Source organism: Psychrosphaera haliotis (assembly GCF_039523615.1).
Classification (GTDB): Bacteria; Pseudomonadota; Gammaproteobacteria; order Enterobacterales; family Alteromonadaceae; genus Psychrosphaera; species Psychrosphaera haliotis.
On the sequence record NZ_BAAAFQ010000010.1, the window covers coordinates 57672 to 115342 of the forward strand.

At 38.3% G+C, this 57671-nt stretch carries 45 protein-coding genes and 1 tRNA gene (2 of these 46 cut by a window edge); 22 read left to right on the top strand and 24 right to left on the bottom strand.

Features of this window, described 5'->3' with window-relative positions; all coding sequences use genetic code 11:
- Window positions 1–274: the 5' end (the start) of a glycosyltransferase gene (locus ABD009_RS12470; protein WP_343825884.1), read on the bottom strand. 896 nt of this gene lie to the left of the window's left edge; 274 of the gene's 1170 nt are visible here — the first part of the coding sequence; the start codon lies at window positions 272–274; its stop codon lies beyond the left edge, outside the window.
- Between the two features lie 114 nt (window positions 275–388).
- On the opposite strand from ABD009_RS12470, the gene ABD009_RS12475 reads away from it, so the two are divergent.
- Window positions 389–1639 carry a GNAT family N-acetyltransferase gene (locus ABD009_RS12475; RefSeq protein ID WP_343825886.1) on the top strand — a complete coding sequence of 417 codons (1251 nt, stop codon included), beginning with the start codon at window positions 389–391 and terminating at the stop codon, window positions 1637–1639.
- A gap of 48 nt (window positions 1640–1687) precedes the next feature.
- Window positions 1688–4336 (top strand): XrtA/PEP-CTERM system TPR-repeat protein PrsT, encoded by a 2649-nt coding sequence (prsT, locus tag ABD009_RS12480; RefSeq protein ID WP_343825888.1) that lies wholly within the window; start codon window positions 1688–1690, stop codon window positions 4334–4336.
- A gap of 126 nt (window positions 4337–4462) precedes the next feature.
- Here the strand turns inward: prsT and ABD009_RS12485 are convergent, their stop codons facing one another.
- The 3 genes from ABD009_RS12485 to ABD009_RS12495 form a co-directional block, all read right to left on the bottom strand.
- Window positions 4463–5362: a hypothetical protein gene (locus ABD009_RS12485; RefSeq protein WP_343825890.1), complete on the bottom strand. Its 900-nt coding sequence runs from the start codon at window positions 5360–5362 to the stop codon at window positions 4463–4465.
- Between the two features lie 150 nt (window positions 5363–5512).
- Entirely contained in the window at window positions 5513–7183 is a 1671-nt protein-coding gene (locus ABD009_RS12490) for an FAD-binding protein (RefSeq protein ID WP_343825893.1), read from the bottom strand.
- 14 nt (window positions 7184–7197) lie between these two features.
- Window positions 7198–8067, bottom strand: coding sequence for a PEP-CTERM/exosortase system-associated acyltransferase (locus ABD009_RS12495; RefSeq protein WP_343825895.1), 870 nt, complete (start codon window positions 8065–8067; stop codon window positions 7198–7200).
- A 291-nt stretch (window positions 8068–8358) separates the two neighbouring features.
- Here ABD009_RS12495 and ABD009_RS12500 point away from each other — a divergent pair, with 291 nt between their 5' ends.
- From ABD009_RS12500 to prsR, 7 genes are read left to right on the top strand one after another with little or no spacing between them, the layout of a single operon-like run.
- Entirely contained in the window at window positions 8359–9054 is a 696-nt protein-coding gene (locus tag ABD009_RS12500; protein WP_343825897.1) for a hypothetical protein, read from the top strand.
- Window positions 9048–9308 (top strand): hypothetical protein, encoded by a 261-nt coding sequence (locus ABD009_RS12505; RefSeq protein WP_343825898.1) that lies wholly within the window; start codon window positions 9048–9050, stop codon window positions 9306–9308. The genes ABD009_RS12500 and ABD009_RS12505 overlap by 7 nt, the downstream gene beginning before the upstream one ends.
- A 3-nt stretch (window positions 9309–9311) precedes the next feature.
- Window positions 9312–10211, top strand: a complete 900-nt coding sequence (locus ABD009_RS12510; protein WP_343825900.1) for an HprK-related kinase A — start codon at window positions 9312–9314, stop codon at window positions 10209–10211.
- A complete protein-coding gene (locus ABD009_RS12515) occupies window positions 10208–11305 on the top strand; it encodes a nucleotidyltransferase family protein (RefSeq protein ID WP_343825902.1) in 1098 nt (365 codons plus the stop codon). The genes ABD009_RS12510 and ABD009_RS12515 overlap by 4 nt, the downstream gene beginning before the upstream one ends.
- Window positions 11289–12179 carry a trypsin-like peptidase domain-containing protein gene (locus ABD009_RS12520; protein ID WP_343825904.1) on the top strand — a complete coding sequence of 297 codons (891 nt, stop codon included), beginning with the start codon at window positions 11289–11291 and terminating at the stop codon, window positions 12177–12179. The genes ABD009_RS12515 and ABD009_RS12520 overlap by 17 nt, the downstream gene beginning before the upstream one ends.
- Before the next feature lie 18 nt (window positions 12180–12197).
- Window positions 12198–14249 (top strand): XrtA/PEP-CTERM system histidine kinase PrsK, encoded by a 2052-nt coding sequence (gene prsK / locus ABD009_RS12525; RefSeq protein ID WP_343825906.1) that lies wholly within the window; start codon window positions 12198–12200, stop codon window positions 14247–14249.
- Window positions 14249–15607 carry a PEP-CTERM-box response regulator transcription factor gene (gene prsR / locus ABD009_RS12530; RefSeq protein ID WP_343825908.1) on the top strand — a complete coding sequence of 453 codons (1359 nt, stop codon included), beginning with the start codon at window positions 14249–14251 and terminating at the stop codon, window positions 15605–15607. Before prsK ends, prsR begins: the two co-directional genes overlap by 1 nt.
- On the opposite strand, the gene ABD009_RS12535 is transcribed toward prsR, so the two are convergent.
- The 5 genes from ABD009_RS12535 to ABD009_RS12555 all read right to left on the bottom strand — a co-directional run bounded on the left by ABD009_RS12535 (window position 15604) and on the right by ABD009_RS12555 (window position 21583).
- The gene (locus tag ABD009_RS12535; RefSeq protein WP_343825910.1) at window positions 15604–15825 is read right to left on the bottom strand and encodes a helix-turn-helix transcriptional regulator; all 222 of its coding nucleotides are present in this window, start codon (window positions 15823–15825) and stop codon (window positions 15604–15606) included. The two genes, prsR and ABD009_RS12535, sit on opposite strands and share 4 nt — an antisense overlap.
- A 1-nt stretch (window position 15826) precedes the next feature.
- Window positions 15827–16249, bottom strand: coding sequence for a hypothetical protein (locus ABD009_RS12540; protein WP_343825912.1), 423 nt, complete (start codon window positions 16247–16249; stop codon window positions 15827–15829).
- Window positions 16250–16401: 152 nt separating this feature from the next.
- Window positions 16402–17517: an XrtA/PEP-CTERM system-associated ATPase gene (locus ABD009_RS12545; protein ID WP_343825914.1), complete on the bottom strand. Its 1116-nt coding sequence runs from the start codon at window positions 17515–17517 to the stop codon at window positions 16402–16404.
- Window positions 17518–17601: 84 nt separating this feature from the next.
- Entirely contained in the window at window positions 17602–20628 is a 3027-nt protein-coding gene (locus ABD009_RS12550) for an efflux RND transporter permease subunit (RefSeq protein ID WP_343825916.1), read from the bottom strand.
- Window positions 20629–20635: 7 nt separating this feature from the next.
- Window positions 20636–21583: an efflux RND transporter periplasmic adaptor subunit gene (locus tag ABD009_RS12555; protein ID WP_343825918.1), complete on the bottom strand. Its 948-nt coding sequence runs from the start codon at window positions 21581–21583 to the stop codon at window positions 20636–20638.
- A 243-nt stretch (window positions 21584–21826) separates the two neighbouring features.
- Here ABD009_RS12555 and rimK point away from each other — a divergent pair, with 243 nt between their 5' ends.
- From rimK to ABD009_RS12575, 4 genes are all read left to right on the top strand, one after another.
- Entirely contained in the window at window positions 21827–22732 is a 906-nt protein-coding gene (rimK, locus tag ABD009_RS12560; RefSeq protein ID WP_155697057.1) for a 30S ribosomal protein S6--L-glutamate ligase, read from the top strand.
- Complete coding sequence (locus tag ABD009_RS12565) at window positions 22732–23763, top strand: succinylglutamate desuccinylase/aspartoacylase family protein (RefSeq protein ID WP_343825921.1); 1032 nt, start codon at window positions 22732–22734, stop codon at window positions 23761–23763. The genes rimK and ABD009_RS12565 overlap by 1 nt, the downstream gene beginning before the upstream one ends.
- 11 nt (window positions 23764–23774) lie before the next feature.
- Entirely contained in the window at window positions 23775–24206 is a 432-nt protein-coding gene (locus tag ABD009_RS12570; RefSeq protein WP_155697055.1) for an ATP-dependent zinc protease family protein, read from the top strand.
- 97 nt (window positions 24207–24303) lie between these two features.
- Window positions 24304–24858 carry a hypothetical protein gene (locus ABD009_RS12575; RefSeq protein ID WP_343825925.1) on the top strand — a complete coding sequence of 185 codons (555 nt, stop codon included), beginning with the start codon at window positions 24304–24306 and terminating at the stop codon, window positions 24856–24858.
- An 86-nt stretch (window positions 24859–24944) separates the two neighbouring features.
- On the opposite strand, the gene ABD009_RS12580 is transcribed toward ABD009_RS12575, so the two are convergent.
- Together ABD009_RS12580 and ABD009_RS12585 are read right to left on the bottom strand one after the other, a co-directional pair.
- Window positions 24945–26018, bottom strand: coding sequence for a PepSY-associated TM helix domain-containing protein (locus tag ABD009_RS12580; protein WP_343825927.1), 1074 nt, complete (start codon window positions 26016–26018; stop codon window positions 24945–24947).
- Window positions 26019–26086: 68 nt separating this feature from the next.
- Entirely contained in the window at window positions 26087–28300 is a 2214-nt protein-coding gene (locus ABD009_RS12585) for a TonB-dependent siderophore receptor (protein ID WP_343825929.1), read from the bottom strand.
- 196 nt (window positions 28301–28496) lie between these two features.
- Between ABD009_RS12585 and ABD009_RS12590 the strand changes: the two genes are divergently transcribed.
- Window positions 28497–28928: an organic hydroperoxide resistance protein gene (locus tag ABD009_RS12590; RefSeq protein ID WP_155697052.1), complete on the top strand. Its 432-nt coding sequence runs from the start codon at window positions 28497–28499 to the stop codon at window positions 28926–28928.
- A gap of 123 nt (window positions 28929–29051) precedes the next feature.
- Here the strand turns inward: ABD009_RS12590 and ABD009_RS12595 are convergent, their stop codons facing one another.
- The 7 genes from ABD009_RS12595 to ABD009_RS12625 all read right to left on the bottom strand — a co-directional run bounded on the left by ABD009_RS12595 (window position 29052) and on the right by ABD009_RS12625 (window position 40933).
- Entirely contained in the window at window positions 29052–30929 is a 1878-nt protein-coding gene (locus tag ABD009_RS12595; protein WP_343825932.1) for a cation:proton antiporter, read from the bottom strand.
- Between the two features lie 191 nt (window positions 30930–31120).
- A complete protein-coding gene (locus tag ABD009_RS12600) occupies window positions 31121–32560 on the bottom strand; it encodes a YdgA family protein (protein ID WP_343825934.1) in 1440 nt (479 codons plus the stop codon).
- A gap of 212 nt (window positions 32561–32772) precedes the next feature.
- Window positions 32773–34005 (bottom strand): HlyD family secretion protein, encoded by a 1233-nt coding sequence (locus ABD009_RS12605; RefSeq protein ID WP_343825936.1) that lies wholly within the window; start codon window positions 34003–34005, stop codon window positions 32773–32775.
- A 2-nt stretch (window positions 34006–34007) separates the two neighbouring features.
- A complete protein-coding gene (locus ABD009_RS12610; protein WP_343825938.1) occupies window positions 34008–36188 on the bottom strand; it encodes a peptidase domain-containing ABC transporter in 2181 nt (726 codons plus the stop codon).
- Between the two features lie 132 nt (window positions 36189–36320).
- Window positions 36321–36497 carry a hypothetical protein gene (locus tag ABD009_RS12615; protein ID WP_343825940.1) on the bottom strand — a complete coding sequence of 59 codons (177 nt, stop codon included), beginning with the start codon at window positions 36495–36497 and terminating at the stop codon, window positions 36321–36323.
- A gap of 51 nt (window positions 36498–36548) precedes the next feature.
- The gene (locus ABD009_RS12620) at window positions 36549–39728 is read right to left on the bottom strand and encodes a lantibiotic dehydratase (protein WP_343825942.1); all 3180 of its coding nucleotides are present in this window, start codon (window positions 39726–39728) and stop codon (window positions 36549–36551) included.
- A complete protein-coding gene (locus ABD009_RS12625) occupies window positions 39710–40933 on the bottom strand; it encodes a lanthionine synthetase C family protein (protein WP_343825944.1) in 1224 nt (407 codons plus the stop codon). Before ABD009_RS12625 ends, ABD009_RS12620 begins: the two co-directional genes overlap by 19 nt.
- A gap of 515 nt (window positions 40934–41448) precedes the next feature.
- On the opposite strand from ABD009_RS12625, the gene ABD009_RS12630 reads away from it, so the two are divergent.
- Both ABD009_RS12630 and ABD009_RS12635 read left to right on the top strand, forming a co-directional pair.
- Window positions 41449–42207 carry a hypothetical protein gene (locus tag ABD009_RS12630; RefSeq protein ID WP_343825946.1) on the top strand — a complete coding sequence of 253 codons (759 nt, stop codon included), beginning with the start codon at window positions 41449–41451 and terminating at the stop codon, window positions 42205–42207.
- 32 nt (window positions 42208–42239) lie between these two features.
- Complete coding sequence (locus ABD009_RS12635; protein ID WP_343825948.1) at window positions 42240–42866, top strand: hypothetical protein; 627 nt, start codon at window positions 42240–42242, stop codon at window positions 42864–42866.
- Between the two features lie 284 nt (window positions 42867–43150).
- On the opposite strand, the gene ABD009_RS12640 is transcribed toward ABD009_RS12635, so the two are convergent.
- Window positions 43151–43924 (bottom strand): hypothetical protein, encoded by a 774-nt coding sequence (locus ABD009_RS12640; protein WP_343825951.1) that lies wholly within the window; start codon window positions 43922–43924, stop codon window positions 43151–43153.
- A 598-nt stretch (window positions 43925–44522) separates the two neighbouring features.
- Here ABD009_RS12640 and ABD009_RS12645 point away from each other — a divergent pair.
- Window positions 44523–45674, top strand: a complete 1152-nt coding sequence (locus tag ABD009_RS12645; RefSeq protein ID WP_343825953.1) for a hypothetical protein — start codon at window positions 44523–44525, stop codon at window positions 45672–45674.
- A 1005-nt stretch (window positions 45675–46679) separates the two neighbouring features.
- Here ABD009_RS12645 and ABD009_RS12650 read toward each other — a convergent pair.
- Window positions 46680–47867 (bottom strand): BaiN/RdsA family NAD(P)/FAD-dependent oxidoreductase, encoded by a 1188-nt coding sequence (locus ABD009_RS12650; RefSeq protein ID WP_343825955.1) that lies wholly within the window; start codon window positions 47865–47867, stop codon window positions 46680–46682.
- A gap of 233 nt (window positions 47868–48100) precedes the next feature.
- On the opposite strand from ABD009_RS12650, the gene ABD009_RS12655 reads away from it, so the two are divergent.
- The gene (locus tag ABD009_RS12655; protein ID WP_343825957.1) at window positions 48101–48889 is read left to right on the top strand and encodes a DUF481 domain-containing protein; all 789 of its coding nucleotides are present in this window, start codon (window positions 48101–48103) and stop codon (window positions 48887–48889) included.
- A 42-nt stretch (window positions 48890–48931) separates the two neighbouring features.
- Window positions 48932–49672, top strand: coding sequence for a DUF481 domain-containing protein (locus ABD009_RS12660; RefSeq protein WP_343825959.1), 741 nt, complete (start codon window positions 48932–48934; stop codon window positions 49670–49672).
- A 35-nt stretch (window positions 49673–49707) separates the two neighbouring features.
- Here ABD009_RS12660 and ABD009_RS12665 read toward each other — a convergent pair whose 3' ends face one another.
- The gene (locus tag ABD009_RS12665; protein WP_343825961.1) at window positions 49708–50685 is read right to left on the bottom strand and encodes a diacylglycerol/lipid kinase family protein; all 978 of its coding nucleotides are present in this window, start codon (window positions 50683–50685) and stop codon (window positions 49708–49710) included.
- Between the two features lie 9 nt (window positions 50686–50694).
- A complete protein-coding gene (locus ABD009_RS12670; RefSeq protein WP_343825963.1) occupies window positions 50695–52341 on the bottom strand; it encodes a flagellar assembly protein A in 1647 nt (548 codons plus the stop codon).
- 151 nt (window positions 52342–52492) lie between these two features.
- Here ABD009_RS12670 and ABD009_RS12675 point away from each other — a divergent pair, with 151 nt between their 5' ends.
- Complete coding sequence (locus tag ABD009_RS12675; RefSeq protein ID WP_343825966.1) at window positions 52493–55264, top strand: choice-of-anchor B family protein; 2772 nt, start codon at window positions 52493–52495, stop codon at window positions 55262–55264.
- A 75-nt stretch (window positions 55265–55339) separates the two neighbouring features.
- A tRNA-Ile gene (locus ABD009_RS12680) sits at window positions 55340–55416 on the top strand.
- Between the two features lie 150 nt (window positions 55417–55566).
- On the opposite strand, the gene ABD009_RS12685 is transcribed toward ABD009_RS12680, so the two are convergent.
- Both ABD009_RS12685 and ABD009_RS12690 read right to left on the bottom strand, forming a co-directional pair.
- Window positions 55567–56934 carry a M1 aminopeptidase family protein gene (locus ABD009_RS12685; protein WP_343825968.1) on the bottom strand — a complete coding sequence of 456 codons (1368 nt, stop codon included), beginning with the start codon at window positions 56932–56934 and terminating at the stop codon, window positions 55567–55569.
- Window positions 56935–57029: 95 nt separating this feature from the next.
- Window positions 57030–57185, bottom strand: a complete 156-nt coding sequence (locus ABD009_RS12690) for a hypothetical protein (RefSeq protein ID WP_343826087.1) — start codon at window positions 57183–57185, stop codon at window positions 57030–57032.
- An 87-nt stretch (window positions 57186–57272) separates the two neighbouring features.
- Between ABD009_RS12690 and ABD009_RS12695 the strand changes: the two genes are divergently transcribed.
- On the top strand, window positions 57273–57671 hold the 5' portion of the coding sequence (locus ABD009_RS12695) for a PEP-CTERM sorting domain-containing protein (protein WP_343825970.1). 162 nt of this gene lie beyond the right edge of the window; only the first 399 of its 561 coding nucleotides appear in the window; it begins with the start codon at window positions 57273–57275; its stop codon lies off the right edge, out of view.

The window sequence follows — 57671 nt, forward strand, 5'->3', positions numbered from 1 at the left end:
GATGATATTCAATAGTGCCAAAGTTATAAGAGTGAAATGCCACCGGCTTTATTCGTTTAAGCAATTTGAAAAGTTTGAGATGACTGAAAATGTCATTACCTGGCTGTTTGCCTAAACAATAAACTTCAACGGGTACGTTAATTTCTTTGGCGAGCTCAAAGTCTGTTGTTAACGAAATGAGCACGTGTTTTACATTGTAATGCGCAGAATTATTAATGAGATTAACCACTACCTTTTCAAGGCCGCCGCAGCCAAAACTTGGCACAATATGCACGACTTTTTTCTTGTTCAGACAGTTATTTATAGGCTCTTTGTTCATATAATCATGGCATTAAATTAAGACTGACTTTACTATAACACCAGACTAATCAAAATTTCAGTAATCAAATTGTTAAATCCTACTATTCAGGTTATTCCGCTGTCGGATTACCCGCTAGACAAATTGGAGCAGGAATGGAACTCGCTGTTTAATCGCAGTGCTGGCTGCTTTTTTCTGTCTTGGAATTGGATTGGCAGTTGGCTTTCTATTTTACCAACTTTTGATGACGTTTATGTTGTTCGCGCCGTCAACTGCAGTCACTCTTTAAATGGTTATGCGTTGGATGATTTGCTTGGTTTTGGTATTTTCTGTGAAACTAAAGTTCGTCGCCACGGCTTTGTAAAATCAAAACAATGGCATTTACACCGCACAGGTAACGAAAAACTCGATCAAATTTGGATTGAGTATAATGATTTCCTTCTCGCAGAAACTGCGGCCGTTAATACCAAAAACCTTTCCAACACTAGTAACAAAAACCTTTCCAGCCAACAAATTAGAACTTCTATGTGGCAATCGCTGTTAACATCTCAGCCACGTACGCAAAATGTAGATGAATTTATAGTAAACGTAGCCCAAACCAAATGGTTTGAGCAGCTGCAGTCAGATTTAACATCCGGTTCTACGGCTGATTTAACCAATGATCTAGGCCGCTTCAAGTATTTAACATCATCGCGCCAGCCTGGTTATAAGCTGGATTTAAAAGACAACGATTTGATGGAACATTTTCCAAAAAAAATATCCAAATCTACCTACAATCACATTAAACGAACGTTCTCTAAGTTAGAGGAGTTAAACGGCAAAAACTCAGTAACCTTTGACATAGTGACAGCGCCAAAACAAATAGAATTTTTACTTACTAATTTTTGTACTTGGCATATTAATAAATGGAAAATTACAAATACACCAAGTGGATTTCTAAATGCTCACTTTGCTAATTTTCATAAGCTAATCTGTATTAATGCTGAGTGTGATGACAGTGCTACAACACCAATTGCGTTTAGTATTTCAGTAGATAGCAACGTGAAAGGCTTTATTTATGGGTTTAAAGACAAGAGTTCATTTCACTTTTACTTGAGCTCTATAGAGCCAAATAGCGACAATAAAATTAAAGTAGGCCTTCTGCTCCAAAGCATGGCGATAGAGGCATGTAGGAATATGAGCTTGAATTATTATGATTTCCTAGCCGGTGAAGCCAGCTATAAGAGTAAGTTATCAAATATTCATACTTCATTTGCAAACCTGACAATACAAAAAGCAAAATTTAGCTTCAACATTGAGAGGTTTTTACGCCGTGCCAAGCCTTTTTTGGTTATAAAATAGCCATCAAAATGTTATAAATAATACAAATAAGAAATTAATGGAATAATCATGAATTTTAAAAAATCTTTAGTAGCAATTGCACTGGCATCAGTCATTGCAGCCTGTGGCGAAAAAAATAGTGAAGAGCATGTTGCTGAAGCTCAAGCGCTAATAAAAAATAACGAATTTCAATCTGCAATAATTGAGCTAAAAAATGCAACGCAAGCAGATGCCGAAAATGCGGTTACTAGAGAGTTACTGGCCGATATCTACTTTAAAACTGGTCAATTAGAATTTGCCGAAAAAGAATACATTAAGGCTCTTGAGTTTGGCGCAGACCAAGAGTCTATTTTCCCTAAATTTGCCGAAGTACTATTTTATAAAACAGACTATCAGCAAGTTACCGAATTAGAACTAGATTACGATAGTGAGGAATATGGTCCTCTAGAAAAGTTATTTTTCATTCAAGCATTATCGGCAACCAACCTACAAGATCAACCTGAAGCGTTACGCTTTTTTGAACTAGCTATTGAGTCAAATCCGGACTCAATTTATGGAAAACTTTCGGCGGTTTTGAAAAACATTGAAGCAGAACCTGAAGTCACTCTGGCGGCTTTGACCAGTGTAATGCAAAACAATCCAGACTTTGCTTTAGGTCACTTGCTCAAAGGACATTTTGAGAACCAATTAAACAAGTCAGAACTTGCTCTTAGTAGTTATCAGACCTTTGACTCGCTAACACCTAACTTATTATTAGCTGATATTTATTTATCCATTGCTCTTGTTCAAAACGCAGAATATGAACAGGCAATACAAGTTGCTTCTAAGGTAACAAAACAACATAAAACCCAACCTCTAGCTAATCAACTATTGGCAACCAGCTACTTTAACCTTAAAGATTTTGAGCAGTCTCTTATCTTTTCAGAAGTAGCGATTACCAACGGTTTTGACAATTATCAGAGCAGGGTTGTTGCTGGGATGAGTGCATACTCGCTTGGCAAGCTAGAACTAGCTTACTCACACTTCTCGAAAATAAAAAGCCAGCTACCAAAAGACCATTTTGCTCGCCAAGCTATTCTCTCTACGGAAATACAAATAGGTAAAATTGAAGAGTTAGAAAACTCTGTGGATGAGCTTGATCTTTCTTTACTGCAACCAGAAATAGTAAATGCAGCAAGTTTAGAATTATTTAAAGCAGGTAAAACCGAAGCTGGTAAGAAATTATTAGCAAAGTCTTCTGCTTTAGATTATTCAGATGCTAACAATTTGTCTAAATTGGGTGTGTTAAAAATTTCAACATCCGATATGTCTGGGATTAAAGATTTAGAAGCTGCCGTTGAACTAGAACCAACTTCAATTCCACTGAATATCACTCTAGGTTCAGCTTATGTTCAAGCAAACCAACTAAAAAAAGCGTCTGTATTTGCAAAACAATTTGTTAACGCATTCCCTGACTCTATAGAAAGCTACAACTATGCTGCGCTTGTTGCTTTTAAAAATAATGATTTAGGTTTGGTGAAGACATACTTAGATAAAGCGTTATCTATAGATCCAGACAATAAAATGTCACTTATGTTTTACGCTAATGAGTACTTGGAAGGCGAGCAGTACGATAAGTCTTATGCTGCAGCTCGGAAAGTTTTAGCTAAAGAGCCTAGTTATATACCAGCAATAAGAGCTGCTGTGTTCTCAGCTAAAAAGTTATCTAAGCACAAAGAAATATTAGATATTTTTGATACCGGTATTAAAACAATAAATGAGTCGGATGTTAAATTATTAAAAGCTGAGTACCACTTTTCAAAGCAAGAATATAAAAATGTAGTTGATGTCCTGGATATTGAAGAAGCCAACGAAACTAGCCCTAAAGAATTTTGGTCATTGTTAGCGAGATCTACATTTTTTGTTACGGGCTCAAATGAAACAATAAGAGTATTAGAAAAATGGACACAAGTTCAGCCTAATAATACAGCAAGCTGGAGTTCACTTATTAGCTTCCTAGAGAGATACCAACTTTCAAGAAAAGCATACTCTACTAGCCAAATAGCCTATGAAAAATTTTCTGACTCTCAAGAGTTCGGGTTAACTTACTCTTATTATCTGAGTTTAGATGGAAAAACAGCAAAAACTCAGAGCATATTAAAAGGTATTAAAGTTACTGACGATAACAAGAGCCTATACAAACTAGTAGAAGCTCAGGTAGCACTAAAAGAAACTAAGTATAAGAAAGCACTATCATTAGCAGACCAGTCATATGCTTTAAAACCCACGTTTAATGCAGGAAGATTGAGGTATGTACTAACTAAATCGTTAGAAAGCAAAGAGGCCGCCTGGGAGTTAGCTGAAACGCATTTAAAAACGAATTCTTTGGATAACTCTATGAGGCTATTATTAGCAAATGAGTATATTTCAACGAATCCAAGTAAAGCCATAGAGCACTATGAACTCGTTTTAGCCCAATTGCCTAACAATATTACAGCACTTAATAACATTGCTTATTTACTTTCTAATGAGGGAAAATTTGAACAAGCGCTGATATACGCCAACAAAGCAGTGGCTTTGAATACGTCAAATGCAAATACGTTAGATACATTAGGAATGATTTACTTTAAAAACGGTGATATTAAAAAAGCCCATGAGAAACTTAAAACGGCTTATAACTTGGCGCCAACAAATCAAAGTGTAATTAAACACCTTAAAGAAATCGAAGCCTCTCTGTAGGTTTCAATTTCTAACTTTCTATTTCTAACTTTCTATTTCTAGTTTTCTATTTAGAGATTTTTATTTGGGATTTTAGGTATAAAAAAAGCCAGCTAAAAGCTGGCTTTTTAGATTTAGAAACTAAGTTTATTTAGCTTTACGACGCGCCGCGCCAGCTAGACCTAGAAGACCTAAACCAAACATAGCTAAAGACATAGGCTCAGAAACTGAAGCCGCTGATGTATTAGCATTTTGTACAATAATTAACTCGTACTGCTTTCCACCCATAAGCTCAAGAAGACCAGAGTCTTGAGAACCATTCACGTTACCAGCAAACGGGTTACCTACTTGGTTTACTTGACCTGTAGCTGATGCACCAAGTACATCATCATTTAAATCAAAGCTGTAAATTGGAGCAGGAGCATTACAAGGTATACCTGAACACTTTTCGCCTAATGTTACTTCAAAAGCCCAGTCAGCATTACCTGAACCGCCGCTCCAAGTAACATCAACTAGTACATCAAAAAGCCAGTCAAAAGATACTTGTACAAACGCATCTTGCTGAGCTGTAAAGTTAAACGCAGCTTGAAGACTGTTAGAAATTTGTGAGTTAGTCTCACCAAAGTTATAACCGCCTACATCTGTAGAGCTTGATGTCATACCGTCAGCGCCACCTGGTAAGAAGATATTACCAGTAATTGATGCATTTGAATCAACAGATGCCAGTGACGAGCTTTGATTAGAATTTAAGTTGAATACTACTGGTACAAACGGGTCTTGAGTTGCTGCAGCATAACCGTCATTATCGCCGTTACCATTTAATGTAGTACTTACGCTTGTGCCATTGAAGTCAATGCCTACACCGCTAAGTGTGTAAGAACCGTCACCAGGAAACAGCTGAGTAGTACCCGCTGCATCTGCAAAAACGCTTAATTGTAAGTTTTGAACGTCGATAGAAACTTCAGATAATACATCTGCGTTCGCAACTCCAGCAGCCATCATTGCTGTAGCAGCAAATAAGCCTTTTGTAAGTTTGTTAAGTTTCATAATGTTTCCCTTTAAATTATTGAAGTGTGTTTCAATTTTGATATATACATACTAGCAAGTAGTGAGCCAACTTTAAAACACATTAAAAACAACAACTTACAATTAAACTTATTATAGTTGTTAAATTATCTGACAATGATTGCTGAACCATTAAAGGCTAGAAATATAGTGGCCTGAGCCAAAAAGATCTTTAGGATCAAAACCTAACTTTAACTTTCTATGCAAATGAACCAATTCAGGGCTAAAACCTAAGCTATTTGTTTGCATCGCTCTTATCGCAGATCGATAGCCCGAAAACCCGAGGGCATTGAACTTACTTAACATTTCGTCGTAACACTTTAATGCCGAGTCATCTTCTTCTTTTATTGTTCTATCAAAAATAATAGATATGACGCAATCAGCCGCTTTTTCATTTAAAAGGGTGATAGATAGTGCAGGATCAAACTTGTACTTGAGAGAAACGGTACTTGCGGTTTCAATCATTAAGGCTAACGTCTCTCTGGTTAATGGCCCTATAGGGGCAAGCCAAATAAGCCCAACATTATCGGCATCCGGGTTGCCGGTTGATACAAACTCTCTCATACGATAATAAGCGCTGTTGATAAAGTAGTTGGTAGGCTTACCCTGCTTAAGACCGATAAGCTCATTAAGTACTTCTAGCGGTTTAGATAATGATGCAATTTTACTGTTTGGTCGCTTCTGAACAAAATTAGAGGAAGAAAATTTAAGTGCCGTCTTCGCTAGGTTAGGCGATAACATAATTGCTTTATGTTGAACTGATTTGAGTGCTTTTTTAACACTTGAAACTTTATAGCTCAATTCTGCTGAGCTATCGGCATATATAGCACCAGATATTGTCCAAGGTGAGATATCATGTTTTTTTATTAACCGATTGTACAAGTTAGAAGGCAGAGGTACGTTATTGTCTGCTTCTTTAAAAGGATAGCGCACCATAGCTTGAATCCCTTTATGTGCATTTGCACAATGCATTTGGCTATTTAGTAAGCCAGACATTTTAAGAGGCCTTAACGCTTCTACTGCTTGATAAAAGCCTTCATTACTGCTGAGTTTTATAAAGAATTTTTTCATTAATTTTTTTGCAGGCATTACATGAATGTACATTGCTGTCACTATCGCAATATTTGACTGACTCATAACGCCTTCAACCACAGGACCGTGGCCATGTTTATGAACACCGGCGTTTGCTGCATTTGTGTGTCCAGCATGGCCGGTTTTAACAAATGTACCATCAGCTAGCACAACTTCTAACCCTGCACAGTGATCAAAGTGATCGCCATAAGCTGTGTGTCCAAAACCTCTTTCTAGAGTATTCCCTAATACGCTACTTTCAATAGAAGAGCCAGTTGCGTCCATCCAAAACTCGCCACCTTCACGTTGTAGAAAGTTGTATAGCTGTATTTGGCTTACACCAGGTTCAATTTTAACTATACCGAGCGTTTTTCCGTAAGGTTGTTCTTTATCATGTGTATTTGATAACCAAGTTGGTTCTGAATTTAACTTGTGCAAACTCATCAAAACGGCATTCTGAGATGTTGGCGTGGCGGATCCATAACCCCAGTTATTGCCCGTGGAAATAGTATACAACTTGATAGTAGAGGAAGTAACAGCGAGGCTGTCCAAAAATTTTACAACCTTAATAACTTCACTTTTGTCATTAGGAATAATTGCTAGTGAAGATTTATAGGATTGGTCATAACAACATTGGTTATATTTATTTAAAACTTCTTCATTAACGGTATTGCTTGCAAACTCAATGAGTTCCGACTCTAAAAATGCAATTAATTTGCTAAGATCAGACATTGAGTGCCCCTTTGTTAATTTTTATCTGTTAATCCGAAATCAGTGTAGCCTAGTCCGCCGATAATAGAAGGATCGCCGCAAACTTGAATATCTAACTCTTTTTGAATACCTCGAAACAGTTTTTTAAACCCAGGCGTTAAACTGTTTAATAACATCTTCGGACTAATGTAATAAGGTGCACGTTTACCGTGATAGTCAACAACTGGACCTATTTGTTGGAATTCTATACCTACAAACTTAAGGCTTCGAGCTAATCTAGGCTCCATCATCACAAATACATGTTCAATATCTTTGCTCATTACAATGCTTGCAGCCGATAAATACAGACCAATAGCAATAAATGGAAAACAGCGTAATTCTTTCTCTGAATACTCGCTTTCATTAATTCCGCCAGTAGCAGCACCCTTAAATTGATCACTTTGTCGTTTTCTAAATTCGTTCGGGACGGCCAATCTAGATATTTCGCAAATCTTATGGCGCGGAAAATTAGTTGGTATTAATGTAGGGTGGTCAATTGAATCTAAACAGTATTTTTCTAGTGGCAATTGTTGCTTCTCACTTAATGAGTAAACAATTCTGACGGTTCCAGCAAAACGCTTAGTGCTTCGATGTTGAATTACACAATGTATTGAGTGCAGATCAAAATCATCCGATTCTTGTTTTTCTTCATTACATTCTTCAAAGCCTAACTCTTCACAGTAAACGTTGTGTCTAATTTCAAAGGCTTTACTTTTAAGGTACTCATTATGAGCAACTATAGGCTGTAAATATTCAGAAAAATGTGTCGCGATACGCTTTGCATGAACATTCGCAAAAATTTTTGTAATGTATCTTATCAATGTACCAATGACTGGTTTATTGGATAATTTTTTTAACGTACTCAACTTAAAAAACCTATATTTGCGCTTAACTGAATTACAACAGTGCCAATAATCGAAAAAAATGTAAATTTATATTTTCACTTATTTGATTAAAAACAGTAAGTTTTGATAATAGTCCACAGTTGCCATTTCAACCAGTGTCAGTTTCTTTTACAATTACGCCTCAGAATATTAAATTAACCAACAAAAACAATAACTTAAAATTAGGCTCATTAATTGCAGATGCTTCTTTATAAATTTATTGAGTCTGGTTATAATTAGACCAATAGCGATTAATATTCTGGTGGTACAAATATGGATAAGCAGATCAAAGATTCCAAAACTGAATTACAGTCTTCAAGACGTAAGCTTTTAATTAAGAGCGCTAAGATTGCGCCTGTAATTACAGCCGTGGCTGCAGCTCCAGTTTGGGCTACATCTAGTGCAACCTCTGGAAACCAGTCAGGTGCAATGTCTAGAAGCACTAACTTGACCAAATTTAATGGCTTTAGTCCTGGTTATTTTCACGAGCATAAAAGTAAGAAAAACAAGAAAAACAAGAAAAACAAAGCAAAAGGTTCTTCGTGGGCTTCTAATAGTCAAAGTGCCCAAGCTTCTAATGGATGTGAGTCAATAAGCGGAAGCAGCAAACTGCCTGACTATTATTATGATAAGTTTTATGGCGGTATTGGCGGCATTTTTCCAGGTTCAATGCTTGCAGCTCAAGTACGAGACGTACTAAGCCCTAGCAATTGGAAGGGTTCGGGTGAAACTGCAAACATAAACGGTCACTCTGTTACTCAGGTTGATAGATTTATGTTAACGGCTTATTTAAATGCTGACCCTTTATATGGCGCTGTTGGTTACCCTTATACTCAAGACGAAATAAGAGCATTTTGTAAAGATTACGAGCAAGGAAGAGTTGCTTACAGAGATGCTAAACTTATTTTGGTAAATTTAGTACACGAAGGCCAAGGTGATTTGGGCTGGGAAGCTGATACAGTTTGCTAAAATTTAGATCAAATACCGTGACTCGAACTCATGAAGGTCACGGTACTTATATTTATAATATAAAACTTTCCGAAACATTGTTTATCCCTATAGATGTTGAAACCTTTTTTACAGCACTATCCTCTGGTGTTGAGAACAAATCAGAGCTAACTGAAGTTATTGTTAAAGACCTCGACTGCAGTGAAGAACACGCTATGTTAGCTGTCGATAATACGTTAAACTCTTTACAACAGAGAGCACTTATAGAGAGCTAGTAGTTGAAACTAAAGGATTTAGCTAAGTCAAAACTAGAGTCAGGAAAAACGCTAAAATTTGATGTTGGCCCGTTTTCTATCGCCGTCAAAAGCGACTTCCCAAATGTTTATGAAGAAATTGCAAAGATATACAGCGAATTTGAAGTGTTGTCTGATGAGCATTTTGTAGATTTTGAAATCACACTGAGAAATTCCCACTCCTTAATACGAAAGTTTTTTCGAAAACAGTGCTTTTTCCAGCTAGGCGACCAGGAGCCATTTACTCCTATTCCTGCAAATCAAGCTTTCCCTATGTTTGAGTGGGGCCTAAATTGGTGTATTTCTTCTAATGCACACCAATATCTTATGATCCACGCGGCTGTTATCGAAAAAAATGGGGTTTGTGTTGTATTGCCAGCGCCACCTGGTTCAGGAAAAAGTACCCTTACCGCACTTTTAGTTTTTTCTGGATGGCGCCTTTTGTCTGACGAGCTTACTTTAATTGAAACCAGTTCAGGCCTAATTCAGCCATTAGCGCGCCCCATTAACCTAAAAAACCAATCTATTTCTGTCATTAAACAAGCTTTCCCAAATGTGGCGCATTCAAATATTGTAAAAGATACTCACAAAGGTGACGTTTGCCTGTTTAAAGCTCCGGACGCTTCAGTGGCAAACATTGATCAAAAATCTAAAGCAACTCATATTATTCTGCCTAAATTTAGTAAAAACGAAGCCTTGTCAACGGACCCTATGTCACAAGATAGCGCTTTTTTTGAATTAATAGCCAACTCTTTTAACTACAATATTTTAGGGTTATCCGGATTCAATACTTTAACCGAATTTATTGATGGCACCTCAAGTTTTAATTTACGTTATGGCGACAACAAAGCCGCTTTAGAATGGTTTGAGGCCCTAACTTTATGAGCAATTTATTAATATCTTTATTTAATAACCCTGAGTTGGCCAAAAAGTTATCTATGTATGATTGGTCAAAAGTGGTTTCCCATGGCCGTGACCAAAATATGCTTGGCCGTATTTGGTGGCGCTTACAGTCAAACAGCGTTGAAAAACATGTACCTGACAGAGTGGTTCCCCATTTCACGAGCTGTAACTTATTTGTAGAGCAGCAAGAGATCAATATTAATAGAGAGCTAGAAGATATCTCTAACACTTTAGTAAGTAGAGGTATTGATACGACTGTATTGAAAGGTGCTGCGTACATCGCTGTTTCGTCTAGTTGCAAACATGGCCGTATTTTTAACGACATTGATATACTTGTGGACCACTCAAAAATCCGTGATGCTGAAATTGCGTTGATGACACAGGGCTGGTTCCACAAAAAAGAAACTGACTACGACAAGCGTTACTTTAGAGAATGGATGCACGAAATACAGCCTTTAATTCACAAAGACCGTTTAACAACTATCGATTTACATCACAATATACTGCCACTGACCAATAAAAAGCACTTCAATGCGGACAAGTTAAAAACAATCAAACTGAAACAAGTCCCACTGCTGACCTTTGACTTAGTTGATAGGTTTATTCATAGCGCTACACACCTATTTACCGAAGGTGAATTCCCCCATGCAATAAGGGACATAACCGATTTAATTATTCTTTACCAAGAGCTTGATGGTGAGGAAGAAACTGAGTCAGCGCATAATTTAATATTAGAAAGAAGTAAGGCACTGGGCTTAGATGATTATGTTCACCTCGCATTGCTTTTTGTTTTAAAAAACTTGGACAAAGAATTGGAACATAGACAAGTAGAAAGTTTAGTTAGTAAAAACGCTATTACCTTCTATGTGACAGTTCCTGCATTTAAATTTGTGTTTACTGCAGACAGCATTGCTCAAGGCAATTTTATTAATAACGTTGGGCTGTTTTGGCTATATATGCGAAGCCACTTAATTAAGATGCCGCTTCATGTATTAATTCCGCATATTTGTAGGAAATTCATACATAATATGAAAGAGAAGTTTAAAGAGGAGCCAGTCAATGGCGCTAACAAATAGAAAAGAACTTAATTCATTGATATCAGACGTTAGTGCAGGCGTTGGTTATTCGACCGTTACGAAAATTGAGTCAGCTGTAACGTCAACTAAATCAGCTGTTTATTTTGCGTTAATGCTGATTATTGCGTTAGTTATGCTTTCCTCTCCTAGTTTTGCTCAAGGCTCTAATTCCTTACCCGCGATTGCCGCACAAACTAAACCTTCAGTGGTTGGTGTTGGTGTTTACAATCCGCTAAGTGCACCGCGTTATCAGTTGCTTGGTACAGGGTTTGTGGTTCGCTCATCGGCAACTAAGAGTATTATTGCCACCAATCATCATGTTGTTAACGGTAAGGCCTATGAACCCGACAAAGCTCAAATATCTGTGCATGTTGGTGAAGGTAAAAAAGCACGTTTTTATACTGCTAAGTTGATTGCTCAAGACGAGCGCGCTGATGTGGCCATTATTGAAATTGATGCCGTACTGCCTGCTTTAACGTTAAGTGATAGTGATTATAACGCCCCTGCTGGCAGTCAAATCATGCTTTCTGGTTTACCTATTGGTTCTGTTTTGGGACTGTTTAAGGCGATACATATTGGTTATGTGTCTGCTTTTGTTCCGCAAGCTATTCCACAGAAAAACGCCAGTCAGTTGTCGATTGAAATGATTAAACGCTTAAGAAATCCACTTTACGTTTATCAACTTGATGTTACTGCGTATCCTGGCAACAGTGGCAGCCCTGTTATTGAAACTGCTACGGGCAAGGTTGTCGCGATTATTAACAGTGTGTTGGTGAAATCAACACGGGAAAATGTATTATCAGATCCTAGTGGGATTAGTTACGCCATTCCTGTGTCGGAAATACATAAGTTACTTAAACAAACTAGACAATAAAAATAATAGGAACTAGTTTTGGAAATTGCATATTTTGTAGGCCTTTCGTTATGTTTGATTGGCTATTTATCAACCTCAGCATTACTGTTTGGTAGTAATGCAAAAGGGCCTCTTCGCGCGGTCTTTTTAATCACCTACGTCATGATGATTGTATGGTCTGTTGGTTATGCTCTCGGCGCTACCTTCTCTTCATCTCCATTCTTTATTTCTCCGTTTTTAGAGTCCTTACAAATTGGAATGTGGTCATTGTTATTGTTGTCTATTTTAGATAACCAGCCTATTTCTATGAGTAAAATGCTCAGAAGTAAGTATGTACTTACAATCATCTTTCTTATTGTAATTTTTAACTTTGCTATCTTCTCACCATTTTTTGATGAAGCGATGGAGTTACGTTTAGTTATCGGTGGCGGTTTATTAGGCAGCATTATTCAGCTTATTTTGATTGAGCAAATATACCGAAGTGCCGGCGAGCAGAAATGGGCCTACAAACCATTAGTGCTAGGCCTTGCTATGGTTAATATATTTCACCTAATCATGATGTCTAACGCGTTGTTACTGAGTGCCGTTGATGTGAATTATCTGGCCTCCCGTCCTTACATTTATGCCATGTTAACGCCTCTTTTACTGCTTAGTATGAAGCGAGTGTCAAGCTGGAACTTACGCGTATTTATTTCCCGAGATGTGGTTCTTAACAGTTCATTATTGCTGTTTTCTGGCGGTTACTTGTTAATCATGGCCATGACAGGGTATGTGATACAGCAAATTGGCGCGGCTTGGTCCGGTATTTTACAAATCGTTTTTGTTGCTGGAGCTTTAGTTGCGCTAGCGTATATTTTTATCTCTGAGTCTTTAAGAAAGTACTTTAGAACCTATATTCAAAAGCACTTTTATGCCAACCAGTTTGATTATCGTGAAGAATGGCTCAAGTTAACCAATACTTTAAGTGAAACCGACGCCAGCCAGGACTTTTATCAAACTAGTTTAAAAGGGGTATGTGGTTCTCTGCACTATTCCACTGGTGCTTATATTATGTTGCAACATGAGCATTTAGAGCTAGTTACCTCAGATGTATTTGGTTTGTCTCATAAGAGCTTATTAGAACTACACTGCCTAATTCCAAATCTAGAACAAAGCCATTGGATTATAGATTTGCCAGAGTTTCACCGTACTGAATACGAGACACACTTTAATGATTGTAAAGTAGCGGGTTTGTTGTCTGATGGTATTGAAATTATTTTGCCTATTTTTATCAGCAATAAATTACATGGATGCTTTTTATTATCGAGTAAAAATGCCGACCGCATTAAAGTTAACTGGGAAATTAAAGATTATCTCACCGCTGTATCGTCTCAAGTTGCTGGCTTTATAAAGTCTAATGAAGCAAAAGTAAGACTAGAAGAAAATGCGAAATTTGCAGCCTTCAATCGAATGTCAGCCTTTGTTGTTCATGACTTAAAAAATGTCATTGCTCAAATAGGAATGATCGTTAGTAACAGTAAAAAATACCGAGATAATCAAGAGTTTATCGATGACACTTTTGAAACACTAGAGCATACAAAAGAACGAATGGATAAAATGCTCTCACAATTAAAAGAGAAGCAACAGCAACGAAGTTCGGCGGCCCTTATTGAGCTAAACAAGACGTTATCGGAACTGGTTGGTGATTTCCAAGACAAAGCTCCTAGCCCTATTTATGTTGCACACCCAAATGAGCTGTCACTGGACTTGGACAAAGACAGGTTTAGTTCCGTTATCGGCCACCTCATTGATAATGCGCAACAAGCGACAGACGAAAACGGATCTGTGTTGGTGAAGTTAACGCTAGACAGTGCGAAACAAAATTTAAAGATCATAATTTCTGATACAGGCATTGGAATGAGCAAAGATTTCATTGATAATCTGCTCTTCAAGCCTTTTGAGACAACTAAAGGCAACGCAGGAATGGGCGTTGGTGTATATGAAGCCAAAACTTTTGCATCTGAAAACGGCGGCATTCTCACTGTGAATAGCGATTTGGGCATAGGCACTACATTTGTAATGTGTTTACCTCTTGCAAGTAAGGAAAACTAATGGACAAGTTATTAATCGTTGAAGACGATTTAGGAATTCAAAAACAGCTAAAATGGGGTTTGTCTGGATACGAACTGATTTTTGCTGAAGATCGCCAAAAAGCTATTTCCCAACTTCGCCGCCACGAGCCTAAAGTCGTGACTCTAGATTTAGGTTTACCGCCTGATCCAACTAATGCTTCCGAAGGCCTTGCTGTTTTAGCGGATATCATGAGCCTTGCACCCAATACTAAAGTTATTGTAGTCACCGGCAACTCTGATAAAACAAATGCATTAAAAGCCATAGAGCTTGGCGCATATGACTTTTATCAAAAACCTATCGACATGGATACCTTGTCTATTATTGTTGGTCGTGCGTTTAATTTAGCTAAACTAGAAGATGAACATCGTTCGTTGCAACAAGGCCACAATCCATTTGGTGGCATCATTGGTAACAGTCCAGACATTCAAAAGGCTTGTCGGCTTGCTGAGAAAATTGCCAAAGCAGACATAACTACGCTTTTGCTTGGCGAAAGTGGTACTGGTAAAGAAGTATTTGCTAAAGCCATTCATGAATCTAGCCCAAGAAATAAAGGCCCTTTTGTTGCGATCAACTGTGCTTCAATCCCAGATAACCTGCTTGAAAGTGAGCTTTTTGGTTATGAGAAAGGCGCATTTACAGGTGCCGCGAAAACCACTAAAGGTAAAGTTGAATTTGCCAACGGCGGTACTTTATTCTTAGATGAAATAGGTGATATGCCTTTAAACCTGCAGGCTAAAATGCTTCGTTTTTTACAAGAGCGAGTCATTGAGCGCGTAGGTGGGCGAAGTGAGATTTCCGTAAACGTAAGGGTGATTTGCGCTACACACAGAAACCTTCCGGAAATGTCTAAGCGTGAAGAATTTCGTGAAGATTTATATTATCGCGTTGGTGAAGTGACTATTGAGATTCCGCCTCTGCGCGCTCGAAGCGGTGACGTGGTGGTATTAGCAAAACATTTCCTTCATATATTCAATCAAGAGTTCTCGCAAAATGTAAGAGGCTTCACCGAAGACGCGATACAAGCCATGTTGGCACATGATTGGTCGGGGAATATTCGTGAACTTCAGAATAAGCTAAAATCTGCAGTTATTATCTCTGATGCTAGTTTAATTTCAGCTGAAGACTTAGGCTTTTATAACGTTCAAACGAATAACGACGAAATCACTGAGCTAAACTTAAAAACAGTGAGAGAAAACGCTGAAAGTCAGGCTATTAGAATGGCGTTTGCGCAGTCTAAACATAATATGTCGAGAACAGCCGAGTTACTTGGTGTTACCCGACCTACTCTTTATTCGTTAATTGAAAAGTACAATTTGAAAGACATAAAGCCAGATTAATTCTGGCCTTGCCAAGTAAAAACATCATCTAAGCCAACGCCAAATTCACGCGCGATCCTAAATGCAGTTTCCAAAGACGGGGAATAACGGCGCTGTTCGATAGCTGCTACCGTTTGTCGAGTTACCCCGACTAATTCACCTAACTGCCCTTGCGTCATATTGTTATGGCGCTCACGAAGCTCTTTCACGTTGTTATCAATTGGGAGAAGTTTCGCCATTTTAATAACCTCGGCGGTAAAGCATAATTTGCATTAAGTACTCAATTAATTGACTTATTATTAAGCTTCCAAAAATAATATAAAACAACATGCTTCCTTGATTAAAGGCTAGATAGTGGATTAATCCTGTGACTGCACCAAACCCTAAAACGTAACCTGACCAATGCCCAGCTTTTGTCTCAATGATTTTGTCACGCTCATCTGAGCCCGCATTTGCATCTTTAGGAGACGACAATGCAATCAGGGTTTGCCCAACAATAGACAAGATCACCAGAATAATGGTGTACATAATTAACTTTGGAACGGATGGCTCAATTAAATAGCCAATGGCTGCAGATAAGTAATACACACTACTAAAATACAACCCTGTTGGAATGAGTAGGACGACAAACATAACCCAAGCCGATTTTTCGTTAAATGACATAATAACTTCCTTTTCAGCTAGTAAAAGCTCGTATTGAATTCGATGTTAAATATTTTTAACATCCGCCATCACAGGAATATAGTGTCATTTTTTAACCATGTCAAATATTTTTAACATAGCTAAAGTATCGAGGTTGGCTTTGGCCTTTTGCTTTAACTACTTGGCTTAGCTTTGTTGTTCTCGTTGCCGCCAGCACTTTTGCCTTCGTTCTGAATTTTTAACTCTTTCAAAATTTGGCTTTGTACCAGTAGCGAACGTCGATTCATCATTAGTAACGATTCCAATAATGTTTCGATTTTTTCACTATTAAAACCACCGTCCATTAGTGCTGAATTTAAATCAGCCAGTTCGGAGTCCGTAGGATTAAAATCTTTGACACCACCAGCATTTGGGTTAGATGCTGTTGCAGGAACTTGATGATTTCTCATCATGTCGAGCCCATCGTCTACTTGATGGTTTAATTCGCTGGATACTTCTTTGATTACATCATTAATCACTTCAACATCGATTGCGTGTTTTTCTTCCATATAGGTGAACAACAAAACGCGATCTAAAAAGGTATTAATTTTGCGTGGAATACCGTCGGTAAACTTATGGACTACAGATACAGCTTCCTCAGAAAACAGAGGTTCGCCCTGCCAACCTGCTTTATTCATTCGAAAGTTAATGTAGTTAGAAAGTTCTTGTTCACTAAGTGGCGTTAAGCTTGCCGACGCAATGACACGTTGGCGAAATTGCTCCATGATAGGCGCACTTAAAATGCCTTCTAGTTCCGACTGCCCCAATAAAAAGCTTTGAATAATAGATTTACCGTCTACTTGAATGTTCGATAACATTCTTAGCTCTTCAATAGACTCTACCGGTAAGTTTTGCGCTTCATCAATGATCAGTAGCATTCTGCGACCCAGCGCGTTTAAACGCCTCATGTAGTCGGTCAGCTCTGCTATGTGAGCGGCTTTTGTATTGCCTTCAGGATGAAGCTTAAATAGCTTAGTGATAGCAACGATTAAGTCATCTGGTGATAAATTTGGCGTCACTAACTGACGTGCAACAATATTTTGTTCTTCAAGTTGTGAAATAAGGTGATTAGCGATGGTTGTTTTACCAGTACCTACGTTACCAGTAATAACAATAAAACCTTCGCTTTGAGTTAATCCATATTGCAAATAAGACAGCGCTTTTTGATGCCCTGTACTCGCGAAAAAAATCTCTGGATCTGGGGTCAACTGAAACGGCTTTCTTGATAACCCAAAAAACTCCTCGTACATTACTTTATTTCTCCATCGAAAGTAATTCTCTAAAATTAGAGTGCATGCTGCTTAAATTAACTAAAAGCTTACCATATAAGGCGGCTAGTTTTTACGCCTAGACAAAATTAGTGTAAACGCCGGAACCCATATTAATGAGGCCAACGTTGTGAAGGCTAAACCGGTAATGATCACTATTCCCATCGGTTGCCATAAGTCACCACCATAAAGAGTAAGCGGTAGTAATCCTACAATCGTAGTTAGCGACGTTAAAATCACCGGAGTGAATCGACTTGCCACCGACGACACCATGGCTTCTTTGGCTGAATTAAAGCGATATCGTCCTCGGTTAAAACCGTCAACAACAATAATTGCATCGTTTACCATAATACCTATTAAGCTAATTAAACCAATGAAGGCCATCATGGAAAAGCTGAGGTTTGTAGCAAACATACCAAACACAGCGCCAGCAAAAGCAATAGGTAACAAGCTAATAATTACCAACGGCTGGGCAAAGCTATTAAATTGAATGAACAGCAATACAAAAATACTCACCACCACCACAATTAATATTTGTGATAAGCCGCCAAAGCTCTCTTTTCTGGCTTCTTCTTCACCACCAATTTTGTAACTTAAGCCATTTTTCCAGCTTAACTCATTCATGTAGCTTTCAATGTTTTGAGTAATTTTGGCAACGTTGCCAGGCTTAATAACGTCGGCTGAAACGCGCGCCATTCTTATGCGTTGATAATGATAAAAAGCCGGTTTAAGTCTTGTAGCCTCTATTTTCGCAATAGACGAAAGCGGTATATCTAACCCCTGCCTGTTTTTAATATACATTGACTCTAACGCGTCTACAGACTCTTGTTTGCTGCGAATGAGTACAGGGAAGGCTTGACCAAAGCGGTCGTTAATTTCAGCGGCAAATTCGCCGTCTATTAACAGGCTAACTTGTTGTTCCGCTGACTGCAGATCAACATCGCGTTGATGAGCTTTTATTTCATCAATTTTAATATCATATGCAAAACCCGACTCAGCGGTGATATTGCGCACATCAAAAGTATGTTCAAGGCTGGCAATGTATTTTTGTATTTGCGCGGCCCGTTGGCCTATTTGGTCTAAGTCATCGCCTAAAATACGAATGGTTATTGGTCTGTCAGTGACTGGACCTTGCTGGAATTCAAAGACGTTTACCTTGCCTAAACTAGAGCCTGAATACTTTTCTCGTATTGTATTGATCATGTTTTGAATTTTATTTTTTTCATAATCATCAGCAATAACTAACAGTTGAGCAAAGTTCGCACGGCCTCGGTCTGAGGTATGGTTATAGTAGATTCGTGGACTTGTTGCGCCCACCGTTGTAACTACACTTTTTACGTGTTTAAGCTTTTGTAGCTCTTCGCTTAATTGCAAAGCAGCGGTCTCGGTATATTTTAACGACGACTGCATTGGTGTTTCTAAATTAACCACCAGCATGCTTTTTTCAGCTTTTGGAAATAAACTCACGCCCACTTTAGACATTAAGCTTATGCAGCCAGCCACACCAATAACAAAGACTAAAAGTACCAGTAAAGGTCTTTTTAATAAGCGATTCAGAAGCCTTGAGAACCAGCCATCGGCAAATTTATTTAATTTATAAGACAAGGTCCAACTGGACTCTTTTGACACGCCAAAGACGCTCATTAATACTGGCAATACAATTAACGCCACCACTAACGATACCAATAGCGATATCGAAACAGACACTGGCAGCGCACGCATAAAGTCGCCGGTATCACTTTGAAGCAATAACAAAGGTAAAAACGCAAACACCGTTGTTAACGTACCGGAAACCAATGGTAAACCCACATCGGTAATCACCTGTTTAATCGCTTCCATTCGGTTGGACACTTTGTCTTGCACCTTAACAAACTGCTCAACCACTACTAGGGAGTTATCAACCAGCAAACCTAGTGCGACTATCAAGCCTGCAATGGTCATTTGCTGCATAACAAATCCCATTAAATTCATAATAGTGAGGGTGGCAAAAATAGTGATTGGTAATGCCAAAGATACCCAGAATGATTGTTTGAAACCCATGAAAAAAAATAAGCAAAGCAGTATTAGTAATAGGCCGCTGGCTAGGTCTCTTAAAAAGCCGTTAATGCGATAATGAACACTGTCTTCTTGAGCAAATATGGTTTGAATTTGTAAGTCGCCATGGGCTTTTTCAAACTCTTGTAAAACACCTTCAACTTGAGAGCCTAGTTTGTATATGTTGGCGCCCATTCGTTGTTGTGCCGTCACAAATACCACAGGCTTGTCGGCTACAAAGGCAATGTTGTCTGGTTTATTAAAGTCTATTTCAACGTCAGCGACATCGGCTAAGGTTATTTGCGCCGCGTCGTGCATCTTAATCACAGTTTGTTTTAGTTGCTCAACGTTCTTATATTCCCCCGACAGATTGATGGTAAAACGAACCTGCTTGTCATCTAAGTATCCTGCATGACTCGCTTCACCTCGGTTGGCTACTGCTTGCATCACTTCTTGGATATTGACCTTATATTGAATGAGCTTGGCAGGGTCGACATTTACCGCGACCACTAATTGAGGCAGTCCCCATACCCCGGCTTCTTGCACATTGGGCAATGCTTGCAGTAGGTTTTTTAATTTGGTGGCACCACGTTTTATGGTTTGCCAGTCATTATCTGGATGTGAAACCGCTAATTGCAGTACATTTACCGTTGTTGGCGATGCCTTAAAGTAAACAATGTTTTGCACTGAGCCTGGCAACTCACCACGTATACGAGTCACGCCACGAACAATCTCATCAAAACCATCTTGCGGGTTAGTGCCATGAATAAACTTAATGAGTATGTTTACCGAACCGTGCCTTGCGCGGGATTCAATAGTTTTAATATCTTCAACTAAATCAAGGGAGCGCTCTATTGGCTCAATAACTTGCGTTTCGATTAATGCCGGTGACATGCCCGGCGCTATAATTTCAACAATGCTAATAGGCAGCATGAATTGAGGATCTTCCGCTTTGGGCATATTCAACAGCGAATTGCCGCCCAACAAAAAGACCATGGCTAAAAACAATCCTAATAACCGAACGTTTTTAGACAAGTATTGATTTACCGAATGCAACATATTGGCATTAATCCATTTTTTCTATTTTTATAGCGGACTGAGAATCTGCCTTTATGTAAATAAGGTCAGGACTATGATCAATAACCTTCAATCTTTTTGGTTTTGCTTTTTCTGTGCCGCTGTTCAGCATTAATATAGCCGTTTGGTTGAAATCGAGTTGCACATACTCCGCCGGAACCGGATACACCATATTCATCGATTGCGTTAACGTCACATTATATAAAGAGCCTACGCGGGTATTTTCGGTGTCAGTGACCATTATTTTCACAACAAACAGTCCTGTACTGGCGTCTGGCATTTGCGGTACGGTTTTAACTTCGCCAAGTAACTTTCCTTCTGTTGTTCTATTCTCCAACATTATTTTCTGGCCCACAGCCAAGTGAGTGAGAAGCTGATCTTGTACCGCTACTTCCACCACAAAATTCTCATTTATTGGTGCAATAGACAACACCGCTTGCCCAGCACTAACAAACTCTCCAGCATCAATGGGACGACTAATTACTACGCCATCAAAAGGCGCAACAATAAGCGCGGCATCAAGAAACTCTCGTGTACGAATGATTTGTGCTCTAAGTTGTGATGACAGTGAACGCTGTCGGTCGACATCACTTTGAGAAACGGCGTTCACTTTCTTTAATTTTTTGAGTCGTTCAATTTCTTTATTTACGAACGCTTTTTCAGCAATCAACTGATTTAACTCTGAAGAAAGATCGTCAGTGTCGACCTTGGCAAGTACATCCCCTTTTTTGAAGGTTTGACCTTCTTCAAGAGTAAGTTCGGTGACATTTCCGGCTGATTTGAAGGACTGTTGATAGGTTTTGAAAAAGGCTAATTGCCCTACCCGAGTATTGGTTTTAACATAAGGCTCAGCCTTTATTTCTAAGACTTCCGAGGCAAATGCCCATGATGAAAAACAGACAACCATGGTAAGTAAAATGACCACTCGAGATATCAATGCAGACTCCTTGTTATTTTAGGTTATTCAGCCTCTGTTATTCCTTGAGAGTCACTGAATTTTAAAGCTATCTCTTAATATAGTATGTGAGCGACTTTTTTTTATCCATTAATGCGTTAATTATTTTTAAAAATAATGAAAAAAAAGTTCCGTTATTTGACGCTTTTGTTCTAGTCTTGAGTAACTAACGAGCACCTTTGCTCAACTAATTTTTCTTTATAAATTAATTTATTAAGGCTACTAATGAAAATCGCCATCTTGTCCCGTAATAAAAACCTGTACTCTACACGTCGCTTAAAAGAAGCGGGTGAAGCGTTAGGCCATGAAGTTGATATTATTGATACTTTACATTGTTACATGGACATTACTTCGAGCCGACCAACGGTTCGATATCATGGTAAAGAACTGCCTAAATACGATGCGGTTATTCCTCGTATTGGTGCGTCAGTAACGTTTTACGGTACAGCGGTAGTTCGCCAATTTGAAATGATGGGTACTTACTCAATTAATGAGTCTGTTGCTATTAGCCGCTCGCGTGACAAGTTACGTTCATTACAGTTGTTATCACGTAAAGGTATTGGCTTACCTCGCACTGGCTTTGCAAGTCGCCCAGACAAGATCAAAGATTTGATTAAAAACGTTGGTGGCGCACCACTGGTTATTAAGTTACTTGAAGGTACGCAAGGTATTGGCGTGGTTTTAGCCGATACGAACAAGGCGGCTGAAGCTATTATTGAAGCATTCATGGGCTTAGAAGCAAACATCTTAGTGCAAGAGTTTGTTAAAGAAGCAGGCGGCGCAGACATTCGCTGTTTAGTGGTCGGCGGTAAAGTAGTTGCAGCCATGAAACGTCAGGGTGCTGAGGGTGAGTTCCGCTCTAACTTGCATCGCGGCGGTAGCGCAACCTTAGTGAAGCTAACAAAAGCAGAACGTGAAACTGCTGTAAATGCGGCTAAAGCGATGGGATTAAATTTCTGTGGTGTTGATTTACTGCAATCCTCTAATGGCCCTATGGTTATGGAAGTAAACTCTTCTCCAGGCCTTGAAGGTATTGAAACAGCAACCGGAAAAGACGTTGCATCTATGGTCTTTGAGTCCATTGCTAAAAACGCAAAACCAAACAACAACCGTACAAAAGGTAAAGGCTAATGGCACAAGCTCCGTTGGTTATTGACGGTAATGAAATTTTGCCGGGCACAAACGTTAAGTTTGAATTGCCAGTTGCAAAGTTATACACAGACTCTGATGTGTCATTGCCGATTCATGTTTTTCGCTCGAAAAAACCTGGCCCTACTATTTTTATTAGTGCGGCCATTCATGGCGACGAGCTAAACGGCATTGAAATCATTAGACGTGTTATTTCAAATCCTAAATTTAAGGTACTTTGCGGTACGTTAATCGCAGTGCCAATTGTGAATGTTTATGGCGTGGTAAACCAAAGTCGTTACATGCCTGACCGACGTGACTTAAACCGAAGCTTTCCTGGCTCGGCAAAAGGTTCATTAGCATCACGAGTTGCGAATAAGTTTCTAACTGAAATTGTGAGCAAGTGTGATTACGGAATCGATTTGCATACGGGCGCTATTCATCGCTCAAACTTGCCTCAAATTAGAGCCAATTTAAAAGATGAAGAAACAAACCACTTAGCACAACTGTTTGGTGTTCCTGTGGTACTCAATGCGGACATTTTAGAAGGGTCGTTGCGTGAAGCGGCGAGTCACACTAAAACCAAAGTATTGTTGTATGAAGCTGGTGAAGCGCTTCGTTTTGACGAGTTTTCAATTCGTGCGGGTGTGAAGGGCGTTAAAAATATTTTGCGCCATTTTGGTATGTTGCGTAAAAACAAACAAAAGAACCCGTCATGTGCAGTAGCAAATAGCAGTAAGTGGTACAGAGCAAACGCTAGCGGCATTTTTAATACAAAAGTGAAGTTGGGTGACAAGGTTGAAAAAGGCGATGTGCTAGCTGAAATTGGCAGCCCTTACGGTAACGTTATTAATAAAGTCATTGCCGAGAAAAATGGCATTATTATTGGTCAACAAAATATCCCTTTAGTTCAAGAAGGTGAAGCTATGTTCCATATTGCCTTTTTCAGTGAAGAAGACGATGACATTGTTGAACATATTGAAAACGTACAAGAACAGCTGTTGCCAGAATTATCTGGTGGCTTAGATCAGTAATAGAGAACACCATGACAGATAAATTAATTATCGGAAATTTAGAAGTATGCCAGCTCCCTGAGTTGGCTATTTCTGAACTAGAAGTGCGTGTAGATACGGGCGCAAAAACCTCGTCTTTACACGTTGATAACATTACGAAATGCAAAATTGATGGCAAACGTGCGGTTCAGTTTGATATTCATCCAGATATTCATAACGTAAGTAAGATAGTTACTTGTAAGGCTGAAATTCACGACTTACGTCGAATTAAGTCTTCAAACGGCACATCGGAGCAACGTTATGTAATTAAAACTCCCATGGTCATTGGTGGGTTAACGTTTGAAATTGAAATCACATTAACGGATCGCTCTGATATGAGTTATCTAATGTTATTAGGGCGAGAAGGGTTAAGCGATCGGTTTTTGGTTGACCCATCGCAAGTATTTCTTTGTTCTGATAAATAACCTGACAAATAAATCAAAAACTATCTTAAATAGCTTGTTGCAAATGAGAATCATTCCTATTAAGCTAGGTTTATTGCTTACTTAATAGGAACCTCAAATGAAACTATTCAACCTTTCAGCTCTAGCAGCTGTATTAGCTAGTAGTGTGCTTTTATCTGCTTGTAATAGTGGAGAGTCTAAAACTGATACACTAATCGCTGAAGCAGACTCCAGCATAAGCAATCCTGATCAGTGGCTAAAGTATGAAAACTTAGCCACGCAAATAAAACAAAACCACAACTCTGCTTCTTTTTCAGAGTTAGCCACTCAAGCTTCTAACTTAACGCGCCTTTCTACTGAGCTACTGCCTCAATTTATTGAGCAAAATACTGAATGCAAAGAGTATCTAACTGTTGCTATGGATTCAGTGGAAACCATGTTTTCACTTACGTTAGAGCAAATTGAGTCTGATTATCACGCCGATGGCAAACTACCAGCGATGAACGACGTGAAATGTTATCACGCAAAAGACCTGCTAGTTCACCCAGCTACAGTTGCGGTTATTGCTAAAAAATTACCTGAGTCTACTGAATCAAGAGAAATGATTTTAGACGAAATTGCTGAAGTGCTTGAGCATTTAAAGCAGGTTCAACAAGCTTCTGTTCAGAAGTAAGTCAACACTGTCTCCGTTGCACTTAAATTGAACATCAGGGCAGTTAATAACTGCCCTTTTTTTTGCTACTTTTTGCTATTTGTTTGCTAGCCAATTCGTCGACTTCTTACCAAATATAAATACAAACCAGTAAAGCCTAAGATTAATGGGCTTAAACCAATCACGCACCAGATAATTTTAGACGTGAGTCCGCCAAAATAACCAAAGTGTAGTTTCCTAAAACTATCTACAATGACGTGTAATGCTGGATTTGAACGTACATCGCCCACATGAAGCAACTTGCCGTTTTGCGGATCGTAAGTCAGTGTACTTGCATATTCACTATGCAAAGGATTTGCGCTATCCACTTGGCCATAGAAGGTGATATTTAAGCCAGGTTCGTATGGTAAAACCATGTATGTCGCCTTAAAGTCACTAAGATGCTGAGTTTGATCATCAAGCATACCTTGCAGTGAAAGGTCAGTATTGTGCAGTGGAGCTTCAATCAAATAGTGTTCTTCAAAGGCATGTTCCGTCACTTCGTGAATACTTTCTGCAATGTTCCAGTAGCCACCTGTAAACGCTAATATTAGAATGATTGGCGAACTAATAATGCCAGTAAATTTATGTATATCGCTATACAGAATTCGTTTTGCTTTGCCCCAGCGTAAGGTGAAAAAGTTCTTCCAAAAGTTACGGTATAAAACAACTCCTGAAATGCCTAGAAACAAAAACAAAATGCTAATAACCGCACCCACGATTGCACCCGTTGTGCCTAATAAAAATCGATAATGTAAGTCTAATAACCAGTCGGTGAAATAATGTGAAACATCAACCGGTGCAGCTAAAACCTCACCTGTATATTGGTTTATATACATTTTATGCCATTGATCAGTACCATGTTTAATAACATAAATAGCATCAGCTCGGTGCTGGTTATCAAATAACTCCCAACTTCCAATGGCAAAGTCTGGATGTACGTTTTGCGCTGATTGAATTAGCTCATCTATTGGTAATCGCTGTGCAGACGGCTCTACTTGTACTGTAGATTTTTCTGGCATTAAAAGGTGATCAATCTCTACTTTAAAAACCAACAAACTACCGGTAATTGAAATCACAAACAGTGGAACCATGGCCACAAGTGCAAACCATGAATGCCATTTAAATAGTGTCTTTCTCATTTTAAAACCCTCATGAAAAAAGGCACGACACAGAAAACCATGTCGCGCCCTACTTTATTTTCTTTTATTTAGAAAGACAGACTAACTGTCGCTGAGTAGTTAGCTGGCGCACCGTAATAACCTTGTGCCCAGTACAAGCTGTTTATGTACTTTTCATCGGTTACATTGTTGGCGTTTAATGAAACACTGACTGTGTCATTAATTTCATAGTTGGCCATTAGGTTCACTAACGCATAGGAATCTTGCTCTGTCACAATTACCGAGCCAATAGCATCGCCTGTCGTAGTTACGCCTTGAACACGACTTGTGGCACTTTGATAATTGACGTTTGCGCCAATAGTTAAACCATCAATGGCCTCTAAATCATGAGTAATTGCCAATTTAACAAGCGTCTCTGGTGTGTAGTCTTGTACTTCTTCATCACCTTCGATTTCAAAGTCGGTAAAACCAAAGCTTACTTGAGTGGAGTCGCCAATTTGACCGGCCAGTTCAATTTCATAGCCTGTACTGCTGATCCCATCAGTGCCAATGTGACGCTGCAATTCAGGACCTAAGTCAGCTGTTAAAGGGTCTAGTTTTGCAACGTTGACTTGCTCTACGTCAAAATATGCTGCAGAGGCAATAAGACGACCATCAAACAACTCAGCTTTAGCGCCGATTTCAGCACTTTCACCCGTAATTGGATCTAGAATATTGTTGTTAATGTCCATTTCAGTTTGAGACAAGAAGGTTTCTGTATAACTTACATAAGCCGACACTTCCGGGGTTACTTGATAGACAGCACCCACATATGGAATAAATACGTTGTCACCACGATCTTGAACCACACCGTAACTTGAACCTTCTACGTTCCAGTCATTGAATCGCCCACCAATAATGGTGTGGAAACCTTCCGCTAAGTTGAGTCGAGCCGTAAAGTACGCCGCTTTTTGAGTCGTTTTAATATCAGCGCCTGTTTTACCATCTAAAAATGTTGGTTTAGGCGTGTTGCCGTCCCAAGTCGGTAGCGCTGGCATCACAGGGAAACCGTATGGCGTTGAGTAGTCGTATAAAGACAGGTCTGAATAGTCCATGTTTGCATAGCTCAAACCAAATACAACTTGGTGTTGTAGGCCAAATGCATCAAAGTGACCAGTTGTATATACATCTAACAAGTCATGTTCATCGTCATGATCATATTCACTTGCGTAACCTAGCAGGCCAAGCTCAGTGGTGCTGTCAGGAGATCCGTATACATAAAAAAGCTGTGAGTCTTCATCAGTCTTCTTTCTTGAGTAAGTGGCACGCACATCCCAGTCCTCATTAATGAAATGAGTCAGCTCTGCCACAGTATTGCTTTTTTTAACGTCCCACATTGACCAATCTGCTGACGTATTTGTACCTACATCATAATTAGTTGCAGTACCGTCAGTGTAAAATAGCGGGTTTGCACCCCAGGTATTGCCTGTTGCGTCATTGTCATTAATTACGTGACTTAAAGATAACTGAGTATCGTCAGATACTTTGATATCAACAAAACCATAAACTACGGTTTTATCTTGGCTGTAGCGATCTAAATACGAGTCATTTTTTTGCTTTACAGCGACAAACCTAACGCCAACATCTTTTGTTACTGCCGTGGAATAATCCGCTTCTATTCTAGATTTACCCCAAGAGCCTGCCGTTAGATCTAAATCAAATTCTGTAGTTTTTGTTGGACGTTTTCTAATAAAGTTAACGGTTGCTGATGGATTACCAACACCTGTCATTAATCCATTCGCACCGCGAATAACTTCAACACGGTCATAAATAGCAGTATCTTCATCGGCGTGGTTATTACCTGAAATCAGCGGTAAACCAATACCATCGATTTGGAAGTTTGTAATATCAAAGCCACGTGCCGTGTAATAAGTTCGGTCGGTTTCGATTCGCTCCACGCGCACGCCAGTGGCTGTATCTAGGGCAGCATTAATGTCATTAAGTTGGAAATCTTTTATTTGCGCTGAACTAATTACCGATACTGATTGTGGTATTTCTACCATTTTCAAGTTCAGTCTTGATGCACCGTTTACATCTTCTTCGCCGTAACCTTCAATGTAACTACCAGTGATCTGTATGGTTTCTATTTGTCCCGAAGCTGAATTTTTTTCAACGGCTTTGTTTTCTTGTGAATCAGCGCCCACCTGTGAGCCAGCTTGATTAGACTTGATAGGGTTACTTGAACTGTTGTTGAATGCCTGTGCAGTGCCAGACATTGCTAAAATCGTCGCAGCAAATACCGCACTGATTTTAAACGTACGCATTGGATTTCCTTTTAAATTAGTTAATTAAATGCCAAAAGCTTCGGCTTATCCGAGAAGGTGCAAAAGCATAAACAAGTTTAACCCTCTTGTAAATGCAAATGATAACAATTCTCATTAAGATTAATAATTTTAGATCCAATCACGCAAAATCACCGTAAGTTGCTACAGTAAGGTATTAAGTAATCAAGGAGATTTTATGAGCGACTTACAAAAAGTATTATACACAGCCCACACTCACACTACTGGCGGACGCGATGGTGGCACTGCAAAGTCAGATGATGGAAAATTGGATGTGTCGTTAAGCGCCCCAAGAGCCTTAGGCGGAAATGACGGCGATGGTACGAATCCAGAGCAGCTTTTCGCGGCAGGTTATTCAGCTTGCTTTATTGGCGCTCTAAAAGCCGTAGCAGCTGGCGACAAACAATCGCTACCTGAAGATACTTTTATTAATGCCAGTGTTTCTATAGGACCAATTGAACATGGTTTTGGTATTGAAGCTGAGTTGAATGTGTCTCTTGGTGACATGGACAAAGATGACGCCAAAGCGTTAGTAGAAAAAGCGCACCAGGTTTGCCCATATTCAAATGCAACCCGCGGCAATGTTAACGTAACGATTAACGTTTTATAATAATCAGCCTGCCTGATTTGAATTTTGAATTTTGAATTTTGAATTTTGAATTTTGAATTTTGAGAAAGTAAAACGCCCTTATTAAAAGGGCGTTTTTTTATTGTCTAAATATCTCGCTAGAGCCTATTTTTCTGGTTCAGGATCCGACGGCAACGCACCATCTTTAATGCTACCCGCAGCCTTTGCTGCTTCTAGCTTTTTCTCTGATGCCACTTTTGCTGGATTGAGAATCAAACTAACAATTTTCCAACCAGCTTTTGGCTCTGTCTTTTTGTCAGACTTAAATACACCGACTTTTTTGCCACTAATACTTATCAACGGAATTAGCTCTCGGTCATATTTATTGAGATAGTCTTGGAAGGTAAAGTCTTCACTAATATTAGTGGTTTTGATGACTGCACCTTTTTTCATTGCGCTAGCTAAATAACCATAAGTTACGCTCTCACCAAACAGCGTTAACTTCTTCGCAAAACCTTGTGATATTTGATGACTTTCCATGCTGGCGTTATCACTTGTGGCCAAACCTAATATCGTTGCTTCATGTCCAAACTCATGCTCAAAGTGTGTCATTACCATAGGGTTTAACTGTCGGTAAGGCGAAAGAACTAACAAGTTACCAATACCCGTTAAATCTAAACGACGTGATGCATGATCTGAAATTGGATTGCCAAAATAAGTTCGCACACTCTCCATTCGAGCTTTTTTAATTGCGTCCCAGTTAGGATCCGCAATGGTCGATGAAATGTTGTTATTGTTTAATTCTTTAGCCAGTGCTCTTGTGAAATCACTTGCACCAAATAATAAGAAGCCATTTGGCTCCGGCTCTCTAAGATCTAGATATTCGGCTACTTTAGTCGACGTTAAGCTTTGCAACACAACGGTGGTGATAATCACCAAAAATACCACAGGTACTAACACACTCGCTTGTTCATAACCTTGCTCTTCTAGCTTTAGTGAAAACAACGCTGAAACCGCAGCAGCAACAATGCCTCGCGGTGCAATCCAGCTCAGTAACGCAAGTTCTTTGAATGATAAACCGGTGCCAAAAGAAGAAAGGAAAACACCTAACGGTCGAGCGATAAATATAATGCCGACAATAACCACAATCGCACCAAAACCTACGGCTTGAATTTCCGCAAAATCAATTCGACTTGCCAGTAATATAAACAGTCCAGAAATCAGTAATACGCTTAGCGTTTCTTTGAATTCTAAAATATCGTCTACGTTTACGTTTTTCATGTTGGCTAAAATCATGCCTGCCACGGTAACCGTAAGCAATCCAGATTCATGTGCCGCCGCGTTTGATAACGCAAATACACCCAATACAATGGTTAATACCGCTGTATTTTGTAAATAATGAGGGAACCAATTGCCACGTATTGCGCGACCTAAGAAATAACCAACCGCTGCACCAAAGCCCAAACCCGACAAGACCGTTTGACCAAAAGCCCAAAGTGTATGGGTAAAAGCGTCTTGTTGTGTCATTAAGAATTCAAACACTAGTACCGCAAATAAAGCGCCAATAGGATCGATAACAATGCCTTCCCAGCGAAGAATATTTGCTACGTTACCTTTTGGTCTGACCGTTCTTAACATAGGCACGATAACTGTAGGGCCAGTTACAGTAACAATCGCAGCAAAAAGCGCTGCTAAGCCTAGTGATATATCTAAACCAATATAAGCTAATGGCGTTACAACAAGCCAGGTGACTAATACACCTACGCTACAGAGATTTCTCACCATGGCGCCATGACCGCCAATATCAGCTATTTTAAGCGTTAAAGCACCTTCAAATAGAATAATAGCAACCGAGAGCGACACCACTGGAAATAGTAAATCGCCAAATAAGTCGTCTGCATTAATGACACCCGTAACTGGGCCTACAAATATTCCCGCCACCAGCAAAAACAAAATAGCAGGGAGTTTTACTTTGTGAGCTGTAAACTGACAAGCAATTGAAATTATTCCAACTAGCGCCAGCGCTAGAGTTAAATCTGACATATTAATTCCGGTCCATGAGGATTGTTACCCTCGACAATAACGAACTGTTGATTGTAGAGCAATAATAAAAGAATAGGTAAAAACTAACGAAGTTTCATTCAATTAGGATCAAAAAGATAACGGCTGGCTAGCAGATACAAAAAAGCCTAACGTAATTAGTTAGGCTTTTGCTTTAAACACACTATTTTAGATTAATAAGGCAAAGGAATTTGCTGATCATTAACTAAAAGTTGCAAGTCTTTCAGGCTAATTTTTGATTCGAACTGACTTTCAAGTTCTACAATCATGCCTTGTTGAATAAGAGTATTTAATAACGTACCTGACTGAGCCGTCGCAATCTCTTGAATTTGCTCTTCTGGCATACCTTGAGCTTGTGGGTTTTTACGTATTTGCGACGCAATCATCATTTCTGCAAAGTAACTCGCCAATGGCTTGTCTACCAAAAATTTACCATCTGCCTCAGTATGCGTTAACCAAAATTTAGGATCTGCAATCATTTCAGGCATAGCTTCAATATTTACTAATTCTGAGTTTAAGTTACCCGTGAAACTACCTTGCGTTAGCGTACCGTTAAACTTAGTTAAGTTCATGTGAGGGTTCGCTTTAACCAAAGCTAAAACGTGCGTGTTCATAAACTCACTTTGTATGCGGTCGACTTCAGATAGCTCTGCATCTGCTTCAGCAAGCTGATTTAAGAACTTTTCATATTCATTTAAAAAGTTATTGTCGATATTGGTAAATTCAAATTCAATATCAAAGTCTTTACCTTCGACTTCGCCGTCAGTGAACGACTCTAGTTCGTAACCTACAAGCATAGTTGCCAGTTCTTTTTCACTGTCTAGTTTAGTATCTGTGCTAATGCCAATGCCTTTAAACTCAACACTGTCAGTCTCGCCAACTTTCGTAAAGTTAACGCTATTTAAAACAATTTTTGCATTTGAGTTATACAAACCCATTGAAAATAGTTGCTCTAAAGGAACTTCACCCGCAAAGTCCATTTTAAGTTCGCCAAGTTTAAGCTCACCATTGGTCATATTGAATAAGGTATTTCCGCCCATTCCTTTATAAACCATATTGTTACTAGACACTTCACCCGTGCCTTGGTAACCATCATAGGTAATTTTTATTGGTTGCTCACAGTCAGTACAATCAAAAACAAGCGGCGCTATATTGTCTTGAAATGCGTGAGAACCAAACAATGTCATGTGGTTTTGTAAGGTATAAAAGGCTTGATTGTTTTCAGTAACAACATGATCAGAAATAGACTTACCGTCTACGCTTGCCGTTAATGACAACCAACCTAAAGTAGCAATGTCGTTAAATAAAAGTGGGCCGTGTTGAGCACTTAAATCGATAACGGTATGAATTGACTCTAACGCATCTTGATCATCAGCGGCTGTATTAACCGACGACGTTTCTAAATCTAACGTTAAGCTCACTTTAGCTGAAGTAGAAAACCACGATGATTCAAAATCCGTAAGTTCTGCGTTATAGCCAGCGGTTTCGTTAAGCTTTTCAACTTGTGCTTTTAATGTTGACTCAAGCTGAGAACCAACAACTTTTGGGCCAATTACTGCAGCACCAATCACGGCTACTGCAACAACAGACAAACCTTTTTTAAGGTTGCTCATAATACTTCCTTGTGAAGTTGTTATTATTTAAGAGTCCCGATTATGCCAATAAAAACATCAAAATGGGGAATTATTTTTTGCTGTCAGCGTCACATAAGCAGAGTATAAGATCGGTTAGTCATCAACAAAAAATCCTAAAATACTCAAATGTACTAGCTCTTGAGTATTTCAAATCTAAGAGTTACTAGTACTTTGCTTAGCCTTATTTAAACCTAATCAAGGATATTAAATAGACGGCCTAGTAAGCTTTTTTCTTTTAATATTATTTTCGCATTGCCACTATAAAATTTAGCGGGTTTGATTAATTTACCGTATGTGGTTTTTAACTGTTGAGGAAGAAGTATTTTAACTAGATATTCATCATTATCTGGATCCATTGAAATACTGCTAACATACCCAATTAGCTGACCAAACTCATTTGCAGGAAAATAGTCTAGTTCAATATAAACTTTTTGCCCTTTTTCGACCTTACCTAGACCTCTATCTAATTTTTGGATTTTTCCTACTAAAGTATGCTTCAAAGGGGATATAGAAAATACTTCTTCGCCTTTTTCTAGATACTGATTCGTGCTTAGAGTTTGGGAAAAGGAAACTATACCTGTTACAGGCGTCTTTATTATATTTGAACTTTCCCACTCGCTGATGAGGCTCAATAAAGACATCCGCAATATTTCTATTTCGTTAGTTAAAAATGCACTCTTATCTTGTTGTTGCCTTTCCTTATCTCTGAGCTTTTGGCTTAATTCTTTTTGTAAAATATAGCTTTCTTTACTTGCGATAGTTACTTTTTCAATACTTGACTGAAGCTCTAACATACCTTGCTTAATTGGGAGTCGAACATCTGCAGGAACACTTTCACGTTCTATTAATAAATTGAATTTAGACACTTGGAATATATGCTCTTCAATCATTCTATCTAGCGTTTTTTGATACTCGGTGTGGGACGTAACCTGCGCATCAATTAAGTTATTGCTTTTTTCACCTATAAAGGAAGAGCTTTCACGGTTTACATATGTTTGAAAGTCAAAAACCCGTCTTTGTAGTTGATTATAAGACTCTTGTAGTCCACCTAAATTAAGAGCTTCTAACTTGAGTTCAGCTATATCTAACGTTTGTAAATCATTCTTCAGTTTCTTTATTATTTCATAGTCTGTATTACTGTCTAAGATGATTAGGTTTTGACTTTTCTCTACCCTTTCACCAGCTTTTACTTCTAACCCCTTAATACGTGCACTGCGCGTTGCTTCGAGCTTGACAGGTGAGGCATCTGAAACAATGGTGATTTTGCTACTAACTGTATCAGGGTATTCAATAAAAGCAGATAAAGACAGTAATGTTAAAAATACAAAAAGAAGCAGACCTATACCCGCTCTAATTATCCAAGATGGCTGTCTTCCAACTATTTCGGATACTATATGATCTTCATAGTTAAACTTAGACGTCATTGTTACTCTCCAAGCTCCAATTGATTTTTAACCAAGTTATAGTAGTAACCTTTATTATTCGACAATGTCTCATGATTCCCTACTTCTACGATTTCTCCTTTGTCTAAAACAACAATTTGGTCTGCATTTTTTACAGTACTTAACCTGTGCGCAATAATAACAACAGTCCGGCCACTGAAAAATTGTTTAAGGTTATCTTGAATTATTCTCTCATTGTTTGCATCAAGAGCTGAAGTTGCTTCGTCAAAAAATATGAAATCAGGGCTTTTATAAACAGCCCTTGCAATCAATATTCGCTGCTTTTGACCGCCACTTAACGAAATCCCTTCATCACCTAATTTTGTATAGTAGCCCTTAGGTAAACGTTCTATTTCTTTATGTATATTTGCGGTTTTAGCCGATCTTATAGCTTTCTGGTAATCAGGTTTTTCGTCACTCAATGCTATGTTTTGTATGATGGTATCATTAAAAATAAAACCATCTTGCATCACTACGCCACACTGACTTCTCCAAGAGTCTGGGCAGATTGAATTTATATCTGTATTTCCAATTAATATTCGTCCCTCTTTTACCAAAAAAAACTTTAATAATATTTTTAACAATGTCGATTTTCCACTTCCACTAGCTCCCACGACCGCAGTAGTTTTATTTCTAGGAAGAGTTATATTTACAGAGCACAACGTATTTGCTTCATCATGTATTGAGTATTTAAATGACAAGTTTTGTATAGAAATGTCACCAAGAGGTATATTGGTTGATAGCTCAACACCAGCCTCGGCTTTTTCGTTTGGTAGCTTTTGTACTTCAGTTAACCGTTCAATACTAATTTTAGCGTCTTGAATCATACGTATAAAATTTAATAATTGTTCGATTGGAGCATTTAGTTGCCCTAACATATAGGTTATTGCCATCATCATACCAAGCGTCAAACTTCCTTGAATAACTTGGTAAGCAGCTAAAAACGTAATGATTATATTTTTACCTTCATTGAAGAATAAACTACCAGCTTGCTGATACTGCTCTACCGCTAAAGACTTTAAATTATATTTAAATAACTTCGATTGAATTCTTTGCCAGTTCCAGATTTGGCTAGTTTCGCATGTATTTAATTTTATCTCTGGCATACCACTAACCAATTGAAGTAGGGCATTTTGGTTCTTGCTCATTTGTGAAAACTTTTTGTGATCTAAGACTTTCCGCTTGTTTAAGAATAGAGTAATCCAAATAATTGAACAGATGCTGCCGATTACAAAAATCATAAATATTTGTAGGCTGTAAAAGGCCATAATAGAACCAAATGCAATAAGATTTAATAATGAGAAAAATACACTTAAAGAGTGCTCTGTCAAAAAGTCCTCTATTTTTTTATGATCATTTACCCTTTGTAAAATGTCACCCGTATTTCTATTTTCGAAAAATGAAATTGGTAATTGAATCAATTTTAATAAATATTCGGATAAAACGGATATATTTATTCGAGCACCTAAATGTACTAAAACCCAACCTTTGAGAAACTCATTTGCAGTGCGGCTAAAAAATAAAACTAACTGAGCAATGAGAATAATAGATAAAAAACTTAGATCTTGATTCCCTATACCATGATCAACAAGCGCCTGAGTTAAAAAAGGAAAAACTAGATTTAATAGCATGCCTAATGTAGCGGCGAAAAATAGTTGTACCATGTAGCTTTTAAATTTCATTAAATGTGAAAAAAGGTGTTTAATACCTTCGTAATTTGAAGCTGCATCTTCCTTATTTTTGTGAAACTCTGGTGTCGGTTCTAATAATAAAGCTACGCCACTTCTCTCGCCATTATTCCAAAAATTTAAGAACTCACTGTGACTCAACCTAAGCTTTTGCCCCTTAGGGTCTGCAATATATATGTGTTTTTTATTGGTTTTATAAATGACAACAAAATGCCCTCCTTTCCAATGTACAATACACGGTAGTGGGGCTTCGTCGATTAGCATATCTAGAGTAAGCATTAATGGCTGCGCCAAAAAGTTAAGCTCTTGTGATGACTTGCAAATAGCATACAGAGTAACCCCCTGCTGGCCTTTACTACACAATTCCCTCAAACGTGTTATGGAAATGTTTTTGCCATAAAACTTACAGATCATTTGCAGGCAAGTGGGACCGCAATCCATAATATCAAGCTGTTGAATCAAAGGAAAATTTCTCACTACTACCTCAAAAAACGCAATTAAAATCCGTAAAACCAACCCAGCTTGGAAAAAGTTTACACAATACTTTGTACTTCTAAATTAAAAAAAAGCTATTTCATTAAAAATGAAATAGCTTTTGCCTATTACTAACTATACTGGTTTTGTCCCAAAACAACACATCCAAGAAGATTTATTGTTATAAATAGTATACTCAGAAGTACGGTCTTTTCCTCCAGCTACTTGCTGCTGTTGTTCTTTAGACAGCTTAGTTTTATCATTTGATAAGCTCATTAAAGACTTTTTATTTAATTTAAGTTTGTTTTTCATTTTTATTCCTTAAAATGTGTCGACTTATTAAAGGTATAAACAAGACGCCGACTAGCCGTTGTTTATAACTACTTCCCTATTTTGTAATTTTTTATATTTATAATATTTAAGCAAAAAATCGTAAATACATAACTCTTGCTGTCGACCATTACCTTTGAGCAATCGGTTGGTATGCATATGCAAAAAGCTAGCAACAACCCTTTCAACAGAGCAAGTCATAGAATTTCTTTGGTTTAACAGCGTAATTTCGTGAATCGTATGTGACACAACTTTAGATCTAGCAGCAAATACATCTATAATATCTTGATGTAATTCATCATTAGTCTCTCCTTCTAAAAGTTGGTACAAGGATTCCTTTTCATCTCTATACTTTTTACCCAGCGATAGCCTGGTATTAGTGTCTTCGTTAAACTCTTCACCATACGCTGAACGTAGGTTTCCAAGAATCATTAATATGGATTCAATCGATAGGTTAAAATCTTCTAGGATTTCATTACAGCCTAAAATTGAGACTTTCCACATCAAGTCATCCGGTAAGCCTTTTTCGAGTATCGATAAAACAGCTAAGCTATCGGCAGTAAAAATTCGCTCGGCCAAGACCATGCTTTCTCTACCACCATATCGTTCAGTCTCTCTTGTGTATGAGATCCAATTAACATCACTTATTTTCTTTTCTTTGAATAGCTTTTTTAAAATATGGTTTAACTCTTCAAGAAGAGACGAAGTTAAGTCAACATGTTTTACATTAAGTCTTAATCGTATATGACGTTCAGGGTCAGCAAAACGGAGGAAAAAGAAGTTTTCAAGCTGCCCACTCTCAAACTTTTTATTAATCCAAGGACTTAAGTTATTTACTAAAATTTCTTCAGCGATTAGTTGTCCACAATAGATTTTACAACAAAGCCATTGATCACCATTCATAAACTTTGCTTGATAATCGTTCGTCAAAGTAATGCTAGGGTAATGAACGGTTGTATGCTGATACGCTGGGTTACGCATTGGTAAAATTATTTCATTGACGAATGCTTCACTATCCCGAGTTAGCACAGCCTGACTTTCGTTCTGTAAGTTTTCTTCAAGAGAAATCTTAGATCCGGCGTTCTTTGCTTCTCTATTGACTGAGCTGAGAAGTGCCGAGACTGATAAAATATTATCTAAGTCAATTAACAGCTTCTGATCATAATCTTTAAATATAATAAACTTCGGTAAACTCAATCTTTTTTGAAATGCATGTGACTTCTCAATCGAGAACTCGCTAACTAATGCTTTTAGTTCTTCAATCGGAATGTGCCAAGTTCTAGGGGATAAAATTAAGTTACCCAACCTAATCCTAGGGATATAGGATAAATTTTGAGCTGAATAAGGCAGCTTAAAATGAGGAAGCTCACCATTTTGACTTTGTAAAGATGCAAGAAAAGTATAAATACCTAATGAGTTGTCTCTAGTATTATGTGCACAAGAAAGTCTTGGAATTACTTCCTTGTTATGTTTTGTAGACCACAATACAACCCTGTCATTTTGTACAAACACATGTAAATCTTTTAGAGGGATTTGATTGTCATCTGACACACTTGAATCAGCGAGGAATGGAATTTCAAAGTCTCTCAATTTTGGTCTAGCGATGACATTGCCGATTTTTCCTTCTGGAAAATGAACAATTTCAGCAAGTATCGCAGATGGAAACATACTTTGCTCAAATGATAGTTCAGCTCTTGTTTTTGCTAAAAGGTTATTATCTAAATGGCAAAAGCGCCCAAGAACATTCGCGGCAGATGGGCCTCCTAAGCCTTTTAGTTCAAATGAAAAGTTACCTCCTTCTGCTTTATTTATATTATCGTAAAGAAGTGAACCACTGAGATAAAAAGAAGGTGGTATTTGTTGCTCTTTATCAATAGCTAAAGCTTTTACATCGGATCTAGTAATTGAGATCTCCTCTAAACTCGATGATTGGTAAATTTTTTCCGAAAGAAAATCATCGAATTTTGAATTCGTATACTGATTGTCAATGGAAGAGTGATTAAATGCGATCCCATGTAAAATAGGACTATTTATACTCGAACTCCTCGCAAACCCAATACCACTTTCATCATCTAAAGCCTCTAGCAGCGGTATTGCATGACATTCATACCTTGCAACAAACTTTTCTTTAAAGTCATTTAACATTTGATTTTTGACAAGACTAAGTTTGGCTAAATCACTGACATCATTAAGTAGCTTAGATATTGCCGTTTGCGATATCTGTACACCTGTTGTCTCGTACCACAAATCAGTTTGAATACTTGTATTTTCGTTTATATCTATTGGGAGTTCGGTTAGTAACTTACTTATTTGCTCATAAATAACTTTATCTTGACCTAGGTGTTTATCTAGCTCACCGATGTAACGTTCGCACTGCTTTAAAATAGCGGTCTCTTTTACTAACCCATGTTTTTGACAATAATCTATTACACCGTCGATATTACCTGCATCGGTAAGAGCAAGCGGCATAGAAATCTCTAATACATCCTCCTCTACCAGTTCCCATAAAAACTGTTCTATCTCAGGCTCTATTAACTCAGGATCAAATTCTTTGAGTTTTTCTATAATTTTACAGACTTGAGCTTCATTACTGCATAACTCAAGAACATATTCGATATATTCATTATTATTGATTGAAGCTAAACTATAAAGTTGCGCTGTTGCTCGACTTTGACTCTCAATATATCTCAGCTTATCGTCTAGCTGATAGATAGTAGAGTTTGCTGTCAAATCCATTTTTAAAAAGTTTTGCTTATCGCGCCAGACTTTTTTCTTCAACTGAAAAGGAATTAACATATCCAGACGACTTTTCCGTCTATACGACAATTCTTTTAATGCTAAGCTATTTCTATTAGTAACTTCACCTGTTGCTACTCCTGAAAATGTACCAAATGGAGTACACCTGCTATGCATCCTGATAAAATACTTCGTTAGTGACTGTTCAATTTTTTTCCCTTTTTTACTCTCAGGGTCACTAAGCCAACAATCTAATCGATTCACTAAAGACGGTGACGCTATAAAAAGTGCTTCCTTCACTTCAGGTTCACACAACCACATTTTCAACGTAGCCCTTAAGGTAACTTTATCGCCTTGCCATTTATACAAATTACTAACACTGCTCTTTGGAAAACGAAAGATAAAAAAGTCCGCATTTGTGAATTTCGACATATTATTTAGTAGATTCATTTTTTTCACTAGGATAATAGAATGCATTCATCCCAACCATATGCTGCTGGATGAATAAAAGATAAGATGGCCAAACCAATGCCTGCATAACCAATAAGCAGTCCAGCCCCGTTAAAATGCTCAGAAGTAACTTTATGCTGAGGCATAAGTTCAACTAAATTTTTTTTAATTTCATAACGTTGAAGTAGTTCATCCATCCAGTAGTGAGAAGACTCCAAAAACTCAACGCGACTTGTTTCTTGATAGAGCCGCTTATAAATCAAAGCTATTCCCGAGTAACCATGGCACAAAGAAGTTTCTTCCAAATTTTCAGTAATTTTGTTTCGATTTAGCGTTTTTAAAGCTAGGGTTTCGCCTATTTGAAAAAGTTCTCTATTCTGGATTTCATTGCCTGCTTTAATAAGAAGTAAGGAGGTACTTAAATCTCCATAACACCAGCCAAGTAGACTATTTCGTTCATCGCTACTATGAGAGGGTAAAGAGGAACCAATGACTGAGTCTCGGATTTGAAGTTGGATGTAGTTGGATACTTTGTTAATGAGAGACTTGCACTGCGCTGGAAATATATTGTTTTTGTGTAACTTTATTAATAAACCTAATACTCCAGAAACACCGTGAGCTAGACCTAGATCAACTTGAGGAGCGCTAATATCGGTTCTAAAGAATATAGATTCTCTACTGGTCTCCCAATAAGCAAAATCTTCCGTTATTACAGCTAACCCTTTGAGTAAGTTGAAGACCATTTCACATATTTTTCTACCATTGGTAGTGTGAACGCGCTGCACAGCGTAAACACCGATACCAACAAGTCCATATAATAAGTCATAATCACCTTTCCACTTGGACTGGGAAAGCAAAGCCAATAAACACTCATCAATATCTTCATTATTGTCTTCTAACTTATTTAAACCTATATGATCTAGTAACCACCCTAAACCACTAATTCCGTCTGCCAACGAACTGTTTAGCTCCGCATTACTCGCTTTTTCAAAAGCCCTTGTTATCTGCTCTTCGATTAAACGCTCCAAATCGTAATCAGGGTAAAAACGATTAAAGTTAAAAAAGAATAAGATACTACTTAGGTGGCCACCCACTAATGACAATTTTTCATTTTCAGAAGAAATATTTTTCAATTCACCAACAACATCAAACAACATCTCTTCTAACAAAGAGCTAAACTTTTTTGTTTCTAATGTTTTAGGTCGAAGTTTTGAGGGACTTTGAGCGTTCAAAAATAAATCCTTTATTTACATTGCTTTATAAAAACAAAGTTCCAGATAATCCTTAGGGAACGAATTGACATTAGCTCGCTTTTTATACTATGTCAATCAAAAAAAACAAATTTAAAGGCGCAATATTTTTAACTATTATTAAATTATTAACTTTTTAACAATAACTAAAATAACTAAATAACCGACTATCACTAGTAATATTATCTAGTGAACTTAAAGTTACAGACAAAATTGTATGCTCGGATTACAAACTTAGAAATTGTTTGTATTTTGAACAGGTAATGGAATTTCTAATTCTCTTACTTTACTTCGCCAAAATCACTAAACCACTTCAGAACGGGCTTACATTCCAGTGTAATCAACTGTAAAGTATACGTTTTATCAAAACCGATTTAAGTATAAAAATATTTTTACGTGAATTGACCCTAGTTCGGGATTTCAACCCCTATGGTTTTATTAGTAATAAATACATCGATTCATTGTTGAATTAATTTATTGAGAATTAGGGAAGTTCTATGGCCAACTCGGGTGAAGTAAATAAGGTTTTTTATATTTACGGTGATAACGCAAATAGCGTATTAGATAGATTTTTAAGGCGAGATGACAACCGCTTTTACAAAGCTCCTATTAAAGAAAGCGAAGACACTTACAACTTTCTAGTAGTTGATGTTGACCAAGCTGTGAGTGACGGTTTGGTTAACTGGATAAAAGAGATCCCAGAAGCTTTTAGCCCAATTGTTTTTTTGGTTAACGGCAGTGCCCACAATGCCGGTATTGCGCACACCTACTCTATCCTATCTAAAAAATTCGGTGAGAATTCGATTTTTGAAATTCAAAACCACGAGCATCTTCATAGTATTTTAGGTGCTTTGTCTGAACTAGAAAATGGCTTTTCTGTAATGACCGTTGATATTTGTGATTTCTTAGCATTTTTAGATAAAGGTCAACATTATTGGAGCGATTTAATATCAGCTAATTCGACACAAGAATTAGCTTCAGTGTCAAAGGAAAGGTTAGAAGTTGTTAAAGAGAAAGCGGATAAACTTGGTCTAAATCTAACTGGCATCTTTGGATGTATAAGAAAAGAATTGGCTAATTACACGTTAGAAGACTACCAAGCTATTACGAACGCTGTTATGGACAGTGAAGTGTTTGAAACATTCTCAAGCGAATTAGTCATCCACACAAACTTAAGTGAAAAAATGTTTAGTGACGACATAGATAAAACAGAATTTCATATGCTTTTTATACTTTCAGAAAAGCAACCACTCTAAAACTTAAATTTTATAAATAAAAAGGACAACCTATGAATAGCGTATTTTTTAAACCTTGGGTAGGAAAACAGTATGGACAAGTTAATTCAATTTTTAGAAAAAAGATTTTAATTCTCGGTGATTCGCACTATACAGATGAATTAGAAGTGCCAGAGCTAATAAATGATCAGCCATCAAGCGACTTTACAACAGCTGTTATAAACGATTATTTAAATGAAGAAATCAAAGGTAATTGGAAGTCTACTTTTACTAAGTTTATGAACAGCTTTGTTCAAGGAACGGTACATGAAAATAGTGCTCAAGAGGAATTATGGAACTCAGTTGCATTCTACAATTACTTACAAATCCCAGCGGGTTCAGAGCCTAGACTAACGCAACATTATGACTACTCAAAAGAAAAGGATCGAGATGCGTTTTTGGAAGTTCTTAGCGAGCTAAAGCCTGACGTAATCATAAGTTGGGGCAGTAAGGCTTGGGATGCAATACCCGAAGACTTTGGGTTTGGGAAATATGTACCTAATAAAGAGTTTAGTGACTTTTTCTATACTTACCCGTTTAAGGATGTAAAGTTGCAAGTTCTTGGGATTAACCATCCATCAAGTGCCTATAAGTCATCTTATTGGGCAGATGTCTTTAAAGTAGCTCAAATAAACAACTAGATTTAAGTGCACCTTGGCTGATTCTGAGAGTTGCTCTTGATAATAATGGTTTAGCTAATTGCAGTCGTTACGTCTTTTTAATTGGCGTAACGATCATCTATCAATGTTTTAGCCGTCATAAGTTCTATTCAATTGTTTCAATCTGGTAGTTGAACAGGCTTTTGAATGATGTGGCTTTTGAACCACGGCTCATATTATAAAACCGTGACCAGAAACAGTTGACCACGACAGATCCATTATTTTAATAATGGTAAGTCTATAATTTGGAGTTCAATCTTAGGCAGTCAATATAATGGTTCAATTTCAAGCTCAAGTATTTGTTTTTCTATTGTCGACCTTAGGTTTTTAAACTGTTGTAATTGTTTACCTGTGTTTAAAATATCAAACTGACTTTCAATTAATGCTTTGTTAGCGGCAATAGCAATATCAATAACGTACTTTTGATAAGATAGTGCTCCACCTCTAACTTGATACTCTCTAAGTGCCAAATACAAGACTCTTAATCTCGAAGAAATACCATCAAAGTTAGCACAAGCTTGCTTAGTGGCAGGAGGTAGCTCTTTAATACCATAAGACCTTAATTCTTCTGCAAACTTGCGAGCAGCTACCTGAGCTTCTTTGATTATGCAAACTTGATAAATCGAATAATAGTTTTCATTTACTCCTGCTAAACATTTCCTATTAATTAACTCTCCGACCTCAGTTAAATTGTGATCTAGTGTTAATCGAATATCAGGTAAAGTCATCGCATCTAAATTTTGTTTAGCGATCATCTTCTGAATGTTATTGTTTTCTTCAGCCTCTTTGATGACAGCCGTTAGTTCATCTCTTTGCAAGTTTGTTGAGTGAACTAAGAACCAAATTGTAATTAAGGTCAATATTGGATTTAACGTACCCCCAAAATAGTCACCAAAAGCAGCAAAGTCATTTGTATTTCCAATTGAAAAGTCATGAAAAAAATATAGGTATACAGAACCAACAATAGTTGTAGTAAATACTGCGGCTAGAAAAACCGTAGAGGTAGTTTTAAAACGAAAGTTTTGTTTGAAAATATCCATTTTTCGAGCCAGTCCCTTTGTTATATCTAGCTTTCTAATAATTAGAATAAAATATTTTTACTTATTTATCGACTTGTTTATTTAGCAAGACAATATAGGTTACGTATTGATGTTATTGAATAGAAAAGACGATAACTTATCGATTGAAGAAACTCTTCGACTAAAACTTTAACATTATGTAATGTGAAGTAGCTCATATCTGATCTTTCAGCTTCGATGAGTAAGTTTGAGTTTCATCTGACAGGCAGCTATGAGCGAACGAGGGACTCCGGTAGCCTGACTTTTTCTACACCATATCCATTAAAAGCACTTTAGCTTTGATTGTAAAAAGCCCCAAAAATAGAAATAACTGTTAGTAATATCAACGATATATTCTTTTTAGTTAAAGTTTGTTCTGATGCTCCTTATAGTTATAACGCCTGAAACCGAGTCTGCGATTATACAAACTGAAGCTCGTATGAAAATCCGACAAAACCCATAGATTCCATTGTTACCACTTGATATCTATATCATTTTATTTATTATTCCTCGTCAAATTCTGAATGAAAAGCAATAAATATCTATTCATCGTTTGTACAGTAAAAATAAAAGGAGAGTTATGAAAAGTTTGGGATCACTATCTACGGCACTTATAAGTGCTGTCATTATTTCAGGGTGTAAGTCAACACCAGATGTAACGCCAGAGCTGGAATTAGGTACATCCGTCATTGGCTCTGCTCCCGTTGCATCTTCGAACTTCAAAGGCGTTTTCCAAAGCCTTGCTAAATCTAAAAACGCGACTATCTTAACTTCAAACAACAAATACGGCACTTTTGATTGGTTTGTTGTGAGCGATGTGGAACATCCTAGACCTGTTTATGCTGACGACTCGAAACTCGTTGGTGTTTTCAAACAATCTTGCAACGGAACGGTCGTGGTGAATGGGCCTACGCCAAACCCGTTAGAGTTATATGACTTAGGGGTTAACGGCAGTATTTCATTTGAAAAGCTCGGTTTGTCGTCAGAAACACTAGATGTATTTGCCAACCGCAGTCGCAGTGATTACGTCAGTGGAGGACAGATTCAAAGTGTTGCACGCTATTCAGTTGGAATATGGAATGAAGCATTCACAAGTGCACATAACAGGTTTTTTATAGAACCGGACTATCCACAAAATTCCTATTTTTGTGTTCAAAACCAGGAGTTGGTTGAGGCCATTTGGCTGGGGTTTGGTTGGGAAAAATCGAACCTGGGTGATCTACCCAGAAATCTCGCCTTGTATTTTGGCAAGGAAATACAGCTGGATGCCTGGGTCAATGAAAAAGTAAGGCGGTGGAAAGTGAATGCGGACGATGTCATAGCCAAACAAAAAGCTGAGAGACGTAAAAAAGAAGCTAAACAAAAAGCTGCGAGACGAAAAAGCGAAGCCAATCGAGCTAAATATGCTGAATATAGTGAGCATATGAAAGCCCACAAAGCCGCTTGGTCAAAGAGGCTTACGCGGAATTACGGAATTGGGGATGAGGTTTGTAGTTACGACGACAACAAACGCGGCAATGTTGAAATGGCTAACGGCACCAATCTAAAAGTGTTTTGGGCCAAAAAATTTGTTGGTAGTAGATACTCTGGAGGCAATGGTATGTTTTTTGGTAAGTTCCCTTACAAAAAATTTACCGATGATTACACCTTTCAGTTGGAGTACTTATCGATCAATGAATACCAATGGGTGACTAAAGACGATGTGTCAATTTGCACCATTGACGCCATGTAACCATAAATTGTAGTCAATCAAACTCGATCTGGCAGGAACCAACTTTGATGGCTTTCTGTCAGATTTGATCCAGTTCTAGAAATCAAATTTGGTAGTTCAAGTTAAGACTTATTCATTTAATGGTTGGGTTGTCTTTAAATAACAACCTTGAAGTCTGTAGTTAAGAATCACAATACAAGTCTGCGGTTCGCGATACCAGCAGGCTTTGCCTACTGTTTGCTGGACTTTGCCTTCGATTTCGCGGAATAAATAACTTGTACTGCCTCAGTTTAGCTTTTAAGCATAGCGAGCTTGACCCGCCAACGAATTAACGTAACTGTATGCTCTTTAATGCCTCATCTTAAATATTCGACAATAAACTTAATTCATTGCCACCGCAGAAAGAGGACAGTCAAAAGTTTGGTTAACATATATCCTCCTTTTTTATTTTACTACCATCTCATTTTAGGGCTAATAAATAGTCAGCTTCAACCCCCACTATTTCTACGTCAGTTATCTAAATCTAAGTGCTAAATATCAGGCATTCAGTTGTTCATTACGCTGAACAAGCTCAACAACATCACGTATGGTTTCATTGTCTTTTACTTGTATCGATAGGTCACAATACAGCATTTTGAATCCTCGCTTTGGCTATTTATACTTGTCTGGGTTTTGTGCTTTAACTTTACTCGATTTAATCAGCTTACTTAAAAATCGTTTTGTTTTTGGAAGCATTGCTATGAATTTGGTTAACCATTTTTACCCCCAACTTTCTGATCTAAGAAAGCTAAGGAAACAGGTGTTGGTGACTCTATAAAGGATTGATTAAACTTAATGGAATAAGTTTAATTACCAATACTTCCTTTATAATTCAATCGGTTGAGCAGTAGCTTCAAGACTAAATTATTCGCTCATTTAAAATGTATTGCCAAATCTCTTCCCAGAAAATTTAGCAGATAATTAAAGAGTGGATTTCAAATGTCTCAAACTAATTTCAATTGTCTCAATCTATAATCCGAGCCTATATTAGCACTCTTGCCCAGCAGCCCAGCCACTTGCCCAAGCCCATTGAAAATTATAGCCGCCTAACCAACCACTTACGTCCACAACTTCACCAACAAAGTAGAGTCCTTGAACGGTTTTGCACATCATTGATTTAGACGATATCGCATTGGTGTCTACGCCGCCTAAGGTAACTTCTGCGGTTCGGTAACCTTCCGTGCCGTTTGGTTTTATTTGCCAAGCACTTAAGGTTTGTACCACGGCATCAAACTCTTTGTGTTGCAGTTGCTTTAGAGGCTTGTCGGCAAGCTTTTGCTCGGCTAATAATACTTCAACAAAACGTTTAGGCAGCCATTGCGCTAAGGTGTTTTTAAGACTTTGATTTGGCGACTTTTGTTTTTGTTCCGTTAGGCTTTGTTCAACGTCCATGCTTGGCAATAAATCTATGCTTAACGCTTCGCCCGGTAACCAGTAGTTAGAAATTTGTAAAACAACCGGTCCAGATAAACCACGGTGAGTAAATAACATGTCTGCCGCAAAGGAGGTTTGATCTTTAGACTCGATTCGCACTGGTAAACTTACGCCAGAAAGCTCTGACAAAGCGTCTTTATCTGACTGATGTAACGTCACCGGAACTAAGCCGGCTTTTGTTGGTAAAACGGGAAGGCCAAACTGCTCAGCAACTTGATAACCAAAGGGCGTTGCACCTAACTTAGGCATGGATAAACCGCCCGTGGCAACAACCACACTTTCCACTTGGTATTTAACCGAAGGTGTTTCAACGACAAACCCTGAATCTACTTTTTCTACGCTTTTGATATCGGTACGGAGTCTAACGGTGGCGTTGGCGTCTTGGCATTCTGACATTAATATACGAACAATTTCTTTGGCGCTGTCATCACAAAATAGCTGACCAAAATCGCGTTCGTGGTATGCCACATTGTATTTGGCAATGAGCCCTAAAAAATCCCACTGGGTATAACGAGATAACGCCGATTTTACGAAATGAGGGTTACTACAAAGGTAGTTATTTGGCTCAACGTCCATATTGGTAAAATTACATCGGCCACCGCCCGATATTAAGATTTTTTTGCCCGCTTGCTTGGCATGATCAAGCACCAAAACCTTACGGCCACGGTAACCCGCTTGCGCTGCACACATCAAACCTGCAGCACCTGCACCTATTACGATCACATCAAAATCTTTATTCATTATTACCAACTATGCCAAACTCTATTTAATGCGCCAATTGTACTTACTAAACTAGTACAAATCCAAAAGGTCACCGTTATCAAAACAGCGCGCATTTTCCTTGATTCCCTAACTAATCACAACTTCTTAAATAAAAGAATAAAAAGTAAACAACTAAGTCACTCAAACTGTAGAGTATTTAGCCTAACTCCATTATAATCGCCGCCGTTATTAGGTCTTTTTTTTGGTGAGTCATGTTTCGGTCATTTTTCAGTGTTATTTTAGTTATTTGCGTGTGCTTACCCACATTTACGAACGCAAAAACCTTATTACGTGATGACGATGACTTTGAACTAGAACCTATGTTTAGAGATAAAACATGGGATATGTCTGCGGAACTTGGCGTTCTTATTACTTCTGGCAGCACTCAATCAACATCTTTTTTAGCTAAAGCTAACGCTAATCACGAATGGCAAAATTGGCGAATGAAGTATTCATTTAACGCCCTTTATAAAAAAGATGACGTTTATGATGAAGAGCAACAAAAAGAAATTTTTAAGACCAGCGCCGAACAGTATATTTTTAATATCCAAGCCGATTACGAGCTAACGGAAACCGATGCTGTATTTGGTTTTTACAGTTACACCGACGACCGATTTGGGGCTTATGTAGAATACGCTACCATTGTAGCCGGTTACAGTTTTAGAGCCGTAAATGACGATGATATGGTGCTTGATTTAAACCTTGGTCCTGGTTATGCCAAAGGGCTTACCTTTGAAGGCGAAAGTGAACAAGGTTTTATACTTCGTGGCTCCGCAGCGTTTAAGTGGGACTTTACTGACTACGCTCGGTTTGTTCAGAATGTCTCGGTAGAAACAGCAGGATTTAACACCCGTACCATTTCTGAAACATCTTTAAATACGAGACTGACTAGTTCTATGCAAATGAAAGTCGGTTTTAAAGCAACACACAATACAGAAGTAGAAGGTGAGCAACCTAAGCTTTCTACTGAAACCTCATTAACATTAGTAGTAAATATTTAAACTTGGTCTCATTGGACTAAAAGATTACAAAAAGGATTCAAAATGAAAAAGTTATTACCTCTTAGCATGCTTACAGCTGCAATCTTAGCGCCTTCAGCATTTGCAGAAGATGAAGTTAAGCCTCTTGAAGTTTCTGCAGAAGCGGGTGTTTTAATCACGACTGGTAACACAGAGTCTTCTTCTTATTTTGGTAACGTTACTGTTGTTCAAAATCTTGATGAGTGGAAAAATACATTCACTTTCGACATTCTGAAAAAAGAAAACGAAACTGAAAATGCAGCTGGTAACACAGTGACAGAAACAACGGACGACCGTTACACTCTTTCTGCACAAGGCGACTATAAAATTGGTCCTAAGTCAGCACTATTCGTTTTTGGTAGCTATACAAACGATGAGTTTGGCGCTTACGAAAAATACTCTACGGTTGCTGCTGGTTATAGCTTCCGCGCTTTACAAAAAGACAACATGTACTTAGATGTTAACGTAGGTCCTGGTTACACATCAGCTGAAACTCAAGAAGGCGAAACTGAAGACGGTTTTGTTGGTCGTGCATCTGGTGCATTCCAGTGGAAAGTTTCTAAGTCAGCTACATTTGTTCAAAACGTTAGCTTAGAGTATGCAGACTTTAATACTCGTACTATCACTGAAACAGCGTTAAAAACAACGTTGACTGACATGATGAAAATGAAAGTAAGCTACAAAACAATCACTAACTCAGACGTAGCGCCTGGCTTAGACAAAACAGATACAGAAACAGCGGTAACATTGGTTGTTAACTTCTAATATTGATTAATTAGAAGCTGTATATACATTTCATCTCATACTTTTAAGTTAATCGTATGAGATGAAACTTTTACCTTACATGGTGTTTCACCAATATACTCTCCGTCGGCCTCTATCTCTAGACCAGCCGTGGTAATTTCTGCTTCATCTTCTTTTTGCATCTTGTCATGAAAAACACCTTTAGAAGATAAATGCCTACCTTTTGTTAATTTAAGCAACAACATCACTTTAGGAATAACCGACAACTTTGGCGCTCGAATAACCGTTAAAGACTCAGTTCGACCATCTTGATTAGGTGCAATTGGCAACCCACCACCAAAGTACTGGCTGTTGGCAAAAGCCGTTATGAGATTTCGATATTTTGTGGTTTTTCCTTTAAACACAAGTTCACACTTGGGTTCTTGGTAAAAAGGAATGTGTCGCAGAGCCGCTACTAAATAACTTAGTGACCTAAACAAAGACTTTTGATGGGCAAGTTGTTTCGCAATCACAGCATCAAAACCTACGCCTAAAACGTTATTAAAATACCGAACTTTATTATCGTAGTGACATTCACCTAAATACAGTGTTTGCACTTGATTACCCAATACAATATTAATTAGGTCTTGTTGTGAATGACCTTTCTGCTTAGCTTTATTAAACCATTGCTTGGAAAAATCATTGCCTGTGCCGGCTGGTAACAACCCAACATTTACTTTATGACTTATATTTTGGTGCAAGTGGGCGTCAACTATACAATTGACCACCACATTGAATGTGCCATCACCGCCTAATATCACCACGTCGGTATACTCTTTCAAGTGCGCTTTAAAGTAGTACTGATTAGCCGTTAAATTAGCTTCTGTAGGGTATAAGGTGTAATTAAGCGATCGATGTTTAAGTTCGCTAATTAACAGAGCCAATAGCTTTTGTCTTTTAGCACTTTGAACCGGATTAAATACCACTAAATAGTGAATTGTTGTGTGAGCTTCAGACTCTATATTTTGTGCTTCAGGCATTTGTACTACTGGCATTTAGAGGCGTTATTTAGGTTCAATTTCAATTTGTTGCTCATTAAGACGAATAATTGATGGGCCGCGCTGACGGTCATTCACTTTGTTTTTACCGCCAAATTCAACAACCGTTCCGGCGTATAAGGTATGGTTTACATGAATTTCAATCACATCCATGTAATCTCGACGACGCTGAATAATTCTTTTTCGTTGGTAACTGAGCTTGTCCGCTAGTTTTGATGTTTTGGCAATTTTGCGTTTGAGATCATGCTTTTGCTCTTCAGACATCAGCATCTTTAGTTTGTCTTTAAGCGTTTCTTGCTCTTCCATAATAGGTTGGAGCTTTTCCCAAATTTGATTTTCTTTTTGCTTAAATACCTTAAAAGTACGATTCATTGAAATTTTTGTATCGGCACCCGCTGGAGCGCCCATATGACCAACTTCAATACCTTTGCTCACTTCAATGTTACCGCCAATTAACTTACCGTTAGCTTTAATGCCTTGGCCAACTCTTAGCGACGCTGCAATTAAGTTACAGTGCGATAGTTGTTTATGCACAAATACATCTCGCTTTGAGCGAATATCAATTTGATTAGCAAACGCTATGTTTACTCGGTTTCCTGCCTCTAAAAGACAATTGTATTGACGGCCTTCTACTTCAGGCTCTAGTAGTTTTCCAGACGCTCCGGCGATAACCGTAATTTCACCTTGGCAACGTATTGAGGCTGACTCGACAAAACCTCCAACCACTACGTCACCCGTTGCTACCACTCGCATGTCGGGTGATACATCTCCGCTAATGATCACAGTACCATTAAATTTAATATGGCCTTGCTTAGGCGTAAGCTCGCTGACGGTATATACATTATCCACTTCCATACGGTCGTCTATGACTCGCGCTAACCCTTCGCGACTCGCCACTAAAACATTTGGATCTGAATCATCAACAATAGTGCCTTGTGATAATTCTAAGTCTGCATCTTTTCCTGGGGTAGGAGGCAAATCATCACCTAAAACATTACGACCAGGCTTGCCGTCCGTTGGTGGGATCTTTTGATAAATTTTTTGACCGGGTTTTACCGTTTCAATATCGCCCAAATCTCTAAGGTCGACTTTTCCGCCTTCTTTTTCTGCTGGTTTTCTCAGCTTGTCAGAAAACAACTCAATAAGAGGTTTAAATCTCGCATTTTTTCCATGTTTAGGATCAAGACCAAAAGCAATGTCACCCTCAAAGATTTCACCCGGCGCGGCATCAAATCCCTTTTCTAATAGCTTCTCAATTTTTGAACGTTTGAGCCCAAATCGAACGCCTTGGGCTTTGCAGGTATCTTTTACATCGTCTAATGAAGGCATTTCGCCGCCATAAGCACTGACAATTTTCAGTTTTGCAGTCATTTTGTCAGGACTAATCGTCACTAACAGCTCTGCGTCCCTAATTTCGGCAATTTGATGGCCAATGTCTGCCGTCTCGTATTCGCCTTTCTCTATATTTTCAATTTTTTCGTTAGCAAGCTCGGTAAAATTAATAACTTCTTCAGTCAACAAGTAAGCATCATAAACAGCCGACTCTGAAAAAGCGTCCATTACGTCTTTTTCGCGGACAGCCTTAGTCTCTCTGTCACAATGGAGAGAGATAAACGTGTCTTTGCCTTCCTGCGAAAATTTAAAGTTACTCACAATACTTCCTATTACTGCTGAAATACATTTTGTTGCCGAATTTGATTGTACCCAAGTTTCGTGCCGAAATGCATTATCTTTTATACTAATTTTGTGGATTATTTGAACATTTGCAGTCCATAATAAGGTATTGAAACAAGGAGCTTTTACAATGTTGAAATTTATATCGGCCACAATACTCATTTTCATTAGCTTTGTTGTGTTTTCTCATGCAGAACATGACAAGCCTCGATATGTTGCAAATAATGGCGTAGACCAAGGGCGATGCGATAAAGCAGACACACCATGCAAGACAATTGGGTTTGCAGCAGCTCAATCTAACAAGGGCGATATTGTTTATGTGTCTTCCGGGGAGTACTTTATTGAAGACGTTTCCGATATTTTTTATTTAACCGGCTCATTGATTAAAGTTAAAGGCGGCTTTTCTCAGCAGGACAAATTTAAAGTGCAAAGCGCTAAAAACAATCCAACATTAATTCACGGCATCCCCGCTGAGTATCACCAAACTTTGGTGAGTAAAGGTTTTAAACCACAATCCGATTTAAAAGCGATGTCTGCAGAGCAGCAAGCAGAACTAAAAGAGAAAATTTCTGCCGTAAAAGCCCTTAGCCAACAACAAAAAAATGTTCAATGTATGGACGGTATGGCGGGCAGTTATGCCTGCAACAATATGGACTTAGTTTCACACGTTCCACTTGAAAACATGAGTTCAAAACCACCTTCTGGTAACGACGTTTGGGGTCACGTAGATTTAAATACGAATACTGAATACGCCTTAATGGGCATTAGAAACGGCACCGCTGTTTTTAATTTATCAAATCCGTCTAATCCAGTTGAAGTAGGCACGGTTCGTGGCTTAAATGCATCGTGGCGCGATATAAAAGTTTATCAGTACTATGATGACACGGCTAAACGTTGGTTTGCCTACGCTTATGTCTCTACCGATGGTGCGGATGATGGCATCACAATCATTGATTTAAACGACTTACCAAACTCAGTTTCACTCGTTAAAAAAGATTACACGGACGACAGTGCACATAATGTTTATATATCAAATGTTGATTACTCAACTGGCGTAGCAGTAAATAATTACGTTCCTAAACTGCATGTTATGGGCTCAAATAATTACGGTGGCGCACATCGTAGCTATAGCTTAAGCAACCCAGAGTCGCTGTCAGCAGCTTATGTTCCTTTTGACAAAAGCCGAAGTGACTACACTCATGACGGCGCTTCCATGGTAGTGACCGATAGTCGAGTTCAAGATCAGTGTAATCGCTCTGGTGCATTCTGTGATGTGTTCATCGACTTCAACGAAAACCAACTTCGCCTTTGGGATCAAACAGATCCAGCTGCAACAACAGAACTTGCTTCAGCTAGCTATCAAGGTGCACAGTACGTGCATTCTGGATGGTGGAGTGAAGACAAAAAATTCGTATTTTTACATGATGAGCAAGACGAACTGTATAACGGTATTGATACAACCTTGTATGTTTTTGATGTACGCAATTTAAACCTACCTGTTTTGAGTGGTAAGTGGATTGGCAGCACGCCAACCATAGATCACAATGGTTACGTTAGAGGTAATAGATACTACATGTCTAACTATGAAAAAGGCGTCACGGTATTAGATATTACGTCTCCGTCGAACCCTATTGAAATAGGCAACTTTGATACCTTTCCTGTGAGTAACAATACGAGCTTTAATGGTGCTTGGGGCGTTTATCCATTTTTACCAAGTGGCCTTATATTAGTGAGTGATATCAATTCTGGTTTATATGTATTACAAGACAAGACCCGCACGGTAGACGAAGGTCAGTTACAGTTTACTCAGTCTTCATACACTACCGACGAAGGTGAAACCGTTACATTTAATGTTGAACGGGTAAATGGCTCCACTGGTGAAGTGAGTGTTCAGTTTAAAACTTTGCAACTTTCAGCGAACAGCGACGACTTTACTACAACAACGGGAACATTAACTTGGGCCGATGGCGATACCACAACTAAAACAATTGACGTATTAACGACTTTAGATACAGACGATACTGAGTTTTCTGAAATATTTAGTACCATGTTGTTTAACGTACAAGGCGGTGCAACATTAGGGCAATACAAGTCTGCGCAAGCGGTGATCAACGGCTTAATTGACTATGGTAATGTGTCCTTTTCTAAACCAGAATTCACCATTTATGAAGGTGTTAACAGCACAAATGGTCAGTCTTTAATAAACATAGATCTAATTAGAAGTATTTCTGATGAAGGCGCTTTGTCAGTAACTGTTGGGGTAGACAGCAGTACGCCTGTGAATGCTCGAGATGACATCACGATAACAAGTGACACTGTGCAATGGGCGGATGGCGAGCAAGGAGCTAAAAGTATTACCGTTGCGATTAACAACGATACGCTTGAAGAAGCGCTTGAACAAATCACACTGACGTTAACCTCAAGCACGCCGTCAAATGCTTTTGTAAGTGCAACCACCGTTTTAAACCTATACGATGATGACTCTAATACTGCACCATCGTTTTCAATGGCCAGCGACACATTTACCATTGGCACCAATTACGACTTAAGCCAGGTAGTTTCTGATATTACCGATGAAGCTTTAGACTTACTTACCTATGAGTGGCAAGTGCTGTCTGCTGCAAATGGCGAAACCCTAACAAATGAAAATACTTTAGACGCTGTATTCACAGCAAGTAATGCAGGCACCTACGATGTAAGTTTAACCATCACAGACGTATTTGGCGTGTCTACGCAGCAGCAAGTAGTTTTAACCGTGGCAGAACCAGCAGGTCAAGACGACTTAGGCAATGACTCAAACGAAAGCTCAAGCGGTGGCTCAAGTATGTCTCTAAATTGGCTGTATTTAAGCCTGTTATTGATATTTACTCGCAGAACAAGAAACTATTTGCTTAAACATTAAGCAATCAATAACATTGAGGTAAATCAGGGAGTGACAAGCAATTTAACTTTGCTTATACTTCCTGAGCTTCATTAAGCCCCCTTAGCTCAGTTGGTTAGAGCATCCGACTCATAATCGGCAGGTCCCCTGTTCAAGTCAGGGAGGGGGCACCATTTTAAAAGACTCTTCCGGTAAGTATCTACTTACAAAAATATTCGCAACGCCCTTCAGAACTAAAATTACCGATATGCATGACTTGGAACCATACTGATATTGTATTGATATGCTTCAATGTGTGACCCGCTGCGTTTTTGAAATAAAGCCTATTGATTGCTTTCAGCAGCAAACGTTGTTTTAAAGTACTTGTGCTCAATATCCTTTAATCTTGCTGGATCATTGAGTACGTCACCTAAGGTATTTATCAAAAAATCGTAGTTGGTATAGTCACTTTCAACGGTAAGTAGCTTACGGATCCAACTCCACATCTTCTCTTTTCCGATCTCGCGTTCCAACATTATCCAGTTTATAGAGCCAAAGGTGTAAACATACAAATTCCGATTTCCATAGTCGGCCGAGGTGTTGATTTCACTGATTGGCGTCAGCTTTACGTTTGCTAATTCTGTTAGTTTTTTCGCTATGATCGCTTGGTAGGCGTCTTCTCCAATTAAATCCTCTGTTACTTTCAGTGATAGATATTCTGAAAACGATTCGGATATCATATCGCCTAGCTCAGAATTGAATTTTCTATAGGTACCAAAGTAGTAGTGCGCGAATTCATGGGCGAAAAATGGTTTAAACCAGTCGGTTGTTTTGTCATTGATAAGGTCTGCTAAGCCATTTTCCATATGAGCTATATAGACGATGGAAGGGTAGGCAACAAAAAGCCAACCGTTCTTTTTAGACGTGGGTGTTGTGTGGATAAAAACGATCTTTTCACCGTAAGGGAGGTTTAGCTTTTTTTGGTAATAGCGTTCGAATGAGGCGCTTACTTTTCCAAATTTTGTCATTTGGTTGGGGGACAGCCTTGAGTTTAAAAAGTAGCTTCCATTGCGTTGCGCAATATCAAAATCACCAGCAAATAACATTAATTGCTGAGCTTTGTTGCTGCTAAAAGTTCCAGACGTACCTTTAACAGGTGCACTTCCGTTTACGTGGATTGACTGGCAGTCTGCACATTTTACTTCGATGTCATATACTAAAGAGTCAAACCTAATATCTTTATCAATATCGTATAATACCGGATACCAGGCAGCTTGCATTCCATCCGCCCTTACTGTTTTGCCGTTAAAGGCGATATTTCCTTTCCAGTCTCCGTAGTCGCTCGCTTTTGTCATGTCTGATATGACTGGAAACTTTCCCGTATATTTAAATGTTAGGGAAGAGGGTAAAAATTTTCCTTTACCTGTTTTGTCAGGCAGGTAATACCCAAAGCTTTCATACGAATATTCATTGTTGTAGTCTTTTTGATAACTGTAATTAAAGCCATCGTCTTTATCTCTGAAGTACTGGATATTTAACCCTGAATTAATAAAAATATAGTAGTTTTTTATTTTGGGGATGTTGCTCAGTGTGAAGTTTGCGTCGATTGTTCCGTGTGTCACGGATAGAGTTAACGTGCCTGATAGCTTTGGGGGTTTGGCTGATACTATCGTGGAAAAGAGTGCAAATATAAACAGTATGGCGTATTTCATAAACGTCCTTGCTTTGACTAATTGTCCTTACAATACATCAATGTATCGTTAAATGTAATCAGAGCCGACGATAACAGCCAGCTCAGTTAGGGGCGCTATTTACCGTGTTTCTTTTTGGTTCCGACAACACGTCGTGCAATCGCTAACAAGTTCGGTGAAATGTCTTTGGCACCGTCTTTTATAAGTTTGCTTACGTCGCTTGATGCAAATAATGCTGTTGGCGCTGAATCCGTTTTGATACATTGATACATGTGTTATGCCAAGTCCGTTTACGGTAATATACGGGCGTGCTGCGTATGCAAAAAATCAATAAAATAACGAAGGTCTCATAAAAATTCATGAAAATTAATATATTGAACATTGTCTTGGTAACTCTAACTCTTGGGTTAACCAACGTGTCTCAAGCAGATGTCATCCCATTAGAGGACTGGTGGTTGCAGGCTGATAATGCTGGCGGATTGCGCCAAAATATCGATTCGCCAGATATGTATTTTGCGGTAGCCCAAACGCCGTTATGGTTACCATACATGAATTATGAAATTATGGAGGGTTATCACTGGGCAACCTATGCCGAAGCATCATCCATGTTAACGTCAAATTCCCTCTCTACACGTGTACATACCTATTTTAATCAAGAAGGTTGGTCTGGGTATTATTTTCAAGGCGTTAATCGTTATTTTTTCCGATACGCCGATAGCAATATTAATGGCAAATACAAACATGCTGGTAACTATGTA

Coding starts and splice junctions, on each gene's coding strand:
- prsT (WP_343825888.1), top strand. CDS start 1,688: ATGAATTTTAAAAAATCTTTAGTAGCAATTGCACTGGCATCAGTCATT.
- ABD009_RS12485 (WP_343825890.1), bottom strand. CDS start 5,362: ATGAAACTTAACAAACTTACAAAAGGCTTATTTGCTGCTACAGCAATG.
- ABD009_RS12490 (WP_343825893.1), bottom strand. CDS start 7,183: ATGTCTGATCTTAGCAAATTAATTGCATTTTTAGAGTCGGAACTCATT.
- ABD009_RS12500 (WP_343825897.1), top strand. CDS start 8,359: ATGGATAAGCAGATCAAAGATTCCAAAACTGAATTACAGTCTTCAAGA.
- ABD009_RS12515 (WP_343825902.1), top strand. CDS start 10,208: ATGAGCAATTTATTAATATCTTTATTTAATAACCCTGAGTTGGCCAAA.
- ABD009_RS12520 (WP_343825904.1), top strand. CDS start 11,289: ATGGCGCTAACAAATAGAAAAGAACTTAATTCATTGATATCAGACGTT.
- prsR (WP_343825908.1), top strand. CDS start 14,249: ATGGACAAGTTATTAATCGTTGAAGACGATTTAGGAATTCAAAAACAG.
- ABD009_RS12535 (WP_343825910.1), bottom strand. CDS start 15,825: ATGGCGAAACTTCTCCCAATTGATAACAACGTGAAAGAGCTTCGTGAG.
- ABD009_RS12540 (WP_343825912.1), bottom strand. CDS start 16,249: ATGTCATTTAACGAAAAATCGGCTTGGGTTATGTTTGTCGTCCTACTC.
- ABD009_RS12545 (WP_343825914.1), bottom strand. CDS start 17,517: ATGTACGAGGAGTTTTTTGGGTTATCAAGAAAGCCGTTTCAGTTGACC.
- ABD009_RS12550 (WP_343825916.1), bottom strand. CDS start 20,628: ATGTTGCATTCGGTAAATCAATACTTGTCTAAAAACGTTCGGTTATTA.
- rimK (WP_155697057.1), top strand. CDS start 21,827: ATGAAAATCGCCATCTTGTCCCGTAATAAAAACCTGTACTCTACACGT.
- ABD009_RS12565 (WP_343825921.1), top strand. CDS start 22,732: ATGGCACAAGCTCCGTTGGTTATTGACGGTAATGAAATTTTGCCGGGC.
- ABD009_RS12570 (WP_155697055.1), top strand. CDS start 23,775: ATGACAGATAAATTAATTATCGGAAATTTAGAAGTATGCCAGCTCCCT.
- ABD009_RS12575 (WP_343825925.1), top strand. CDS start 24,304: ATGAAACTATTCAACCTTTCAGCTCTAGCAGCTGTATTAGCTAGTAGT.
- ABD009_RS12580 (WP_343825927.1), bottom strand. CDS start 26,018: ATGAGAAAGACACTATTTAAATGGCATTCATGGTTTGCACTTGTGGCC.
- ABD009_RS12585 (WP_343825929.1), bottom strand. CDS start 28,300: ATGCGTACGTTTAAAATCAGTGCGGTATTTGCTGCGACGATTTTAGCA.
- ABD009_RS12590 (WP_155697052.1), top strand. CDS start 28,497: ATGAGCGACTTACAAAAAGTATTATACACAGCCCACACTCACACTACT.
- ABD009_RS12595 (WP_343825932.1), bottom strand. CDS start 30,929: ATGTCAGATTTAACTCTAGCGCTGGCGCTAGTTGGAATAATTTCAATT.
- ABD009_RS12600 (WP_343825934.1), bottom strand. CDS start 32,560: ATGAGCAACCTTAAAAAAGGTTTGTCTGTTGTTGCAGTAGCCGTGATT.
- ABD009_RS12605 (WP_343825936.1), bottom strand. CDS start 34,005: ATGACGTCTAAGTTTAACTATGAAGATCATATAGTATCCGAAATAGTT.
- ABD009_RS12615 (WP_343825940.1), bottom strand. CDS start 36,497: ATGAAAAACAAACTTAAATTAAATAAAAAGTCTTTAATGAGCTTATCA.
- ABD009_RS12620 (WP_343825942.1), bottom strand. CDS start 39,728: ATGCATTCTATTATCCTAGTGAAAAAAATGAATCTACTAAATAATATG.
- ABD009_RS12630 (WP_343825946.1), top strand. CDS start 41,449: ATGGCCAACTCGGGTGAAGTAAATAAGGTTTTTTATATTTACGGTGAT.
- ABD009_RS12635 (WP_343825948.1), top strand. CDS start 42,240: ATGAATAGCGTATTTTTTAAACCTTGGGTAGGAAAACAGTATGGACAA.
- ABD009_RS12640 (WP_343825951.1), bottom strand. CDS start 43,924: ATGGATATTTTCAAACAAAACTTTCGTTTTAAAACTACCTCTACGGTT.
- ABD009_RS12645 (WP_343825953.1), top strand. CDS start 44,523: ATGAAAAGTTTGGGATCACTATCTACGGCACTTATAAGTGCTGTCATT.
- ABD009_RS12650 (WP_343825955.1), bottom strand. CDS start 47,867: ATGAATAAAGATTTTGATGTGATCGTAATAGGTGCAGGTGCTGCAGGT.
- ABD009_RS12655 (WP_343825957.1), top strand. CDS start 48,101: ATGTTTCGGTCATTTTTCAGTGTTATTTTAGTTATTTGCGTGTGCTTA.
- ABD009_RS12660 (WP_343825959.1), top strand. CDS start 48,932: ATGAAAAAGTTATTACCTCTTAGCATGCTTACAGCTGCAATCTTAGCG.
- ABD009_RS12665 (WP_343825961.1), bottom strand. CDS start 50,685: ATGCCAGTAGTACAAATGCCTGAAGCACAAAATATAGAGTCTGAAGCT.
- ABD009_RS12675 (WP_343825966.1), top strand. CDS start 52,493: ATGTTGAAATTTATATCGGCCACAATACTCATTTTCATTAGCTTTGTT.
- ABD009_RS12685 (WP_343825968.1), bottom strand. CDS start 56,934: ATGAAATACGCCATACTGTTTATATTTGCACTCTTTTCCACGATAGTA.
- ABD009_RS12690 (WP_343826087.1), bottom strand. CDS start 57,185: ATGTATCAATGTATCAAAACGGATTCAGCGCCAACAGCATTATTTGCA.